Raw genomic sequence first — 56,717 nt, forward strand, 5'->3', positions numbered from 1 at the left:
ACGAGTCGGTTATCGCGGGCGAATCGGATCCGATGCTGATTTACGGCAAGGGCGAAGCGCAGCAGGCATCTGGCGAATAAATAACCACATCTTTCCAACCGGTTAGCGCAAATGGGGGAAATTTTTCCCCCATTTACTTTTCTCTCGCACATAACGTTGAATGTCTTACATTCATCCCCATATACTCAACTACCTGTGGGTAAAACTGCATGCCTGACGATTGCGGTTCCCCTCACCCTGGCGGAAATTAAACTAAGAGAGAGCTCTATGAATCCTGAGCGTTCTGAACGCATTGAAATCCCTGTGTTGCCGTTGCGTGACGTAGTGGTTTATCCGCACATGGTAATTCCGTTGTTTGTAGGCCGTGAAAAATCGATTCGCTGCCTTGAAGCCGCCATGGATCATGACAAAAAGATCATGCTGGTCGCACAGAAAGAGGCTTCAACGGATGAACCTGGCATTAACGATCTCTTCTCTGTAGGGACCGTAGCGTCAATTTTACAGATGCTGAAGCTGCCTGACGGCACGGTAAAAGTGCTGGTCGAAGGGCTGCAGCGCGCGCATATCACTACGCTCGCCGATAACGGTGACCATTTTACGGCTCAGGCGGAATATCTGGTTTCGCCTGAAATTGACGAGCGCGAGCAGGAAGTGCTGGTCCGCACGGCGATTAACCAGTTTGAAGGCTATATCAAACTGAACAAGAAAATCCCGCCGGAAGTGCTGACCTCGCTGAACAGCATTGAAGACGCCGCGCGTCTTGCGGATACCGTCGCGGCCCATATGCCGCTGAAGCTGGCCGACAAACAGTCCGTGCTGGAGATGTCCGACGTCAATGAACGTCTGGAATATCTGATGGCGATGATGGAGTCGGAAATCGATCTGCTGCAGGTGGAAAAACGCATTCGTAACCGCGTGAAAAAGCAGATGGAAAAGAGCCAGCGCGAGTACTATCTGAATGAGCAGATGAAGGCGATTCAGAAAGAACTGGGCGAAATGGACGACGCGCCGGACGAAAACGAAGCGCTGAAGCGTAAAATCGACGCGGCGAAAATGCCAAAAGAGGCGCGTGATAAAACCGAAGCCGAGCTGCAGAAGCTGAAGATGATGTCGCCAATGTCGGCGGAAGCAACGGTGGTGCGCGGCTATATCGACTGGATGGTCCAGGTGCCGTGGAACGCGCGCAGCAAGGTGAAGAAAGATCTGGTGAAGGCGCAGGAAACGCTGGATACCGATCACTTTGGCCTGGAGCGCGTGAAAGACCGTATCCTGGAATATTTAGCGGTGCAGAGCCGCGTCAGCAAAATCAAAGGGCCGATCCTGTGCCTGGTGGGACCGCCGGGCGTGGGTAAAACCTCGCTGGGCCAGTCGATCGCTAAGGCGACCGGCCGTAAATATGTCCGTATGGCGCTGGGCGGCGTGCGCGACGAAGCGGAAATCCGTGGGCACCGTCGTACCTATATTGGTTCTATGCCGGGCAAGCTGATCCAGAAAATGGCGAAGGTTGGCGTGAAGAACCCGCTGTTCCTGCTGGATGAGATCGATAAAATGTCCTCGGACATGCGCGGCGACCCGGCATCGGCCCTGCTGGAGGTATTGGATCCCGAGCAGAACATCGCTTTTAACGATCACTATCTGGAAGTCGATTACGACCTTTCCGACGTGATGTTTGTAGCGACGTCTAACTCCATGAACATTCCGGCACCGCTGCTGGACCGTATGGAAGTGATCCGTCTGTCGGGCTATACCGAGGACGAAAAGCTTAATATTGCCAAACAGCACCTGCTGCCGAAGCAGATTGAGCGTAACGCCCTGAAAGCGAGCGAGCTGACCGTAGACGACAGCGCCATCGTGGGTATCATTCGCTATTACACCCGTGAAGCGGGCGTGCGTAGCCTTGAGCGTGAGCTGTCTAAGCTGTGCCGTAAAGCAGTGAAAACGCTGCTGATGGATAAGAGCGTTACCCATATCGAAATCAATGCCGATAACCTGAAGGATTTCCTGGGCGTGCAGCGTTTCGACTATGGCCGCGCCGACAGCGAAAACCGCGTAGGACAGGTTACGGGTTTGGCATGGACGGAAGTGGGCGGCGATCTGCTGACCATCGAAACCGCGTGTGTGCCGGGCAAAGGCAAGCTGACCTATACCGGCTCGCTGGGCGAGGTGATGCAGGAGTCCATCCAGGCGGCACTGACCGTGGTACGCGCGCGTGCAGAGAAGCTGGGCATTAACGGCGACTTCTACGAAAAACGCGACATCCACGTGCACGTGCCGGAAGGCGCCACGCCGAAAGATGGCCCAAGCGCGGGTATCGCTATGTGTACGGCGCTGGTTTCCTGTCTGACCGGTAACCCGGTGCGCGCCGACGTGGCGATGACCGGCGAGATCACGCTTCGCGGCCAGGTTCTGCCTATCGGCGGCCTGAAAGAGAAGCTGCTGGCAGCGCATCGCGGCGGCATCAAAACCGTGCTGATCCCGGATGAAAACAAGCGCGATCTGGAAGAAATTCCGGACAACGTAATTGCCGATCTGGATATCCACCCGGTGAAGCGTATCGAAGAAGTGCTGACCCTGGCCCTGCAAAATGCCCCATACGGCATGCAGGTTGCCACGGCGAAATAGTGATATAAGACAAAAAGACCCTAAATCCAGAGCTGGCAGACGAATTCGTACTTGCCAGCTTTTTTTTGTGCCGTTAATTTAGGGGGCTGTTAAGCCGGTGAAGGTCTGAACAGGCCCTGCTTTTACGACTCGACAAACAACGATAATTGATGCGTGCTCGTAACGGGGGGAAGCCCGTTTGCGAAGTAAATAATAAAGAGGGGATGATTGAGTGAATAAGTCACAGTTGATCGACAACATTGCTGCAAACGCTGATATCTCTAAAGCAGCGGCGGGACGCGTGCTGGATGCTTTTATGGAAGCGGTAACCGACTCTCTTAAAGCGGGCGACGAAGTGGCGCTGGTAGGGTTTGGCACATTTTCCGTGCGTGAGCGCGCAGAGCGTACCGGACGCAACCCGCAAACCGGTAAAGAAATTACTATTCCTGCGGGCAAAGTCCCGGGATTCCGCGCCGGTAAGGCGCTGAAAGACGCGGTTAATTAACGTCAGGCAAGCAATTTCTTCGGTGGAATGAGGACTGTCCTGACGTTCTCATGTACCATACGAGGCACATCACACTATGATGTGCCTTTTTTGTTTCAACGGTCGCAAGAGCCTGATACGCAGCGGCGTGGAGCGCCCCGGGAACGTGGGAAGCAAGCGCAAGGGTTTACATTCATAATACAGCGGAGTGTTGTCACACCATGATGGACAATTTACGCGCGGCGTCGAACCATGTCGTGCTCAAAATTATACTGGGTCTGATCATCCTCTCTTTTGTTCTGACCGGGGTGGGCAACTACCTGATCGGCGGCAATGGAGATTATGCAGCTAAGGTCAATGGCCAGGAAATCAGTCGCGCCCAGTTGGAAAGAGCGTTCAGCAACGAACGTTCACGTCAGCAGGAAATGCTGGGCGAGCAGTTCTCACAGCTGGCCAGCAATCCCGCTTATCTTCAGCAGATCCGCCAGCAGGCGCTTTCTCAGCTGGTAGATGAAGCGCTGCTGGATCAGTATGCGAAAGATCTGCAGCTGGCGGTTAGCGACGATCAGATCAAGCAGGCTATTTTCAACCAGCCGGCCTTCCAGACTAACGGCAAATTCGATAACGCCCGTTATCTGGCGATTATTAACCAGATGAATCTCACTGCCGATCAGTACGCTCAGGCGCTGCGCAAGCAGCTGACCACGCAGCAGCTGATTGCGGCGGTGACCCGCACAGACTTTATGCTGCCGGGCGAAACTGAATCGCTGGCCGCGCTGGTTTCTCAGGAGCGCCTGGTGCGTGAAGCGACTATTAACGTCGCGGCGCTGGCAGCGAAGCAGAACGTCAGCGACGAAGAAGTCAAAAACTACTACGAGCAGAATAAAAACAGCTTTATGGCGCCGGAGCAGTTCCGCGTCAGCTATATCAAGCTGGATGCGGCCTCGTTGCAGAAAGCACCGAGCGAAAGCGATATTCAAAGCTGGTACGACAGCCATCAGCAGGATTATACCCAGCCGCAGCGCAGCCGTTTCAGCGTGATCCAAACCAAAACCGAAGCCGATGCGCAGGCGGTTCTGGACGCGCTGAAAAAAGGTGGCGATTTTGCCGCGCTGGCGAAAGAGAAATCCATCGATCCTATCTCTGCCCGTAAAGGCGGCGATATGGGCTGGCTGGAGCCGGATACCACGCCGGACGAGCTGAAAAGCGCTAACCTGACGCAGAAAGGACAGCTGTCGGGCGTGATCAAATCCTCCGTCGGCTTTATCGTTGCTCGTCTTGATGACGTTCAGCCGCAGCAGATCAAACCGCTGGCGGCCGTACACGACGACATCGCCGCTAAGGTGAAACACGAAACGGCCGTCGACGCTTATTACAAGCTGCAGCAGAAAGTGAGCGACGCGGCCAGCAACGACAACGAGTCGCTGGCGAGCGCGGAAGAAGCGGCAGGCGTAAAAGCGGTGGAAACGGACTGGTTCAGCCACGACAATCCACCGGCCGAGCTGAATTTCAGAGCGGTAGAGCAGGCGATCTTTAACGGTGGTCTGCTGGGGGATAACGGCGCGCCGGGCAGCAACTCCGATATCATCACGGTTGATGGCGATCGTGCTTTTGTGCTGCGTATCGCTGCCCACAAGCCGGAAGCGGTTAAGCCGCTGGCCGAGGTCAGTGCCGAAATCGTAGCCACGCTGAAAAACCAGAAGGCGCAGGCGGAAGCGAAGGCCCAGGCGGAAAAACTGCTGGCCGATCTGCAGGCGGGCAAGGGTATGGATGCCATGAAGGCGGCTAATCTTAGCTTTAGCGAGCAGAAAACGCTGACGCGCAGCGGTCAGGATGCGGTAACGCAGTCCGCCTTCGCGCTGGCGCAGCCGACCAAAGACAAGCCTGTGTACGGCATCAGCGAGGACGGACAAGGCAACGTCGTGCTGCTGGCGCTGGATCAGGTACGCAGCGGCACGCTGCCGGAAGCGCAGAAGAAAGCGATGGTGCAGGGCATCACGCAGAACAATGCGCAGATCGCCTTCGAAGCGCTGCTGAGCAACCTGCGCAAAGAAGGCAAGATCAAGTACGGCGCAGCCGCGCAGGCGCAATAAGCCTCGCAAAAATCCTGCAAATTATTGCAAACCCAAAGGCCGCTTATGCGGCCTTTTCCATTTCTGTCATCTGCCGTTTGTGGCGCCGGTTGGTTGGGCGTAGCCTGACGTTGCTGTCAAACACATGGAGGAGAACAGCATGAAAACAACCTTACAGGCTTTATGTTTTACCCTGCTGCTGGGCGGCGCTTCGCCGCTGTACGCCGGGCCGGCCATCGATAACGTCAGCGCGCCGCAGGCCAGCGCGCAGCCGAGCGAGGAAAAGAAACCGCCGCAAAGCGAATCGGTCAGTATTAATCACGCCACGGCCGAAGAGCTGAGCGCCGTAATGAACGGCGTAGGGCTAAAAAAGGCGCAGGCTATTATCAGCTATCGCGAGCAATACGGCCCTTTTACGCAGATAGAGCAGCTAAAAGAAGTGCCCGGTATTGGTAATGCGCTGGTAGAGAGGAACCTGACCAAACTGAAACTGTGATCGCTTTCTCGACTTGTCGTTGCGGCCCCACGCATTCTGGCGTACGGGCTGCTACGCTGAAAGAGGTCATACCAGTCGGTATGGCCTTTTTTGGGAGAAGATTATGCAGATTACGATTAAGGTTCGCGGTTATCATTTGGATGTTTACCAACACGTCAACAACGCGCGCTATTTAGAATTTCTGGAAGAGGCGCGCTGGGCCTGGCTGGAAAAACTGGCCGCCTTTCGCTGGATGAATGATAACCGGCTGGCTTTTATCGTAGTCAATATTAACATTAACTACCGTCGCCCGGCGGTGCTGGGCGACGAGCTGGCGATTGCCAGCCATCTGGTGCAGCTGGGCGGGAAAAGTGGCGTTATCGGCCAGACCATCACGCTGCTGCCGGAGGGGGAAGCAATAGCCGATGCGACGCTGACCTTTGTCTGCATCGATCTGCGCACGCAAAAAGCGCAGCCGATCGTCGGCGAGCTGAAGCAGCGGCTGGAAGAGATGCTGTCAGCGTAGCCCGGTTTTGCGCTGCATCTCCTGCATCACCGTAGCGCTGTTAATCTGGTAATCGCGCAGGCCGTTGGCGCGCAGATGGCAGGCAGCGCATTCGCCGCAGCCGTCGCCCTTGATGCCGTTATAGCAGGTAAGCGTGTCGTTGCGCACCAGCGCCAGCTGCTGCCAGTAGTCCGCCAGCGCCCAGGTTTCGGCTTTGTTCAGCCACATCAGCGGCGTTTCAAAGCGAACCAGACGCGCCATACCCAGCTCCACGGCATGGTTCAGCGCCTTAACAAATTCGTCGCGGCAGTCCGGGTAACCAGAAAAGTCGGTTTCGCAAACGCCGGTAATTACCGCTTCGGCCTCAACCTGGTAAGCATAAATCGAGGCCAGCGTCAGGAACAGGATATTACGTCCCGGCACAAAAGTGCTTGGCAGGCCGCTGGCGTCGGGATCCCAGGCCGGAACGGGGATGCTGTCGCGGGTCAGGCTACTGACGGCCAGCTCGTTAAGCAGCGTGACGTCCAGCACTTTGTGCGCTCTTGCGCCCAGCGACTGCGCCAGCTCGCGAGCGATATCGATCTCTGCACGATGCCGCTGACCATAGTCAAAGGTCAGGCAGTGCACTTCGTCATACTGCTGCAAAGCCTGGATCAAACAGGTGGTTGAATCCTGTCCGCCGCTGAATACCACTACTGCACGTTTCATACTTTTTACCTCATTAATCTGTTGGGGCGTATGGTACTGCCTGACGTGGCATAAAAACAGGGGCAGGAGCCGCGCATGTTGGTTAGCCAGGCGAAGCCCGGCACGGCGTTGTGTTGCCCGCGCGGAAGCTGACAACATGGCTATAAACCTGACGGCAACGCCCTGGCGGCTCGGGTCGTTACGGTCATGCGTGCCAATGGTTCGTGAACAAAACGCTGTTTCTTCAGGTAACAACAGGCTGAACGTAACGCATTTACGGGAAAATCATTTACGCTATTCCCTGTAAACTACAGGGGCAACGGAGATTTATTCTTCTGCAGGCGCATACAAAAGATAAAACAGGGTCCAGGCTGTTTTTACGGCACCCGATAGCGGAACAAGGCCACCGTAAATTATGGCGGATGCCGCGTCTCTCATTACTCCGACATGCCGGAAACGCTTGAAATGGCCGGAACAGGAAGGCTATATTCGCGGCCGGGTCGCGCTGATGGCGGCGGTCCAGAGAAATAAATACACATTGGCGCTGCCGCTGAACCACGGCGCTCGCCCGAACCTGACCAGGACGTTTATTGTGCGACTTTTCAGCCAGTTGAGCTGGTACTTTATGCGTGAATGGCGCCGCTATCTTGGCGCCGTTTTTCTGCTGATTATCATTGCGCTGCTGCAGCTGCTGCCGCCGAAGCTTGTCGGTACTATCGTGGACGGCGTCTCCCATCAGCAGATGAGTGCTTCGCGCCTGCTGATGTGGGTGGGCGTGATGCTGCTCACGGCTATTGTGGTCTATCTGCTGCGCTACGTCTGGCGCGTGCTGCTTTTCGGCGCCTCCTATCAGCTTGCCGTCGAGCTGCGGCAGGACTTCTATCGTCAGCTCAGCCGTCAGCATCCCGAATTTTACCTGCGTCACCGTACCGGCGATTTGATCGCCCGCGCCACCAACGATGTGGATCGCGTGGTGTTTGCCGCCGGAGAAGGCGTGCTGACGCTGGTTGACTCGCTGGTGATGGGGCTGGCGGTGCTGGTGGTGATGAGCACGCAGATTAGCTGGCAGCTGACCCTGCTGGCGCTGCTGCCGATGCCGGTCATGGCGATAGTGATCAAACGCTACGGCGACCAGCTCCATCATCGTTTTAAGCATGCTCAGGCCGCCTTTTCGTCGCTTAACGACAGAACGCAGGAGAGCCTGACCAGCATTCGTATGATCAAAGCCTTTGGGCTGGAAGACCATCAGTCCGCACAGTTCGCCGATATCGCCCGCGACACGGGCCAAAAAAACCTGCGCGTGGCGCGGATTGACGCCCGCTTCGATCCTACTATTTATATTGCCATCGGGCTGTCGAACCTGCTGGCGATCGGCGGCGGCAGCTGGCTGGTCTGGCACGGTCAGATGACGCTGGGCCAGCTGACCAGCTTTGTCATGTACCTTGGCCTGATGATCTGGCCAATGCTGGCGCTGGCCTGGATGTTTAATATCGTCGAGCGCGGCAGCGCGGCCTGGAGCCGCATTCGCTCGCTGCTGGCAGAGGCGCCGGCGGTTGAGGACGGCAGTAAAACGCTGCCGGAAGATCGCGGCCAGCTGCAAATCGCTATCAGGGAATTTTGCTATCCTGGCGCGCAGCAGCCCTCGCTACGCCATATCAACGTTAACCTTAAGCCCGGCCAGATGCTGGGGCTGTGCGGGCCGACAGGCGCCGGGAAAAGCACGCTGTTAAGCCTGATCCAGCGGCACTTCGATATTGCGCAGGGCGACATCCGCTATCACGGTATTCCGCTGCCGCAGCTGCGTCTGGACAGCTGGCGTAGCCGCATGGCGGTCGTCAGCCAGACGCCGTTTCTTTTTTCCGACACCATCGCCAACAATATCGCATTGGGTCGACCTACGGCGCAGCAAAGCGATATTGAGCGCGCCGCGCGGCTTGCCTGCGTACATGAAGATATTCTGCGGCTGCCCCAGGGCTACGATACCGAAGTTGGAGAGCGCGGGGTGATGCTTTCCGGGGGACAGAAACAGCGTATATCTATTGCCAGGGCGTTGCTGCTGAACGCGGAAATCCTGATCCTGGACGATGCGCTGTCGGCGGTCGACGGCCGTACAGAACACCAGATACTGCATAATTTAAGAAAATGGGGCGCAGGAAGAACCGTGATTATCAGCGCGCACCGTTTGTCCGCCCTGACGGAAGCCAGTGAAATCCTGGTGATGCAGCAGGGCACGGTGGCCCAGCGCGGGCAGCATGAGGCGCTGATTGCCCAGGACGGCTGGTATCAGGATATGTATCGTTATCAGCAGCTGGAAGCCGCGCTGGACGAGGACGAAATCGCGAAAGGGGTGCCGCATGGCGAATCTTAATCAGCTCTGGCCCACGCTGAAACGCCTGCTGCGCTACGGTTCGCCGTGGCGGAAATCGCTTGGCCTGGCGATAGTATTGCTGTGGATAGCGGCGGTGGCGGAAGTGCTCGGCCCGGTGCTGGTCAGCTATTTTATCGATAACATGGTGGCGAAGCATTCCATGCCGCTGGGGCTGGTCACCGGGCTGGCCGTCAGCTTTCTCCTGCTGCAAATCCTGGCCGCCGCGCTGCACTACTGGCAGTCGCTGCTGTTTAACGAGGCGGCGGTAGGCGTAGTGCAGCGGCTGCGTACGGACGTCATGGACGCCGCGCTGCGCCAGCCGCTGAGCGCTTTTGATACCCAGCCCGTTGGCCAGATTATTTCACGCGTGACCAATGACACCGAAGTCGTGCGCGATCTCTACGTCACCGTGGTAGCCACCGTGCTGCGCAGCGCGGCGCTGATCGGTGCCATGCTGGTGGCGATGTTCAGTCTCGACTGGCGCATGGCGCTGGTGGCGATAATGATTTTTCCGGCCGTACTGACCGTGATGCTGATTTATCAGCGCTACAGTACGCCTATCGTACGGCGAGTGCGTAGCTATCTGGCCGATATTAACAACGGCTTTAATGAAGTGATCAGCGGCATGAGCGTGATCCAGCAGTTTCGTCAGCAGGCGCGCTTTGGTGAGCGGATGAGCGAAGCGAGCCGCTCGCACTATCTGGCGAGAATGGAAACGCTACGGCTGGATGGCTTTCTGCTCCGGCCGCTGCTCAGCCTGTTTTCCGCCATGATCCTGTGCGGGCTGATGCTGCTGTTTGGCTTCTCCTCCAGCGGCAGCTTCGAGGTTGGCGTGCTTTACGCGTTTATTAACTACCTGGGCAGGCTGAACGAGCCGCTGATTGAGCTGACCACCCAGCAGTCGATGCTGCAACAGGCGGTAGTGGCCGGCGAGCGCATTTTTGAACTGATGGACGCGCCTCGCCAGCACTATGGTCAGGATAGTCGGCCGCTGGCCTCGGGGCGCATTGAGATTGAACATCTGAGCTTCGCCTATCGCGACGATCGCAACGTGCTCAACGATATCAACCTTAGCGTGCCTTCGCGCAGCTTTGTGGCGCTGGTCGGCCATACCGGCAGCGGGAAAAGCACGCTCGCTAACTTGCTGATGGGCTACTACCCGGTGAAGCAGGGTGAAATTCGCCTGGACGGCAGGCCGCTGACCGGGCTCAGCCACGGCGTGCTGCGCGAAGGCGTGGCGATGGTGCAGCAGGATCCGGTGGTGCTGGCCGACACCTTTTTCGCTAACGTGGCGCTGGGGCGTTCGATAAGCGAAGAGGCGGTCTGGCACGCGCTGGAAACCGTTCAGCTTGCCGAACTGGCGCGCTCGCTCTCCGACGGTATCTATACGCGGCTGGGTGAACAGGGTAACAATCTTTCCGTGGGTCAGAAGCAGCTGCTGGCGATGGCGCGCGTGCTGGTCGCCTCGCCGCAAATTCTGATCCTGGATGAAGCGACGGCGAATATTGATTCCGGTACGGAGCAGGCGATCCAGAAGGCGCTTAAGGCCGTTCGTCAGCAAACCACGCTGGTGGTTATCGCTCACCGACTCTCTACTATTATCGATGCGGATACCATTCTGGTGCTGCACAGAGGCCATGCGGTAGAGCAGGGCAACCATCAGCAGCTGTTGGCGAAACAGGGCCGTTACTGGCAGATGTATCAGCTCCAGCTGGCGGGCGAAGAGCTGGAAGAAACGTAACACCGCTTCGCTGCACTAAAAGCAGGCGGCCGAGCTGATAAAACAGCAGCGATGCACAATTTCGACGCGTAACGCACCTTAATGGTGCGTTTTCTTTTTCCCTCTATGCTTAATGTCATCATCAGGCCGCCACGCGTACGCAATATCTGCCGCCGCGCCTTTTAAAACGCACGTTTCTGATTTATGGCACAGCCTTTGCTTTGGTTAACGCAGGGCGGAATCACCGTTTTCTTTAGCTGGAGGGGATCGTATGAAGCTGGTTACCGTGGTAATCAAACCGTTTAAATTAGAAGACGTGCGTGAGGCGCTTTCTGCCATTGGCATTCAGGGCCTGACCGTCACCGAAGTCAAGGGATTTGGTCGCCAGAAAGGCCATGCCGAGCTTTATCGCGGCGCTGAATACAGCGTGAACTTCCTGCCAAAAGTTAAAATCGATGTGGCGATAGCGGACGACCAGCTGGACGAGGTTGTCGACGTTATCAGCAAGGCCGCCTACACCGGCAAAATTGGCGACGGCAAGATTTTTGTCGCTGAACTACAGCGGGTTATCCGTATTCGCACCGGCGAAGCGGACGAAGCCGCACTCTGATCTCGGGGCTAAGAATTGTGATGGGATGGGATAAAATGAGAAAAATGACTACCTTCGGCCTCGCCAGCCTCAGCCTGTTGCCCTCGCTTGCGATGGCGGCACCGCCAGCCGTGGCGGACAAGGCCGATAACGCCTTTATGATGATTTGCACCGCGCTGGTGCTGTTTATGACGCTACCCGGCATTGCGCTTTTCTACGGCGGCCTCATCCGGGCTAAAAACGTCCTGTCCATGCTGACTCAGGTTTCCGTGACCTTTGCGATGGTGTGCGTTATCTGGATGCTCTACGGCTATTCGCTGGCCTTCAGCACGGGCAACGCTTTCTTTGGCGACTTCAGCATGGCGATGTTGAAAAACATTCAGCTGACGGCGCTGGTTGGAACCTTCTACCAGTATATTCACGTTTCGTTCCAGGCTTCATTTGCCTGTATTACCGTCGGCCTGATCGTTGGCGCGCTGGCCGAGCGTATTCGTTTCTCTGCGGTGCTGATCTTTGTGGCTATCTGGGTCACTTTCTCCTATCTGCCCATCGCGCACATGGTCTGGTCCGGTGGACTGCTGGCGCAGGACGGCGCGCTGGACTTTGCCGGCGGCACCGTGGTGCATATCAACGCCGCCGTTGCCGGTCTGGTCGGCGCTTACCTGGTCGGCAAGCGTGCGGGCTTTGGCAAAGAAGCCTTTAAACCGCACAACCTGCCGATGGTCTTCACCGGCACGGCGATCCTGTATGTCGGCTGGTTCGGCTTTAACGCCGGTTCGGCGAGCGCGGCTAACGAAATCGCGGCGCTGGCATTCCTGAACACCGTTATGGCGACCGCAGGCGCGATGCTGAGCTGGACGTTTGGCGAGTGGGCGCTGCGCGGCAAGCCTTCGCTGCTGGGCGTCTGCTCCGGTGCGATCGCGGGTCTGGTGGCGATTACGCCAGCCTGTGGCTATGTTGGCGTCGGCGGCGCGTTGGTTATCGGTATTATCGGCGGTCTGGCGGGCCTGTGGGGCGTTACCGTGCTGAAAAGATGGCTGCGCGTTGACGATCCCTGTGACGTGTTCGGCGTGCACGGCGTGTGCGGTATTGTAGGCTGCATCCTGACCGGCGTTTTCGCTTCTTCTTCACTGGGCGGCGTCGGCTATGCCTCTGGCGTAACGATGGGGCATCAGATTTGGGTGCAGCTCTATAGCGTAGGCATTACGGTGGTCTGGACGGGCGTGGTCGCCTTTATCGCCTTTAAGGTTGCGGATATGACGGTCGGCCTGCGCGTGACCGAAGATCACGAACGTGAAGGTCTGGATGTGAACAGCCACGGCGAAAACGCTTATAACCAGTAAGCCGACTCGCAGGAGCCGCCCTCACTAACAAACCCCGCGCTCTGCGGGGTTTGTTATTTCAGCTACTGACGCAGGCGCATCACGCCTTCCTGCACCGTTGAAGCGACCAGTATCCCATCCTGAGTAAAGAACTCACCGCGTACGAAGCCTCTGGCACCGGATGCCGACGTGCTCTCCACGCTATAAAGCAGCCACTGATTCAGGTCGAAAGGGCGGTGAAACCACATCGAGTGATCGATAGTGGCGACCTGCATTCCCGGTTCCAGAAATCCTTTGCCGTGCGGCTGGAGTGCGACCGGCAGGAAGTTAAAGTCCGAGGCGTAGCCCAGCAGGTATTGGTGTATACGCCTGTCGTCCGGCATGGGGCCGTTAGCCCGCAGCCAGACATGGCGCACCGGTTCATCAACGTGGCCTTTCAGCGGGTTGTGAAATTTAACCGGGCGGATTTCAAACGGTTTTTCTGACAGGAACTTTTCACGCGCCTTTTCAGGGATAAAATGCGACAGCTGTTTGGCGATTTCGCCTTCCGTCGTCAGGGACTCCGGGCCAGCGACGTCCGGCATCGGTTTCTGATGCTCAAAACCTGTTTCCGGCGCCTGGAAAGAGGCGGTCATATAAAAAATAGGCTGGCCGTTCTGGATGGCGCTGACCCGGCGGGCGCTGAAGCTGTGCCCGTCGCGCAGGGTTTCTACGTCGTAAATAATGGCTTTCTGGCTGTCGCCGGGCCGCAAAAAGTAGCTGTGGAACGAATGGATAATGCGCTCCGCCGGGACCGTCTGCTTGGCGGCATAAAGCGCCTGGCCGACCACCTGACCGCCAAAAACCTGACGCAGGCCGAGATCCTCGCTCTGGCCGCGAAACAGGCCCTCTTCCAGCTTTTCCAGGTTCATTAAATTTAACAGTTCGTGCAGTGCCTGACTCATGGCGGCTTCCTCAATAGTCGGTTCCCTTTCAGTTTGCGAAACCGAACCCGCTGCCGTCAACGTCGGGGAAAAATATTCTTCCGCACGCGTTCCTTATTTGGCTTACAGGCGAAAATCAATAACCTGTGCCAGAATTAAGGCTTACGGGGCAGGCTTGCTGTCCCTTATGTCCCGCATTGATCGCAAGGAGAATAAATCAATGAAACTTTGGCCTGTATTGACCGGCGCCGCTTTGGCGGTCGCACTTTCCGGATGTGCTGATAAAGGTAGAGATGTCCCCACGCCGACGCTGGCTTCCAAAGTCGCGGGGGAAGCAGATACGCTGCGCCAGCCGCACGTTAGCGGAACCATTACGCTTCCGGCCAACGTGCGCCTGCCGCCTGATGCTTCATTAACCGTGATGCTTTCTGATGCTTCCCTGTCAGACGCACCGGCAAAAGTGATTTCACAGCGCGTAGTGCTGACCGATGGCAAACAGGCGCCGTTCAAATTTATCCTGCCTTTCAATCCGGCGGACATTCAGCCTGACGCCAGGATCCTGCTGAGTGCAGCGGTAATTGTCGATCGCAACGTCGTATTAATAGCCGATTCTATTAAGCCGGTTATTAACGGCGGCGGTACAAAAGACCAGACGCTTAACCTGAAGGCCGTGCCGGCGAAAGCCCTACCGACGGCTCAACGCGCGCCTGTGGCGGTACCCTCGACTTCACCTACGCTGGTGACGCCGACCTCAACCGTGCCTGCGCCAACTTCACTGTAATGGTTTCCGCCCCTTTACAGGGGCGGTTCATCCCTGCCAGCGGTAGCGCTCCAGCGCGATTTTTCCGTTATGATCCACTTCTACGCCCTCTGCCAATAAAGCCTGGCGTTGGCGATCGAGATCGCCGCCCGTTAACGAAATCTCACCCAGCCGGTTAATGACTCTGTGCCATGGAAGCTTGCTGCCTGCCGGTAGCCGTTTTAATACGCCGCCAACCTGACGCGCGGCGCGCGGCGAACCCGCCAGCCGGGCAATATCGCCATAGGTGGTCACCTTACCGTAGGGAATAGCGGCAACAATTTGCCAGATACGGCGTGGAAAAGTGTCTTGTTCAGTCATCTCTGCTCCCCGTTACTGCAAATAAAGTAATCGAAAGCGGTCTTAAGCTGAAGGGATGTGGCGGATAATAGCAGGGGAAAGGGCAATGTTGTGCAAGAAAACAACGGTCGTCGGGCGCGGGCTTGCAATTGCCCAGGGGTTCATTGATAATGCCCTCGCTCCATTACATGGGGCAATCAATGGGGGCCCGGTTGGTTCTCCCGCAACGCTAACTTGTGAACTCGGTCAGATCCGGAAGGAAGCAGCCGCAGCAGGTGACGCGTGTGCCGGGATGTAGCTGGCAGGGCCCCCACCCAATTCCTCCGGGGAACCCTCACCGCTTCATCTCTTATCGTACAAACTTCCAGACAGAAACCGGCACTTTATCGTAAAGCTTATTCATGGTCAGTTCGGCAAGCCGATGATCCGCCGCTGAATAAAATACGGCCAGCTCATTATCAGATAATTCGTATTTGTTTTTTTCGATAACGCGTTCGAGCGTGTCAATTGAACGGCATCGTCTTAAACGCATCAGATAATCAGTTTTCGTAAGTAGTTTATCTGTCATTATTAAACCATTGAAAAAATAAAGGTTACTAAAATGAATGGCTTGTCTGTGCGGTAACGACAGCACATTCCTCTGTAAAAACGTTGAACAGCCGTTTCGCTGATTTCTGCCAGCGCTGAAGATCCTGGCCATTAATACCGTAGTTGCTGAAAAGCATAAAGGTATCGTCAAGATATTCATCAATCTGACTAATCAACTCGCTGTCTTCAATATGCTTAATTTTGTAATTCATGGTAAACCCGGCAATATGCTCAATCAGGTCATTAAGCTGCAGGTTAATTGCTGAAGTTGGATCGTTAACCCAGCCGTGATGGCTATCGCCTAACGTGGCCAGACTTTCATCATACAGGTTTTCACACAAAAATTTCAGCTGGGCAATATCATGCCTTTTCGGTGAGTATTCGTCCATCTTTTTCCCCTCCATAGCCAGTGAAAAATGGTATACCGCAGGCTTTCTGCGAGCGGGGTGCCAGGAAGCGATATTGAATCTCGTGCGAGTGCTTTAATAAATATAACTCTCTTAAATTGTATTTTGAGTACTATTACTAAAAATTACAATTCATCCGCGGCTGCGGCGCGTTCCGTATCAATAAAATCAAATATCAGCACATCGGGCTGGCTTTCAAAATTTACTGACTGGGTGGTCGTTTCATCTGCATCGATATCAAGACAGGCGTTGAAAACGTTCCAGCAGAAACTGTAAGTCATTTTGTAACCCGACGGCGCCGTTTGTTCAACTGAAATAATTTTCACACTTCCCGGAACATATTGCGCATTTTGTGAATACCATAACAGTGAGCCAGTTAACTCGGTTTCTATTTTGGGAATAATCCGCTGAATAAGGCTAATCCATTCGGACTCATTTTCTTCATCAGGCGCTGAAGAGACAGGAATACGTTTGCGCATTTTTTCTCCACAGAGTTAATAAACGCTTATACAGATAATTGTTGTTAGCTTTAAAATAATCAAGCCGCTTAAAAAGAGAAAAAACTATCTTGATGATTTGACTGTTAATTATTTTAGTAGAGGATCCCGCTTTCTGCGATAGAAAAACCCGATTAAGATGAAGAAATTTTATATAACCGCATCTCTTTTTATTACTTTTTGTGGAAATAAAAAGATACATTTTAGTTCAGCGCGCTTTCCATCATCGTAATATGCTATTGTTATGTTATAACGTAACTATAGTGCTGCCATGTTAAGTTTTACTGCTTCTTCTCGTCCCACATTACTGATGCAATCAGCCCGAGCACGTTTACTTTTTGCTCTGATCGCCGTGCTGGCTTTGCTGGCGCTGAGCGGATGGGCGGTATCCCCATGATTACGCTAACAGATCTCCGGGTCGGCTATCGCGGGAGCGCCGTTACCCCGTCCCTTAACGGGACGTTCCAGCCGGGGTCAATGACCGCGCTGGTGGGGGCAAACGGCTGTGGAAAATCCACGTTGCTAAAAACCTTCGCGGGCCTGCTGCCGCCCGTAAGTGGTCAACTCAGCTGCCTGACGCAGGATACAGCATGGTTACCGCAGCAATCCGAAATTGAGAGAAATTTCCCTGTCAGCGTAGCCGATCTGGTGGCGATGGGCTGCTGGCGACGCTGCGGCTGGTTTGGGGCTATCGGTCGACCTGAAAGGCAGCGGATTATGGCGGCGCTGGAAGAGGTCAATATGGCTGAATTCGCCGCCGCGCAGCCCGGCACGCTTTCTGGCGGACAGCTGCAGCGTGTGCTTTTTGCCAGGCTACTGGTACAGGATGCTTCGCTACTGCTGCTTGATGAACCTTTTACCGGCATCGATACGGCAACGACCAGTCTGCTGCTGGCGCTGCTGCAGGCGCGGCATCGGGCTGGCTGCACGCTGATCGTGGTGCTGCACGATATGACGATGGTTACGCGATCCTTCCCGCAGATCCTGCGGCTGGACTCCACTCAGGCGGAATGGATCACGCAATCGCCGGAACCGATCGTGTTGGAGTCAGCATGACGCTTTTACAGCCTTTTATCGAATTCGCCTTTATGCGCCGCGCGCTGGTTGCCTGCATTGCGCTTTCGCTCAGCGCCACGCCGCTGGGCGTCTTTTTGCTGCTGCGTCGCATGAGCCTGGTCGGCGACGCGCTTTCCCATGCGGTGCTGCCCGGCGCGGCTATCGGCTATTTGATTTCCGGCCTTTCGCTGGTCGCAATGGGCATTGGCGGCATTATCGCCGGGCTGTCGGTAGCGCTGCTGTCGGGCGCGGTCAGCCGCTATACGCCGCTGCGTGAAGACGCCAGTTTTGCCGGTTTTTATCTCGGCTCGCTGGCGCTGGGCGTGACGCTGGTTTCACTGCGCGGCTCCAGCGTCGATCTGCTGCATGTACTGTTCGGCTCGTTGCTGGCCGTTGATAATCCCTCGCTTCTGCTGGTCAGCGCGATAGCGTCGGTGACGCTGCTGGCGCTGGCGTTGATTTATCGTCCGCTGGTGATCGATGCCTTCGACCCTGCTTTTTTACGCGCGCAGAGCCGCTGGGCTGCACTGCTGGTACACGCGCTTTTTCTGATACTGGTTGTGACCAACCTGGTGGCAGGCTTTCAGGTTCTCGGCACGCTGATGTGCGTGGGGCTGATGATGCTGCCCGCAGCGGCATCCCGCTTCTGGCGTAAAGAACTGCCCGGCATGGTTGGCACCGCCATGACACTGGGGCTGATCGCCAGCTTCAGCGGTCTGTCGGCCTCATTCTACCTGGCGCTGCCTGCCGGGCCCGCCGTGGTGCTCTGTGCCGCGCTGCTGTTCTTTATCTCGATTTTAGTAGGGCCATGCGGCGGAATATTGCGCGCGCGTTTTTTTACTGTTGATAAGGAAAAAAGATGAAAAAGTTACCCCTTGTGCTGGCGCTGGCCGCCCTGTGTGCCACGCCGCTGGCGATGGCGAAAACGCTGGAGACGGTAGCCAGCTTCACGGTGTTGGCCGATATCGTTAAGCAGGTCGGCGGCGAGCATGTAGAGGTAAAAAGCCTTGTCGGGCCGAATGGCGATCCGCACAGCTTTGAGCCGACGCCGCAGGACAGCCAGGCGCTGGCTAAAGCGGATGTGGTGTTCGTCAGCGGCCTGGGGCTGGAAGGCTGGATGGACCGCCTGATCTCAGCCTCGGAATACAAAGGCCATGTCGTTGTCGCTTCAGCAGGCATTACGACGCGCACTATGGAGGAGGAGGGGAAAACGGTTACCGATCCGCATGCCTGGAACAGCATGAAAAATGGCGAAATCTATGCCAGCAACGTGATGAACGCATTGATTGCTGCCGATCCGCAGGATGCAAACGACTTCCGCCGGCGCGGCGCGGCCTATATTGCCCGACTGCAAAAGCTGGACGAATGGGCCGCTGACCAGTTTGCGGCCATCCCGGCGGCGAAGCGTAAAGTGCTGACCAGCCACGATGCCTTCGGCTATTTTGGCCAGCGCTATGGCGTAACCTTTATGTCGCCAGTCGGCTTCTCTACGGAATCTGAGGCCAACGCTGCCGACGTGGCGGGGCTGATTACCCAGCTGAAAAAGGAGCATATCCACAGCTACTTTATTGAAAACCAGACCGATCCTCGCATGGTGCAGCAGATCGCTTCGGCAACCGGCGCCCGGCCCGGCGGCGAGCTCTACCCGGAAGCGCTGACGGAAAAAGGTGGCGCGGCTGATTCTCTGGAAGCGGCTTTTCGTCATAACGTAACGGCGATGCTGGCCAGCATGAAATAAAAAAGCGGGCCGATAACCGGCCCGCCTGAATAAATACTCCTGACCAGATAAAAGTAGCCTTCTTGTGGACTGCATTCCTCAGCGCTTTTTATTGCATAAGCAGCCTTCTGGCGGATCGCATTCTTCAGACGCTTTTTATGGCAAAAGCAGACTTCATGCCGGTTGCTTTTTCCCGGCATTTAATCGACAGAAATAGAGTACGTGGTGGATACGGTACCGGAAGAGAACGCGCACGATATTCTTTATGGCAAAAGCGGCTTTGATGCCGCTTGCATATCCTCAGCGCTTTTTCTTTTTGCCCTGGACCGCTTTAAAGCGCGGATTGCTTTTGCAAATCACAAAAACCCGGCCGTGACGACGCACGATCTTGCAGTCTTTATGGCGTTTTCTGGCCGAAGCCAGCGAGTTAAGCACCTGCATTTTCACTCCTTACTTACTAAAAAAGCGGCCAAAGCGCTGGTTAAAGCGGTGCGCGCTGCCTTCTTTGGCAAACTCTTTTTGTTTGCCGGTGTAGTAAGCATGGGAAGCCGAAGAGACGTCCAGTGTTACATAAGGCAGCGTTTTACCGTCCAGCTCGATTGTGCGGTCGGTTTTAATGGTAGAGCCGACGACAAAAAAGGTGTCGGCGCTGGTGTCGTGAAAAGCGACAGTGCGGTAAGCCGGATGGATTGCTTGTTTCATAAAATCCCCTGATTTTGTATGTTATAACATAACAATAATTATGCGCGCCGTGATTTTAAAATGCAAGCGTAAAGGAGGCACGCAGACCAGCAACGATAACGGAACACAGAAACAGAGAGCCCCGGAGCAGAAAAACATTGGAACAGGGGAGCAAGGGAGCAAGGGAGCAAGGGAGCAGGCGAGCAGGCGAGCAGGGGAATAAGGGAACAAGGTAGCAGGGTACGAAAACAGAGAACAAAAAAGTATGGCGGGAAGATGATTGGAAGAAGAAGACGCGTGCGCTGCCAGAGACGGTCACAAAAACAGGCATTACCGGCACCTGAAGAAAAAAGAGGCCGCAAAAGCGGCCTCTTAAAGATCAAGCGGGATGCCTTAGTGAGGACGGTCCGTATGATGCGGTTCCAGATCCTCTTTATGCTTGCTGAAGCGGCGGCGAACCACCACGAAGAACACAGGCACGAAGAAGATAGCCAGAATAGTTGCCGTTACCATACCGCCCATTACGCCGGTACCTACCGCGTTCTGCGCACCGGAGCCTGCGCCGGTACTGATGGTCAGCGGCAGTACGCCCAGGATAAAGGCCAGCGAGGTCATCAGAATAGGACGAAGACGCATACGTACCGCTTCCAGCGTCGCTTCTATCAGACCTTTGCCTTCTTTCTCCATCAAATCTTTGGCGAACTCGACGATTAGAATGGCGTTCTTCGCCGACAGCCCGATGGTGGTCAACAGGCCTACCACAAAGTACACGTCGTTGCTCAGGCCGCGCATAGTGGTGAACAGCAGGGCACCGATAACGCCCAACGGCACAACCAGCATAACCGAGAACGGAATCGACCAGCTCTCATACAGCGCTGCCAGACACAGGAACACGACGATCAGCGAGATAGCATAGAGCGCTGGCGCCTGGTTACCCGAGAGACGTTCCTGATAGGACATGCCCGTCCACTCGTAGCCAATGCCCTTCGGCAGCTTCGAGGCCAGCTCTTCCATCAGATTCATGGCGTCGCCCGAACTTTTGCCTGGCGCAGCCTGACCCAGGATCTCCATAGAAGGCAGACCGTTATAGCGTTCCAGACGTGGTGAACCGTACTGCCATTTCGCGCTGGCGAAGGACGAGAACGGCACCATTTCGCCATTTGAGGCGCGCACGTACCATTTATCGATATCGCCAGGCAGCATACGAGCATCGGCTTGTCCCATCACGTAAACTTTCTTCACACGACCGCGATCGATGAAGTCATTGACGTAAGAGCCGCCCCAGGCCGCACCCAGCGTAGTGTTGATATCAGAAATAGACACGCCCAGCGCTTCCGCTTTCTCCTGGTCGATAGTCAGCTTGTACTGCGGTGTATCTTCCAGACCGTTTGGACGCATACCTACCAGCGTATCCGGATGCTGGGCAGCCATGCCGAGCAGCTGGTTACGGGCATTGGTCAGGGCTTCATGGCCCAGGTTGCCCTGGTCAATCAGCTCAAAGTCAAAGCCGGTGGCGTTACCGAGTTCGATAATCGCCGGCAGGTTAAACGGGATCACCATCGCATCTTTGATGGCGCCAAAAGCCTGCATGGCACGACCAGCAATGCCTTCCACTTTGTTTTCCGACCCGCTGCGCTCGTCCCACGGCTTCAGGCTGACGAAGGCGATACCGGTGTTCTGGCCGCGTCCTGCAAAACCGAAGCCGTTAACGGTAAACACCGAACGCACGTTATCCTTCTCTTTGGTCAGGAAGTAGTCCGTTACCTGGTCCAGCACCTTCTGCGTACGGCCCTGAGTCGCGCCGGCAGGCAGCGAAGCCTGAGCCAGCAGCAGCCCCTGATCCTCTTCCGGCAGGAAGGCGCTTGGCAGCTTCACGAACATATAAGCCATGCCGACCACAATCACCAGATAGATCAGCAGATAGCGGCCGGTGCTGCGAATGATATGGCCAACGCTGTCGGTATAGTGGTTGGTACTTTTGTCGAACATGCGGTTAAACCAGCCGAAAAAGCCGGTGGTTTTACCGTGGTCGCCTTTCTTGATCGGCTTGAGTAACGTTGCGCACAGCGCAGGCGTCAGGATCAGCGCTACGATAACCGACAGCACCATCGCGGAAACAATCGTGATGGAGAACTGGCGATAGATAACGCCGGTAGAGCCGCCGAAGAAGGCCATCGGAATAAATACTGCCGACAGCACCAGCGCAATACCGACCAGCGCGCCCTGGATCTGCCCCATGGACTTGCGGGTAGCCTCTTTAGGCGGCAGACCTTCTTCCGCCATCACGCGTTCGACGTTCTCCACCACCACGATGGCGTCATCCACCAGCAGGCCGATGGCGAGCACCATCCCGAACATCGTTAGCGTGTTTATCGAATAGCCGAAGGCGCTGATAATGGCAAAGGTCCCCAACAATACGACCGGCACAGCGATCGTCGGGATCAGCGTGGCGCGGAAGTTCTGCAGGAACAGATACATGACGATAAAGACCAGCACGATCGCTTCGATCAGGGTTTTTACCACCTCCATGATGGAGATTTTAACGAACGGCGTAGTATCGTACGGATAAACCACTTTCAGACCGGCCGGGAAGAACGGTTCCAGCTTGCCCAGCTCCGCTTTGACCGCTGCCGCCGTGTCCAGCGCGTTCGCGCCGGTAGCCAGTTTGATACCGATACCGGAGGCCGGTTTGCCGTTATAACGCGCGACAACCTCGTAGTTTTCACCGCCCAGCTCGATTTTCGCCACGTCTTTTAACAGCACGCGAGAACCATCCGTGTTGACTTTCAACAGGATTTTGCCGAACTCGTCGGTAGAGGTCAGACGGGTCTGCGCAATGATAGAGGCGTTAAGCTGCTGGCCCGGCACCGGTGGCGAACCGCCAAGCTGACCGGCGGCCACCTGGGCATTCTGCGCGGTGATAGCGCTGATGACGTCAACCGGCGTCAGCTGATAGTTATTCAGCTTGTGCGGGTCCATCCAGATACGCATCGCATACTGAGCACCAAATATCTGGGTATCGCCTACGCCGGTAGTACGGCTGATAGGATCCTTGATATTTGACGCCACGTAGTCCGCAATATCATTCTGCGTCATGGTGCCGTCTTCGTTGACGAAACCTGCCACCATCAGGAAGCTGCTGGAGGATTTTTGTACCTGGATACCCTGCTGCTGAACTTCCTGCGGCAGTAGCGGCGTGGCCAGCTGCAGTTTGTTCTGCACCTGAACCTGCGCGATATCCGGATCGGTACCTGACTCAAAGGTCAGGGTCAGCTGCAGCGTGCCCGATGAATCGCTGTTTGACGACATATACATCAGGCCGTCAATCCCGTTCATGTTCTGCTCGATAACCTGCGTTACCGAGTCCTGCAGCGTTTTAGCATCGGCACCCGGATAGGTGGCGCGAATCTGTACGGCCGGTGGCGCAACATTAGGATATTGCTCAATCGGCAGTTTTAGAATCGACAGCACGCCCACCAGCATAATAATGATGGCGATGACCCATGCGAAGATGGGGCGATCGATAAAGAACTTAGCCATGTATCAGCGGCTCCTGTTTAAGACTTCGGTTGGTCAGACTGCGTTTTGGTCACGTCGTCTGCACTCACTTCCTGCGGAGTCACAGTGGCGCCCGCTTTGGCTCGCTGTACACCGGTGGTGATGACACGGTCGCCCTCTTTCAGACCTGCCGTAACCAGCCACTTGTCGCCAACTGCCTGTTCCGTGGTCAAATTACGGGATTCCACTTTATTGTCCGCGCCCACGACCATTGCCGTAGCCTGGCCGGTTGGCGTGCGGGTAACGGCCTGCTGCGGCACTAACAGCGCGGAAGGATTGGTGCCTTCTTCCAGGCGAGCGCGCACAAACATACCGGGCAGCAGCGAATGATCCGGATTAGGGAACACGGCGCGCAGCGTAATGGAACCGGTCGTTTCGTCCACCGTCACATCGGAGAATTCCAATGTTCCGCTTTGCGCGAATTCGCTACCATCCGGTAATAACAGCTTCACTTTTGCCTTACCGTCGGCCTGCTGCAGCTTGCCAGAGTTCAGCTCCTGACGCAGACGCATGAAATCTTCGCTCGATTGCGTGACGTCGACGTAAATAGGATCAAGCTGCTGAACTGTGGCGAGAGCAGTGGTCTGGCCGCTCTGAACCAGCGCGCCTTCGGTCACGGCAGATTTACCAATGCGACCGCTGATAGGCGAAATCACTTTGGTGTAGGCCAGATTGATGCGGGCAGTCTCTACGCTGGCTTTTGCCACCTGTACGGCTGCGGCGGTCTGGCTCTGCGTCGATACGGCGTTATCGTAGTCCTGCTGACTGATATATTTGGTACCCATCAGCGGCTTATAGCGTTTAACGGTCAGCGCGGCGATTTGCGCGTTGGCCTGAGCCTGAGCTAAATCCCCTTTCGCACTGTCGTAGGTCGCCTGATAAGGCGCCGGGTCAATCTGATAAAGTGACTGACCGGCTTTTACATCGCTGCCTTCCACAAAATTACGCTTGAGAATGATGCCCGAAACCTGAGGGCGAACTTCTGCAACACGGAACGAGGAAGTACGACCCGGAAGATCGGTCGTAATGGTTAGCGGTGCGCTTTTCAGGGTAAGTACGCCCACTTCCGGCGCTTTTTGCTGACCGCCCTGTTGTGCGTCTTTGTTATCACATCCCGTTAGCACCAGGCTGCCTGAAAGCATCAGAACGGCCGCCAGAGGCGTTAACCCCCTGTTTTTGTTCATAAATAAACCTCGAGTGTCCGATATCGATTGTTCAATGGATCACAAAATCCATAAACCCATTGCTGCGTTTAAATTATGGTCGTGCTATGGTACATACATTCGCAAATGTATGTAAGTGCACCCTGGTTGTTAACATCCCCCTATGGCACGAAAAACCAAACAGCAGGCGTTAGAAACACGAAATCATATCCTTGACGCAGCTATCGCCAGGTTTTCCGAGCATGGTGTAGCGAAAACTTCTCTGGCCGACATCGCCGCCGCTGCCGGCGTAACGCGTGGCGCAATTTACTGGCACTTCAAAAACAAAACCGATTTGCTCAATGAAATATGGGCGCAGTCCGAGACCGGACTGGAGAATATAGAGCTTGAGTATCAATTAAAATACCCATCCGATCCACTCTCTGTTTTACGCGCCATGCTGACTTATGTCCTTGAAGCTACGGTAAGGGATACGCGCAGGCGTGCGCTGATGGAAATTATCTTTCATAAATGCGAATTTGTCGGCGAAATGACCACGTTGCAAATGATGCAGCAAACGTTATATCTGGAATGTTACGACAAAATTGAAGATGTATTGCGGCAGTGCATGACGCAGCAGCAGCTGCCGGGCGAGCTGGATACGCGGCGAACGGCCGTGGTCATGCGCGGCTATATAACCGGTATTATGGAAAACTGGCTGTTTATGCCGGAAAGCTTCGATCTGGCTTCGGATGCGCCGCAGCTGGTAGAGGTGCTGCTTGATACCGTCATGCACAGCCCGGCGCTCCGCAAGGCCGCCTGCTAGGGAAGGGCGCCTGGATTTTCGCCGCGCGCCTTTTTCTCAAAATCTCGTTGCACGATAGCTAAAGCAGCCAGTACCGTTTGCGGCGCGATCTGGTTCTCTTCAAGCAGCATAATCAAATCAACAGCCAGCTTTACTTCTTCTGGCGCGCTTTCCAGCGACATATTCTTCTCCCGATTTAAATACGGAGTTTTTTAGCAACCAATACCATCAGCAGCGCGCCAGCCAGCGCAATCAGCTGCGCTCTGGGTTCCGCTACGGCCAGGCTGCCATAATTAAAAAAGACCCCGATATAGCCGCCGACCAGCGAGCCAATGATGGCCAGCGCCAGCGTCGCTATCAGGCCGCCGGGGCGGCCAGGAAAGACATAGCGGGTAACGAATCCTACCGATAGCCCGATGATTATCCAGGAGAGAAGTCCCATTTGCGATCTCCAGTCAGCTTTTTCAAAAAGTATAGCAACGCCGCTGCGTACTCATTGTCGGTCGCGGTTTTCAATCGCGCGCTCGATTTTTTTTAATGCCAGCAGACAACGCTGTAACCGCCCCTCCAGCGCCGCGATTTCCTGCTGCAGCTTCCGCTGCTGCGCCAGCGTTTCCTGATGAGCAAGCTGGCTTTCCCGATCGGCGACCATAGCGCGCAGGCGGCGCTCGTAATCCTGATGTTTCGCCAGCTTCTCGTAAAGATTCTCCGGCTCTGGCTCCGGTCTGGTTTCGCTGTTGCGCAGCTTTAGCGTAGCCAGCTCGCGCTGTAGCGCGCTTATCTGCAGCACCACGCGTTCGGCCATCCAGGCAACGCGCTCCGTGCGGTGGCCGTTTACGCTTTGCCTGAGTAAGGCCATACTTTGCCGCGCTTCCTGTAGATAGTCGGCAAGCCGCGTACCGTGGCAGTGAAACAGCTGGCTGTCAAAACGCGCTTTCGCGGTGCGTTGGTTAGCGTGAGGCGCAATGGTCTGCGCCAGTTCTTCCAGCTTTGCTTCCAGCTGCTCAAGCAAATGGGCGCTTTTCATTTTTCTCTCTCCCCTGGTGAGCCGCGCCTATAATACGCTTAATTTGATCGATCTGTGCGCTGGTCTGCTTTTTCCTGAGCGACTCAGGTTGATTAAGGGCAACAAATACGTGGATTTTGCTTCCGACGGTTGCAATTGTCGGACGATTTGCATAGATTTGGTCGTTTTCGTGCGTGGCTTCCCCCGGACACTCCCGTCTTGCTCTGCGACTTCCTCGCCAGAGCAACGAAGCTGCGCGAGTCAGATTTGTATTTACCAGGCATAACACTATGACCGCGACTGCGCAGCAGCTTGAATTTCTTAAAAACAGTATCAAAAGCATTGAGGATTATCCTAAGCCAGGCATTCTGTTCCGTGACGTCACCAGCCTGCTGGAAGATCCAAAAGCCTATGCACTCAGCATTGAACTGTTGGTTGAACGCTATCGTGATGCAGGTATTACTAAAGTTGTAGGTACCGAAGCGCGCGGCTTCCTGTTTGGCGCGCCGGTGGCTCTGGCACTTGGCGTAGGCTTTGTGCCCGTACGCAAGCCGGGCAAGCTGCCGCGTAAAACCTTCGCTGAAACCTACGAGCTGGAATACGGCACGGACTGTCTGGAACTGCATTGCGATGCCATCGGACCGGGCGACAAAGTGCTGGTGGTAGACGATCTGCTGGCTACGGGCGGCACGATTGAAGCGACCGTCAAACTGATCCGTCGCGCAGGCGGCGAGGTAAAAGACGCGGCGTTTATCATCAATCTGTTTGATTTGAGTGGCGAAGCGCGCCTGAAGGCGATGGGGCTGGAGTGCTTCAGCCTGGTGAACTTCCCCGGTCACTAAGCCGTTGCAGAAAAAAAAAGGCTGGCGCTTGCCAGCCTTTTTTTATTTAAAATTTTATGTTGAAGGAGGCCGAAACCGCCTGAGCAGTTTCGTGCGACGATTTTTGCAGGTCGTAATGCAACCCATAGGTCAGATCGCCTTTTTGCAGCACCGCGCCCGTGCTGAAGCTGAAAGCCGAACCGTCGGCAAGCCGGGACTCGCTCCAGCCCGTGCCGCTAACGTCGGCCATGCTGACGCGGGTACCGTGAGTGGTATCGCCGGTGGTGGCGATAAATGAAAGATCCACTCTGGGCTTCAGCGTATAGCCCGATTCGTACTGAAATTCGCGAGCCAGGCTGACTCCCAGCGGCACCGACCAGAGCGAGGCCGAAGCGGCAGCGTTATTGAACAAGGATTTACCGCTGCTTTTCGCCGTAAAGCTATTGGTTTTCAGCCGGGTGTAGCGCAGGCCGATATGCGGTATCACATCCAGATATTCCAGGTTGAACAGATACTCCGCCGTCAGCCCGGCGCTTATGATGGTTGATTTCGCTTCGCCTGAGAGGGTTAGGTAGCCCGCAGCCGGAAGCGACATCTTCATATCATGGCTCACCCGCGAGTAGTCTACGTCAGCCACCAGATCCCAGTTATTGTTCAACCAGCTGCCGTACAGGGAGCCGCCCCAGAAATCCAGGTCGTTTTTCACCGGATAGAGATTACCGCTCGTCCTGCTTTTTCCCCGGCCGGTATGCAGTGCGACGCCGGTTTTCAGGATCGCGCCCTGTTGCGTAATCAACGTATCTTCAGCGCCGATAAAAGCGCCGCCCATACTGGTTTTACTTTTACTGTCAAAACCGCCAGCGCTATAGCCTTTCAGACGGGCGTTATCGTAGAACAGCGATGTCCACAGATTAAAGCCTTCTTCCGGCGGCGTACCGTCAAAAAGATGTTCGCTTTGGGAAAGATGGCGGGCGAGGGTGCGGGTCGCGGCAGACATCGTCTGATAGCTGGCGCCTGCAACGTTAGCCACGGAGGCGAAGTTAATGGCGGATTCCACCAGGCGTGCAGCGGTCGCGGCATCGCTGACGTAGCGCACGTCCATCGTTTGTGAAAGGAACTGCTGAGCAGCATTGTCGGAAGCCGTGTTTACCCCAACTTCAGCAGTCATCGCCTTAAGCAGCTTTACCGAGCCGGCAGAGAGCTTCGGCAAGGCAGCGCTGTAATCGGCATTGCCGAGCGTAAGCAGCGTTCCTTCTGCATTGGTCGATGAAGTCGCCATTATCAGACGGCTGGTGGTATTAATGTTCGCCTGCTGCCAGCCGGGCGTCGTCAGGGGGTTTGCTCCTGTTGCTATCGTAAAACTTTCACCGGCGGCTACGCCATCATCCGTCAGCACCAGCAGGCCGGCTTTATTGTCAATCTGCGCATTGCCCAGCGCCAGCGCGACTTTGCCGGAGTCTATGTAGGATCGGGCATGGATCACCGTTAGCGAAGAGGATCCTAATCCCTGCGTTGCCTCATCGCCGCCGATCCGCCAGGCGAGCTCGTTGCTGGCGAAATCGATCGTGCCGTCGCCGCTCAGGATCAGCTTGCCGTTCCAGCTTGTTTGCAGCGCTTGCTGAAGCTGCGCCACGCTTTCCTGCCAGTGATGCGCGTTCAGCTCCGTAGAGCCAAAAACGATCGAGCCGTCGCCGCTGACGGTCAGCGTTCCCTGCGTCGCCTCCAGCGTTTTACTGGTAAAGGTGCCGCCGCTGACGATCAGGCTGCCGTTGTTCAGTTCCGTATTATTGACCCGGAAAGTCCCGCCGCTCTGCAAATAGCGCCCGTCTGCCGTTGAGGCGACGCCGGTCAGCGCGTTCCAGACCGTGGCGGTGCCGATAGCCAGCGTGCCGGCGGTAAAGGTGCCGCCGCGCAGTTCCAGCTGGCCCGTGCCGCCAGCGCCAGCTGTCTGCGCCCAGGCGCTGCTGTTTAATACGCCGTTGTGGCTGCCGCTGGCCCCGCCGAGCTGAACGGTTGTACCGATTTGGCCGCTGCCGCTGGTGAAGATGGCGATACCGTTGCCGCCGTTACCCGCTTTGCCGCCGTTGCCCGAGCGACCTTTGGCACCGTTGTTGCTGCCGCCATCGCCCGCATCGCCTCCCTGGCCGCCCAGCTGTAGCGTGCCGCCGTTGTTGAGCGTACCGCTGTTAAACCACAGCGTACCGGCCGCGCCGTTGGAAGCATTGCCGCCACTACCGGCGGCGGCGCTGCCCTGTAACGCGCCGCCGTTGCCGCCGCTGCCGCCGTCGCCGCCAAGAGAGATGCCGGAGGTCACGGTCAGCGTGCTGCCTTCCACCGTCAGCGTGCCGGTGCCGGCCTGTCCGGCGTTGCCGCCCAAACCGCCCTGACCGCCAGCTGCGCCTTTTCCGGCTGCCGCAACGCTATCCGCCGCGCCTGCCTGGCCGTTGCTGCCGCTGTTGCCGCCGTTAGCGCCTTTCCCACCGTTAGCGCCAACCTTCAGCGCCTGCGCGTTTACGGTGCTGTTGTTAAGCAACAGCCTGCCTTCGCCACCGTTGCCGCCGTTAGCGCCGCGCCCGCCGTTTCCGCCTTTAGCGCCGCCGCCGCCGTTGCCGCTGTCGCCCGTTTCGCCTGTGACGTTGGTTTCGACATAGGGATCGGCGGTGTGTCCCGCATCGCCGCCGTTGCCGCCGTTTGCGCCAGTGCCGCCGTCCGATCCGTCACCGGCTGCGCCGCCGACGGCCAGCGTACTTCTGACCGTTACCGTAGTGCCGTTGAGGGTCAATACGCCGCTGCCACCGTTACCGCCATCGGCTCCGTTGCCGCCGCTGCCGCCTTTGCCGCCCGCGCCGCCGCTGCCGCCGTTGCCCGGCATCCCACCGGCAGCCTGCAAACCGGGGACGCCCGCCTCGCCGCCGCTTTTTCCGGCACCGCCGCCGCCGCCGGGCTGACCGTTTCCTCCCGCACTGGCGGCGCCGCCATCACCGCCGACGGCCAGAACCGTGCTGGTAAAAGCGCTTTGATTAATAGTCAGCGTGCCGTTTCCGCCTGCCGCCGCGACGCCGCCGCTGCCGCCGTTCGCGCCATGACCGCCGCTGCCGCCGTCGCCACCGTTACCGCCATCGCCGCCCATGCCTGCATTACCGCCGCTGCCGCCGTTTCCGCCTTTTCCTGCCGCGCCGCCGCCGGCACCGGCTGAGGCTTCGCCCGCCAGACCGCCATGGCCGCCGCCGCCGCCAATTTGCAGTATGCCCAGCTGTCCTTTCACATTATGCAATGAGCCAGTTGCGTCGGAGCCTCTGGTGCCGATCGCGCCGTCGACGCCCGGCGTACCGTTGGCGCCGTTGCTGCCCGACACGCCGTCGCTGCCGCTGCCGCCGTTGCCGTTTCCCGCCGCGTTAGCACCGTTGCCGCCGTTGCCGCCGGTGCCTGCTTCACCCGGCAGGCTGGCGGTGCTGCCGCTGCCGCCATCGCCGCCCTGGGCGCCGACGGTAATATTATCTTCCGCTTGGGCAGAATGAATAAAAACGGTGCCGGGCGAGATAAAGATCGCCAGCGCGTTAAAAGCGCCGAGCCATCTTTTTTTATTCTGCATACCCGGCTTTTCAGGATGAAATGTCCTTTTCTTATTTTCCATTTTACCAGTCCATTAGTTTTATTTGACAAGGGTTGTATAAATTTTTCTTATAAAATCGTTTATTTTCAATTGCTTAAATATAATGTAATTTGATTCGCTCTTAAATAACTCCAGCTCCTCCAGCTATTGTTTAATAAAGCTATTTTTTAGGTTGTCGTTATTAAATACGTTAATTTTTGGAGGGTAAATCTGTTTTGTCATTTTAGGAAAAGTGACTGGGTTTCGGGTTGTGCGGTTTTCTGGCTGCAACAGGTAATTTTCTGCCCAACTTCACGCTATTCTTTTTTTATCATTATCTGAACGGCGTTTTTACTGGTGCTGGCCACAAGCGGATTTAGCCGCTGGTTTTACGCAAAGTGATAGGAATGACCCAGGCCGTACTGGTACACTGTAGCGGCAATCAGCAACGAGGCTAAAACACGGGTTAACGGTGTTTAGATGAATTATTCTCTATAAATCAATGATGAATCACGAATGAGCTACCAGGTACTGGCCCGCAAGTGGCGTCCCCAGGCGTTCAGTGATGTCGTCGGTCAGGAGCACGTGCTGACCGCGCTGGCGAACGGCCTGTCGCTTGGCCGCATCCATCACGCTTATCTTTTTTCCGGCACCAGGGGCGTGGGAAAAACCACTATTGCCCGTCTTCTGGCAAAAGGCCTTAACTGTGAAACCGGCATTACCGCTACGCCCTGTGGAAAATGCGACAACTGTCGCGAAATCGAACAGGGCCGCTTTGTCGACTTAATTGAGATCGACGCCGCCTCGCGCACCAAGGTCGAGGATACCCGCGATCTGCTGGATAACGTGCAGTACGCGCCCGCGCGCGGCCGCTTTAAAGTTTATCTGATCGATGAAGTGCATATGCTTTCGCGGCACAGCTTTAACGCGCTGTTGAAAACGCTGGAAGAGCCGCCCGAGCACGTGAAGTTTTTGCTTGCTACTACCGATCCGCAAAAGCTGCCGGTCACTATTTTATCGCGCTGCCTGCAATTCCATCTGAAGGCGCTGGACGTTGGCCAGATCCGTGGCCAGCTTGAGCACGTGCTGGAAGCGGAGCAGATCGCCTCCGAAGCGCGCGCGTTACAGCTGTTGGCAAGAGCCGCCGATGGCAGTATGCGCGACGCGTTAAGCCTGACCGACCAGGCTATCGCCATGGGGCAGGGGCAGATCACCACGGCGACGGTCAGCACTATGCTTGGCACGCTGGACGACGAGCAGCCGCTGGCGCTGATCGAAGCGCTGGTGAACGCCGAAGGCGAGCAGGTCATGTCTTTGCTGGACCAGGCCGCTTCACGCGGCGTCGAGTGGGAAGCGCTGCTGGTAGAAATGCTGACGTTGCTGCACCGCGTGGCGATGATACAGCTGCTGCCCTCCGCGCTGGGCGAAGAGTTCGCCACTGCCGAGCAGCGCCTGCGCGAGCTGGCGCGCGTTCTGCCGCCTGCCGACGTACAGCTTTATTATCAAACGCTGCTGGTCGGCCGCAAAGAGCTGCCGCTGGCACCCGATCGCCGCATGGGCGTAGAGATGGCGCTGCTGCGCGCGCTGGCTTTTCATCCTAAACAAGTGATTGCAGAGCCGGTCGCGCGTCCTGCGATGGTGCCGCAGGCTCAGCCTTCAGCGCCGGGCCAACAGGAAACGATCCCGTCGCCGTCCGCAGCGCAGAGCCAGCCGCCGGCAGGCCCGGCGCCGACGCATACCGTGCAGGCCAGCGCGCCGCTGCCTGATACCACCAGCCAGCTGTTGCAGGCGCGAACGCAATTGATGCGCCAGCAGGGAGCGACCAAACTAAAAAAGAGTGAGCCGGCAGCGCCCAATGCGCGGCCGGCAGGCTCGGCGCTGGAGCGGCTGGCTGCCGCGACCGAGCGTGGTCAGAAGCGGCAAAGCGCCGTTATCGCGACTGAACCGGTAAAGCCGGAGGCCTATCGCTGGAAAGCGCAAACCGTCGAGGCGAAGCCAGAACCGGTGGCCACGCCCAAAGCCTTGCGCACGGCGTTAGAACATGAGAAAACCCCGGAGCTGATGGCGAAGCTGACCACGGAATCGCAGCAGCGCGACGCCTGGGCGGCGGAAATCGCCGGGCTGACGCTGCCGAAGCTGGTGCAGCAGCTGGCGCTGAACGCCTGGAAAGAGCAGACGGCAGACGGGATCTGTCTGCACCTGCGTTCCAGCCAGCGTCACCTGAACTCGCCGTCGGCGCAGAAAGCGCTGAGCGAGGCGCTGAGCGCGGCGGCAGGCAAGCCGGTTGAACTGACGCTGATTGAAGACGATAATCCGACGGTGCTGACGCCGCTGGAGTGGCGACAAAAAATCTACGAAGAGAAACTGGCGCAGGCGCGTCAGTCAATTATCGCGGATAATCATATTCAGACGCTGTGTCGCTTTTTTGATGCGGACGTGGATGAAGAGAGTATTCGCCCCCTTTGAAACGCTGTTCCCGTGCTGCGGCATGAGTACGGCCCTTCTTAAGAGAGAAAATTATGTTTGGAAAAGGCGGACTGGGTAACCTGATGAAGCAGGCCCAGCAAATGCAGGACAAAATGGCGCAGGTGCAGGAAGAGATCGCGGCCATGGAAGTAACGGGCGAATCGGGCGCGGGACTGGTGAAGGTCACCATCAACGGTGCACACAACTGCCGTCGCGTAGAGGTTGATCCAAGCCTGCTGGAAGACGACAAAGATATGCTGGAAGATCTGGTCGCTGCCGCATTTAACGATGCCGCCCGTCGCGTAGCGGAAGCGCAGAAAGAGAAAATGTCTGCGGTATCCAGCGGGATGCAGCTGCCGCCTGGCTTCAAGATGCCGTTCTGATGCAGACCAGCCCGCTCCTTGAAAGCCTGATGGAGTCGCTACGCTGTCTGCCCGGCGTGGGGCCGAAATCGGCCCAGCGTATGGCGTTCCAGCTGCTGCAGCGCGATCGCAGCGGCGGAATGCGTCTGGCGCAGGCGCTGACGCGCGCCATGTCGGAAATTGGACACTGTGCAGATTGCCGCACCTTTACCGAGCAGGAAATCTGCACCATCTGCGCGAATACTCGTCGTCAGCAGACGGGTCTTATCTGCGTGGTAGAAAGCCCGGCCGACATTCACGCCATTGAGCAGACCGGGCAGTTCGCCGGCCGCTACTTTGTGCTGATGGGGCACCTTTCGCCGCTGGATGGCATTGGCCCGAACGATATCGGTCTTGACCGGCTGGAACAACGGCTGGAAAAAGAGACGATTCAGGAGGTGATCCTGGCCACTAACCCTACGGTTGAAGGCGAGGCGACCGCCAACTACATTGCCGAGCTGTGCGGTCAGTATGGCGTTGACGCCAGCCGCATCGCCCACGGCGTGCCGGTTGGCGGCGAGCTGGAGATGGTGGACGGCACCACGCTTTCCCACTCTCTGGCCGGGCGCCACAAGATTAAATTTTAGTCATTTAACGGCACGATGCGTCGTGCCGTCTTGAAAACCCGCCAGTCGTCCCCATTCTACTTCTCAATGTAAACCGCCAAGTTAACTGAGGTAGCAATGACCATGAAAGGACAAGAGACGCGTGGCTTCCAGTCAGAGGTAAAACAGCTTCTGCACCTGATGATCCATTCCCTCTATTCAAACAAAGAAATCTTCCTGCGTGAGCTGATCTCCAACGCCTCCGATGCGGCCGACAAGCTGCGCTTCCGCGCGCTTTCTTCGCCGGAACTTTACGCGGGCGACGGCGATCTGCGCGTGCGTGTTTCTGTTGATAAGGAAAATCGTACCCTGACGCTGAGCGATAACGGCATCGGGATGACGCGAGACGAAGTCATTGAGAATCTGGGCACCATTGCCAAATCGGGCACCAAATCCTTCCTGGAATCATTAGGATCCGATCAGGCGAAGGACAGCCAGCTAATCGGCCAGTTCGGCGTCGGCTTCTATTCCGCCTTTATCGTGGCGGACAAGGTTTCCGTGCGCACCCGCGCTGCCGGCGCCGCTGCGGATGAAGGCGTGTTCTGGGAATCCGCAGGCGAAGGCGAGTACACCATTGCCGATATCACGAAAGAAGATCGTGGTACGGAGATTACGCTGCATCTGCGCGAAGGCGAAGACGAGTTCCTGGACGCGTGGCGCGTGCGCAGCATCATCAGCAAATATTCCGATCACATCGCGCTGCCGGTAGAGATCGAAGAGCATAACGAAGAAGAGAAAACCTCCAGCTGGGAAAAAATCAACAAGGCGCAGGCGCTGTGGACGCGCAACAAGTCTGAGATCAGCGACGACGAGTACAAAGAGTTCTACAAACACGTTTCGCACGATTTTGCCGATCCGCTGACCTGGAGCCACAACCGCGTAGAAGGCAAGCAGGAGTACACCAGCCTGCTGTATATCCCTTCGCAGGCGCCGTGGGACATGTGGAACCGCGATCACAAGCACGGGCTGAAGCTCTACGTGCAGCGCGTGTTTATCATGGACGACGCCGAGCAGTTTATGCCGAACTACCTGCGCTTCGTGCGCGGCCTGATAGATTCCAGCGATCTGCCGCTGAACGTCTCGCGTGAAATCCTGCAGGACAGCCGCATTACCCAGAATCTGCGTAACGCCCTGAGCAAGCGCGCGCTGCAAATGCTGGAGAAAGTGGCGAAGGATGACGAAGAGCAGTATCAGAAATTCTGGCAGCAGTTCGGTCTGGTGCTGAAAGAAGGCCCGGCTGAAGACAGCGCCAACAAAGAAACCATCGCCAAACTGCTGCGTTTTGCCTCTACCAGCAGTGAAGGCTCCGCGCAGACCGTGTCGCTGGAAGACTATGTCAGCCGCATGGTGGAAGGGCAGGAGAAGATTTACTACATCACCGCCGACAGCTATGCCGCCGCGAAAAGCAGCCCGCATCTGGAGCTGTTCCGTAAGAAAGGCATCGAGGTGCTGCTGCTCTCCGATCGTATCGACGAATGGATGATGAGCTATCTGACCGAGTTCGATGGCAAAACCTTCCAGAGCGTCAGCAAGGCGGACGAAGCGCTGAGCAAGCTGGCAGACGAAGAAAGCGAAGAGCAGAAAGAAGCGGAAAAAGCGCTGGAGCCGTTTGTCGACCGCGTGAAAACGCTGCTGGGCGAGCGCGTGAAGGATGTGCGTCTGACGCACCGCCTGACCGACACGCCTGCTATCGTCACCACCGACGCCAACGACATGAGCACCCAGATGGCGAAGCTGTTCGCCGCTGCGGGCCAGCCGGTGCCGGAAGTGAAGTACCTGTTTGAGCTGAACCCGGAGCACGCGCTGGTTAAACGCGCTGCGGATACGCAGGATGAAGCCCGCTTCGGCGAGTGGATTGAGCTGCTGCTCGATCAGGCGATGTTTGCCGAGCGCGGCACGCTGGAAGATCCTAACCAGTTTATCCGCCGCATGAACCAGCTGCTGCTGGGCTAAATCGGTCAAAGGCAGGGGGCAACGCCCTCTGCCTTTCTGTTTGGTTTCCCTCCTGCCTGGTTCTTAACTCAACTCCCTATCATCCCGACGCTTTCCCGCAAGCGCGATCCTGCCGAAAACCGCGTCTCTCAAGGGACTATACCGGTAGCGATCCTGCTGGCGAAAAGGTGAAATTGTCTGAAAACAAGGCTTTCGGCACGACGGCGCCCGTAAAGCGCTAAAGCGGCGTCAATAATGCCGAAACCCCCTGGCGTTACCGGTAACTTTACCGGGCGATAACCCAGCTTAACGGCCGCGTTCCTTGTGGATACAGGGGCATGATGGTATGTTCATGCCCTACATAACTTGATTAAAGCGATTCGCAAGGGGATTTACGCAATGCGTATTATTCTGCTCGGTGCTCCGGGTGCAGGTAAGGGGACACAGGCTCAGTTTATTATGGAGAAATACGGCATTCCGCAGATCTCCACGGGCGACATGCTGCGCGCAGCGGTTAAAGCCGGCAGCGAGCTGGGTCAACAGGCCAAAGAACTGATGGATGCAGGCAAACTGGTCACTGATGAACTGGTTATTGCCCTGGTTAAAGAGCGCATCGCGCAGGAAGATTGCCGTAACGGTTTCCTGCTTGATGGCTTCCCGCGCACTATCCCTCAGGCTGACGCCATGAAGGAAGCGGGCATCAAAATCGACAACGTGCTGGAGTTCGCCGTACCGGACGAGCTGATTGTTGAACGTATCGTGGGTCGTCGCGTTCATGCGCCATCCGGCCGCGTTTACCATGTGACCTTCAACCCGCCTAAGGTGGAAGGCAAAGACGACGTGACCGGTGAAGAGCTGACCACGCGTAAAGACGATCAGGAAGAAACCGTGCGTAAGCGCCTGGTGGAATATCATCAGATGACCGCGCCGCTAATTGCCTACTACAGCAAAGAAGCGGAAGCGGGCCACACCGCTTACCACAAAATTGACGGCACCCGTAAAGTGTCTGAAGTCAGCGCCGAACTGGAAAAAATCTTCGGTTAATACCTTCCGGGGCCAGCAAAAGCTGGCCCTACTACAGCAATTGGTTACCCCTTCCTGATTTTCCGCTAGAATGATTCTCGTTTTCATCACCTGACATGCCCAGAGAAGGAATAACAATGAGGCAAGATAAACCCGGCGTGCTGCTGGTGAACCTAGGTACACCTGACGCGCCAACCACGCCTGCTGTTAAACGCTACCTGAAACAGTTCCTCAGCGACAAGCGCGTGGTCGATACGCCGCGCTGGCTGTGGTGGCCAATCCTGAACGGCGTGATCCTGCCGATCCGTTCGCCGCGCGTTGCAAAACTTTACGCATCGGTCTGGATGGAAGACGGCTCGCCGCTGATGGTCTACAGCAAACGGCAGCGCGAAGCGCTGGCGGCCCGGCTACCTATGCCTGTGGAACTGGGCATGAGCTACGGCAATCCGAGCCTGAAAAGCGCGCTTGACAGCCTGATGGCGCAGGGCGTAACCCGCCTGATCGTGCTGCCGCTGTACCCGCAGTTTTCCTGCTCTACCGTGGCGGCGGTCTGGGACGGCATCACCGAGGTCTTTGCCGGTTATCGCAGCCTGCCTTCGGTGCAGTTTATCCGCGATTACGCCACGCATCCGGCCTATATTGCCGCGCTGAAGGCGTCGGTCGAACGGTCGTTTGCTAAACATGGCAAGCCGGATCTGCTGGTGATGTCTTTCCACGGCATTCCGCAGCGTTTTGCCGATCAGGGCGACGATTATCCGCTGCGCTGTCGGGAAACCAGCGAGGCGCTGATTGCCGCGCTGGGCCTGGCCGAACACGAAGCGATGCTGACTTTCCAGTCGCGCTTTGGCCGCGAGCCGTGGCTGACGCCCTATACTGACGAAACGATGCAGTCGCTGCCGGCAAAGGGCGTGAAGCATGTACAGGTCATGAGCCCTGGCTTCTCCGCCGACTGTCTGGAAACGCTGGAAGAGATCAGCGAGCAGAACTGCGAATTCTTTATGCACGCGGGCGGTACCAAGTTTGAATATATCCCGGCGCTGAACGACGATGAACTGCATATCGATATGATGGTTGAGCTGGTCAACAGCCAGCGCTAAAACAGAGGGGTGTGGGCACTTAGCCGCATCCCTGTTATCATTGGCTGCTTCCTATTCTTTCCAGAAGTCAGCAATATGAAATTTCCCGGCCAGCGTAAATCCAAACACTACTTTCCCGTCAGCGCGCGCGACCCGCTGCTCCAGCCCGTGCAGCCGGAAAGCGAAACCGCGACCAGCTGGATAGCGGGTATCGATCAGATCCTGGTGGATATCGAAGCGAAGGTGGATGACGCTTTTGTGGCGCGCTACGGCCTGAGTGCGGGCCACTCGCTGGTGATTGAAGACGAGGTTGCCGAAGCGCTGTATGCAGAGCTGACGCAAAACAACCTGATCACCCATCAGTTTGCGGGCGGTACCATCGGCAACACGCTGCACAACTACTCGGTGCTGGCCGACGACCGCTCGGTGCTGCTGGGCGTGATGTGCAGCAACGTGCAGATCGGGAGCTACGCCTATCGCTACCTGTGCAATACCTCCAGCCGTACCGATCTGAACTATTTGCAGGGCGTCGACGGCGCTATCGGCCGCTGCTTTACGCTGATTGGCGAACACGGCGAGCGTACCTTTGCCATCAGTCCGGGCATGATGAACCAGCTGAGCAAGGAAAGCATTCCTGAAGAGGTGGTAGCGGGCGCGTCCGCGCTGCTGCTGACCTCTTATCTGCTGCGCTGCAAGCCGGGCGAACCGATGGCGGAAGCAACGATGCAGGCCATCGCCTGGGCGAAAAAGCATAACGTACCGGTGGTGCTGACGCTGGGCACGAAATACGTGATTGGCGACAATCCGCAGTTCTGGCGCGATTTCCTGCGCGATCACGTTTCCGTGGTGGCGATGAACGAGGAAGAGGGCGAGGCGCTGACCGGCTTCAGCGATCCGCTACAGGCGGCGAATATGGCGCTGGACTGGGTGGATCTGGTGCTGTGCACCGCCGGGCCGAACGGTCTGTATATGGCGGGCTACACTGAGGAAGAGGGCAAGCGCAAAACGCAGCATCCGCTGCTGCCAGGCGCGATCCCGGAGTTCAACCAGTATGAGTTCAGCCGCGCGATGCGCCACCAGGACTGCGAGCAGCCGCTGCGCATTTTCTCGCATATCGCGCCTTATATGGGCGGCCCGGAGAAGATCATGAACACCAACGGCGCGGGCGACGGCGCGCTGGCGGCGGTGCTGCACGATATCACCGCTAACGACTATCATCGTCTGAACGTGCCGAACTCCAGCAAACACGGTCGTCGCTACCTGACCTATTCCTCGCTGGCGCAGGTTTGTAAATACGCCAACCGCGTCAGCTATCAGGTGCTGAATCAGCACTCGCCGCGCCTGACCCGAGGGCTGCCGGAGCGCGAAGACAGCCTGGAAGAGTCCTACTGGGAAAGATAAGACGAGCGCGGCCTCTTCCAGAGACCGCCTGAGACTGTTAACAAAGCTATGCTCAGCCATCAGTTGGCTATCAGTCTGGTAAATAGCCGCAGAGGCAGAGCGGAACACGGACGCGCACGTCCATGTAGGCTCGTTTCGCGCGTCCATGCGCGAAAACGGTCCGCTTATCCGCTCAGCCTCCGCCGCTGTGAAGCGGTTGGATCGCTGTAAAAATGGCAGTGTAAGCCGCAGGCTTTTAAGTTTGTCATCAAACTCGCCTTTTCAGATCGGGCTGGGTTGCGGCGCGCTTGCCTTTTCATTGGCGAGCATAATATTCAGCATGCTGTTGGCAATCTCCCGCTCGCCCATCACCACCTGATTTGCGCCGCGCTCGGTAATGTAGTGCACCTCTTCGTCATGATGCGCCCGCGCGAGGATCTCAATCGACGGGCGCTTCTCTCGTGCGGCGATGACGATTTCGCCCGCTTCAAAACCATTAGGGATAGTGAGCAGCAGCCAGCGCGCGCAGTCCAGACGCGCCAGATCCATCGTCTCCGTGCGGGCAGCGTTGCCCAACACAGCGCTGATCCCTTCCGCCCTTAAGGCATCCACCCGCGTCCGGCTGTTCTCAACCACCACAATCGGCACGCCATTTTCTATCAGTTTCCTGCCCAGCAGGCTGCCGACGCGGCCAAAACCGACGATGATGGCGTGGTTACAGAGATTAACCGGGATCGGGTTTTCCTCTTCCATTATTGCGGCCTGCTGCTGCTCTTCCTCGGCCTCTTTTTTACCGAGATAGCGCTGCAGCAGCGCGAAAAGCAGCGGATTAAGCATGATGGAAAGGATGGCGCCTGCCAGCACCAGATTGCGGCCTTCATCAGGCAGCAGCTTTAGCGAGATCCCCAGTCCGGCGAGAATAAAGGCGAACTCGCCGATCTGCGCCAGGCTCACCGAAATGGTCAGCGCGGTACGGCGGGAATGGCCGAACAGCAGCACCAGCAGCAGCGCGGCCAGCGATTTGCCCAGCACGATAATAGCCAGCACGCCCGCAACTGCCAGCGGCTGTTCCAGCAGGATCATCGGGTCGAACAGCATCCCGACGGAGACGAAAAACAGCACCGCAAAGGCGTCACGCAGCGGCAGCGTATCATGCGCGGCGCGATGGCTCAGCTCGGACTCGTTCAGCACCATGCCCGCAAAGAAGGCGCCCAGCGCAAAGGAAACGTCAAAAAACTCTACCGCGCCAAAAGCGATGCCCAGCGCCAGCGCCAGCACCGCCAGGGTAAACAGCTCTCTGGAACCGGTTGCGGCGCTGCGAGCGAGGATCCAGGGCACCGCGCGTCGACCGACCACCATCATCAGCACCATAAAGGCCACCACCTTGCCGATGGTAATCAGCAGATCGACCAGCAGCATACTTACGCTGGCGTTGCCTTGCTCAAACATGCCCGCGATAGCCGGAAGCAGCACCAGCGCCAGCACCATTACCAGATCTTCCACAATCAGCCAGCCGATAGCGATCTGCCCGCGCTGACTGTCAAGAAGCTGCCTGTCTTCCAGCGCGCGCAGCAGCACCACGGTACTGGCGGTGGAAAGGCAAAGGCCGAACACCAGCCCGGTCATCCACGGCCAGCCCAGCAGCGAGGAAAGCCCCATACCCAACAGCGTGGCGACGGCGATCTGCGCCACGGCACCGGGGATAGCGATCGCTTTAACCGCCATCAGATCCTTCAGCGAGAAATGCAGGCCAACGCCAAACATCAGCAGCACGACGCCCAGCTCCGCCAGCTCGGGTGCCAGATTGGTATCGGCGACAAAACCGGGCGTGAATGGGCCGGCCAGCACGCCAGCCAGCAAATAGCCAACCAGCGGCGAAACCCGCAGCCGATTGGCCAGCATACCCAGGAGAAAAGCGAGAACAAGCCCGCCGACAATGGTGGTGATAAGCGGGGTAGTGTGGTGCATGCTTCTCTCCTTGTATGTGCAAATGTATCCGAATGTAAGCTTAAAGTGTATGGTATATCCGGCTAGTCTGCCTGCCTTATTCAGGTAAAAATGTGAAAAAAAGCGCTGGTAGCAAAAACACACAGGATCGCGTGATTTTAATGTGTTAAGTGGCTGGAGAGCTGAATAATGACTGTTCTGATAATAAAGATTATGCAGTTATCTTTCAAAACGCAGGCCGCTTTTTTGCGACACAGCTGCAAACAACCGCACTAAACAGGATGCGTATGCAGCAAGGCCGCAGATTTAGCACTCATCTGGCCGTCGCGCTTGTTTTAAGAGCCCGCGACGCGCTGCCGAAAACCGGCACCGCTTGCCATTCGCCGCGCCTGTAGTAGATTGCTGGTTACGCCAGCCTTATAAGTGCTTCAACAAGGAGATCCGTTGTGCTTTCACTGAAAAAAAACTCGCTGACGCTATTGGCGCTGGCTTTACTCAGCGCGCCGCTTGCCGCGCAGGCCTGGGTTAAAGACCGGGTTTATAAATTCACCGTGCTGCATACCAACGATCATCACGGCCGCTTCTGGCAAAACGAGCATGACGAGTACGGGCTGGCGGCGCAAAAAACCATGATGGATCAGATCCGCTACGACGTGCAGGCGCACGGCGGCGCGGTGTTGATCCTCTCCGGCGGCGATATCAATACCGGCGTGCCAGAATCGGACTTACAGGATGCCGAGCCCGACTTTCGCGGCATGAACCTGATTGGCTACGATGCGATGGCGATCGGCAATCACGAGTTTGATAACCCGCTTTCCGTGCTGCGTCAGCAGCAAAAATGGGCGAAATTCCCGCTGCTTTCCGCCAACATTTATCAGAAAAGCACCGGACAGCGCCTGTTCCAGCCCTATGCGTTGTTTAATCGGATGGGACTGAAAATCGCGGTGATCGGACTGACCACTGACGACACGGCTAAAATCGGCAACCCAGAGAATTTTACCGACATCGTTTTTCATAAACCGGCGACGGAAGCGAAGGCGGTGGTGGAAGCGCTGCGCCAGCAGGAGAAGCCGGACGTGATTATCGCGGCGACGCATATGGGCCACTACGATAACGGCAATCACGGCTCCAACGCGCCGGGCGACGTGGAGATGGCTCGGGCGCTGCCGGCAGGCTATCTGGATATGATTGTGGGCGGCCATTCTCAGGATCCGGTCTGTATGGCGAAGGAAAACGTTAAGCAGGCGGATTACGTGCCGGGCACGCCGTGCCAGCCGGATCGGCAAAACGGCACCTGGATTGTTCAGGCGCACGAATGGGGAAAATATATCGGCCGGGCCGATTTTACCTTCCTGAACGGCAAGCTGACGCTGGAACATTACGAACTGGTGCCGATCAATCTGCGGCATAAGGTGACCAATGCCGACGGCAGCGTCAGCTGGGTGAATTACACCCAGGAAATCGCCAAAAATCCGGCGATGATGAAACTGCTGACGCCTTTCCAGAAAAAGGGAGAGGCACAGCTTAACGTAAAAATCGGCAGCGTAGACGGCCATCTGGAGGGGGATCGCAGCAAGGTGCGCTTTGTGCAGACCAACCTTGCCCGTGTGCTCCTGAGCGCGCAGGCAGAGCGAACCGGCGCTGATTTCGCGGTAATGAGCGGCGGCGGCGTGCGGGACTCCATCGAACCCGGCGACATCACCTACAAGGATGTGCTGAAGGTGCAGCCTTTCGGCAACACGGTCGTCTATGTCGATATGAAGGGCAGCGAAGTTGAAAAATATCTGGCGGTAGTGGCGAATAAACAGGTCGATTCCGGCGCCTACGCGCAGCTGGCCAACGTTAGCCTGACGGCCGATGGCAGCAGCGTTCATGACGTAAAAATCAAAGGCGAACCGCTCCAGGCGGACAAAACCTACCGCATGGCGACGCTCAGCTTCAACGCGACCGGCGGCGACGGCTATCCTGTTATCACCTCTATGCCGGGCTACGTAAACACCGGCTTTGTCGATGCCGAGGTGCTGAAACAGTATATTGAGAAGCACTCGCCGCTGAAAGCCAGCGCTTTTGCACCGCACGACGAAATTCTTTATCAGCAGAAGGCCGCCGTGACGGAACAAAAAGCCGACGAGCCGCCGAAAAAATGGCGGCTGCCGCGTATTGAACTGGCTATGCGCCAGGTCTGGTCGTCACTGTTCTGAAGACACAGGATGCGCTTTGCGCTGCCATTTGGCGCGAAGCGTATCGTATAACCAGTTATAGACCACCGTATAGGGCAGGAAGAAAAGGAAAAAGCCGATTTCCAGCAGCAGCGCCTGCCACAGCGAAACGCCCAGCATCCAGGCGGCGATTGGCAAACCAATCAGAATAAACCCGCCTTCAAAAGCCAGCGCGTGCACGATACGCAGCAGCCAGCTCTGACGGCCGTTCGGGAACAGACGGTCGAAACCGGCGTTGTAAACCATGTTCCAGAGCATGGCGACGGTCGACAGCATAATAGCCAGCGCGCCCATCTGGAACAGCGGTTTATCCATTGCCCACGCGGCCAGCGGCGAAACTATCGTCACGGCCAATGCTTCAAAACCCAGGGCGTGGAAAAAACGTTCTTTCAGTGTACGGCTCATTGGTTCTCCTTAAAATCAGACCGGTATTTTGCCTGCCCGGTTTGCTAACATAAAATGATTACCCATCGGAAAAAGCGATACTTAAATGCGATATTCACCGGAATCGTTACAGGCGTTTGTACAGACGGTGGAAAGCGGCTCCTTTTCTGCCGCTGCCAGAGCGCTGCGTAAAAGCCAGTCCACCGTCAGCGCTGCCGTGGCCAACCTGGAAACAGATTTGGGGTTCGCCTTGTTCAGCCGCGACGGGCGCTCGCCGGTGCTGACAGAGAACGGGCAGCGGGCGCTGGCACAGGTGCGGGAAATACTGGCGGCCAGCGAGCGGCTGGATGAGCTAGCTATCCGCCTGACTGGCGATGTGGAACCCTGCCTGAGCATGGCGATCTCCGATTTCTGGCAGGCGGATTACCATGAATCGCTGCTGAGACGCTTTGCCGATCGCTATCCGCAGATTGAATTTGAATGCATGATTGCCGAAGATGCCGACGTTATCGATCTGATCCAGGCCGGAAGGGCGCATATTGGGGTGATCCGCGTGCAGCCGCATTACCCGGCTGATATCGCCACTGCAAGGCTTCAGGTTAAAGCGCAGATGGCTATTTATCTGCATCAGGATCATCCGCTGACGCGGCAGGCTGTCGTCAGCAGCGAAGCGTTAAAAAGCGAGCGGCAGCTCTGTCTGAACACGTGGGTAGAGAAGGGGCGGCCCCGGCCGGGCAACGGCGTCTGGTCTGCGCCTTCTTATCTGCTGCTGCTGGAGATGGCGGAACAGGGCTTTGGCTGGACGATACTGCCGCGCTGGCTGGTGGAGCAGTTCGGCCATCAGGTGCTGCGCGAGCTGCCGATCGCCGGCTGGCCGCAGAATCTTTCGGTGGATGTCGCCTGGTCGCGGCTGTCGCCGCCCGGCCCGGCCGGGCGCTGGATGATCGATCGGCTGCTGGCGCAGACCAACTAGCTGCGGTCGCGCTTCGCGATAGCGGCAAAGCTGGCGTTGAGCTGCCGCGCCAGATCCTGCGGAGCCAGCTCTATCTCAAGCCCGCGTCGTCCGCCGGAAACAAACACGGTGGGAAACTGCTGCGCCAGCGTATCCACCACTACGGGCAAACGTTTTTTTTGCCCCAGCGGACTGATGCCGCCCAGCTGATAGCCCGTGATTCGCTGGGCGATCTGCGGATCGGCCATTTCGACTTTCTTTACGCCCAGCGCTTTGGCGACGCTTTTTAAATCCAGCTGGCCGGCAACGGGCGTGACGGCTACCGCCAGCGTGTTCGCCTCGCCGTTCAGCGAAACCAACAGCGTTTTAAACACCCGATCGGGATCCTGGTTCAGCATCCGTACGGCTTCATCGCCAAAGTGGGTTTCGCTGCTGTCGTGCTCATAGCTGTGCAGCTGAAATTTTATTTTTTGCTTTTCAAGCAGTTTTACGGCTGGCGTCACGACGCTTCTCCTCAGGTGGCGCATGGAACAACTGGCGAAAAAAAGTACTGGCGAAAATGTGGGATCCAGGCGACAATCTTTGCCCCTTCGGCCTTTGTCGAAGGCGAACTAAAATCATAAAACAGATCTTATTCATGGCCGGTAGCGATATTGGCCTTTTTTTTTAGCCTTTTTTCAGCAGGTCCGGCAAATTGCCTTCGCCATACAGGTGCAGCGCGCCCACGGCCACCACATACTCCCCTGGCGGCAACGCCGTCAGATCCTGCCGCCAGCGCTGATTGCGTTGCAGCATCAGCACCTCGTTTAACGCGCTGTTAAAGGTACCGGGCAGGGCCGGTCGGCTGTCCGCAGGCGGCGTTTCCAGCCACCAGCCAATCATGGTTTGCAGCAGGCGCGCGTTGGTGTGCCAGTGCTGCAGCGTATCCTGCAGCAGCGACAGACCGTTATCGGGCAGCGCTTTCAACAGATCCAGCTGCGCCTGCGGCCCTTCCAGCTCGATGATTTTTTTCCCCTGCGCTTTGGCGGCGCTGAGCAGCTGGAAATCGATACCGTAATCGGCCCGCAGCCCAAGACGCTGGGCCTGCTGCGCCTGCAGCATTAAGGCTATCTGCCAGGCGGGCAGCCGATCGATAACCTCTGCGTCAATAGCGACCTCACGGCAGACACGCTGAAGTTCCTCCAGCTCCCGCTCGCTCAGACGCTCCGCCAGCGGCGGGCAGATTTCACTGGCGCTAAAAGGCGAGGCGCCGGAGGTGATATCCGCCTCCACAATCAGCGCATCGGCCCGCGCCAGTTTTTTTTGCAGCGCCGCCGGAAGCGGCATCATGGTTTGCGTGCCCATATGAATACTGCCCACCAGATGCAGATGGCGGGCGCCGAGCGCCATATCCTGCGCCGGATAGGCATAGCTAATGGGCGAGAGTTTGCGCCACAGCGCGACAGCCTTTTGCAGTAATTTTCCCATAGGCTCCGCTCCGTTAGTTTCCCTTATGCTAACGGTTTAGCCCACCGAAGGACAGACGGAGACCGGGCTTTCAGACAAGACCGTGCGTCACTTTGGCGGCTGATAGCGAAGCAGTCGGTTGGCGTTGCTGACGACGGTTACCGAAGAGAGCGCCATCGCGGCACCGGCTACGACCGGGCTGAGCAGGGTGCCGGTTAACGGATAGAGCACGCCAGCCGCAATCGGGATGCCGCAGGCGTTATAGATAAACGCTCCCAGCAGGTTCTGCTTCATATTGCGCAGCGTCGCTTTTGCCACGGCCAGCGCGTCCACCACGGCGTGCAGATCGTGACGCATCAGCGTGATGCCTGCCGTCTCAATCGCCACGTCGCTGCCGCTGCCGATAGCGATACCCACATCCGCCTGCGCCAGCGCCGGCGCGTCATTAATGCCGTCGCCAATCATCGCCACGCTGGCTCCCTGCTGCTGTAGTTTTTTAATCGCTTCTGCTTTCCCGTCCGGCAAGACCCCGGCAATAACGTCATCGATGCCGGCTTCGCTGGCAATAGCCTGCGCGGTGATTTCATTGTCGCCCGTCAGCATCACTAAACGATAGCCCTGCTCGCGCAGCTGCTGCAGCGTGGCGACGCTTTCCTGACGCAGGGCATCGCGCAGGAAAAAGATAGCTTTAAGCTGATTGCCCGCTGCCAGCAGCACCGGCGTCATGCCTTTCGCGGCCTGAGAGGCGATCGCCTTGTCCATTTCCTCCTCAACCACATTGTGTTGCGCCATCAGCGTACGGTTGCCCAGCCGCCAGGTTTCGTCCTGGATCTGCCCGCTGACGCCCAGGCCGCCCAGCGTGCGAAAGCCGGTGACCTCGGGCAAAGCAGCCTGACCGGCGCGCCCGATAATGGCGCGGGCCAACGGATGCTGCGAACCTTGCTCCAGCGCGGCCGCCAGCGAGAGCGCCTGCTGCTCGTCGGCACCGTTAAACACCCGGATGGCCGCCACCTGCGGTTTACCTTCCGTCAGCGTACCGGTTTTATCAAAAACCAGCGTATTCAGCGTGCTGGCGCGCTGCAGCGCGTCCGCGTCCCGCACCAGCACGCCAAACTCGGCGGCGCGGCCCATCCCGGCGGTAAGCGACATCGGCGTGGCTAACCCAAGCGCGCAGGGACAGGCGATGATCAGCACCGTCGTGGCAATAACCAGCGTATAAACCAGCTGCGGCGCAGGCCCGATAAAATACCAGACGGCCGCGCTCAGCAGCGCGATAGCGACCACGGCGGGCACGAAAATCGCAGAAATTTTATCTACCAGGCGACTGAGTTCGGGCTTGCTGCTTTGCGCCTGGCGAACCAGATTCACAATGCGCGACAGCGTGGTATTTTTTCCGACCGCGCTGGCGGTGAACAGCACGCTGCCGTCCTGCATTACCGTGCCCGCGTGAACCTTGTCGCCCGCGCTTTTCTCCTGCGGCAGCGCTTCGCCGGTCAGCATCGCCTCATCCAGCCAGGCCTGGCCCTGGACGATGACGCCATCAACGGGCACGCGATCGCCTGTGGTCAGGCGCAGCGTCATGCCGGGCGTCACTTCGCTGAGCGGCATCGCTTTCTCTTCACCGGCGATAACCACACGGGCGGAAAGCGGGGTGAGATCCAATAATCGCTCCAGCGCCTGAGAAGATCGCTGGCGCGCGCGCTGTTCAAGCATATGGCCAAGGTTAATCAGGCCAATAATCATTACGCTGGCTTCGTAGTAAAGGTGACGCGCTTCTGAAGGAAAAGCAGCGGGCCACAGGGTGACCGCGCTGGAATAGAGCCAGGCCGCCGCCGTGCCGAGCGCGACCAGCGTATCCATCGTCGCGCTACCGTTCAGCAGGCTGCGCCAGGCGCTACGATAAAAATGGCCGCCCGCAACGACCATAATTACCAGCGTCACGGCGCCCAGCGTCAGCCAGGTGACGCGGTTATCGGCGGTTAACATCATGTTGTCGCCGAGCATGCCCCAGCCCATCAGGGGCAGGCCAAACGCCAGCGCCAGCAGCGCCTGCCAGCGAAAACGACGCATCGCTTTAAGCGCCGTTTGCTGCTGTTTTTCGCGGCGCTCGCTTTCATCTTCGATAATTTCGGCATCGTAGCCCGCGTTGCGCACCGCCTGAATCAGCGCATCGGGCGAAACGTCGCCCATCACCAGCGCGCTGCGTTCGGCAAGATTTACCCGCGCCTGATGCGTGCCGGGCACCTGCTGCAGCGCGTGCTCAACGCGACTGACGCAGCTGGCGCAGCTCATGCCGCCAATTAACAGATGAAAGCTGTCATCGGTTGCCGGAAGCTGAGAAGGGGCCGCTGTCAGCGCTTCCGGCTGGGGATCTGATACTGTCAGCGGTTCAGGCTTTGGGCGCGCGTCGTCCGCCAGCGCGGCCTGATAGCCTGCCTCTTCTACCGCCGCGATAAGCGCCTGCGGTGCAGCGTGGCCGGTTACGCGGGCTTCATCCAGAGATACCTCGGCCTGATCCACATCATCCCGTTTCTCCAGCGTTTCTTTGACTCTTTTTATGCAATGACCGCAGGAAAGGCCATCCAGTTTTAATACCGTTGTTTGTGACATAAAAACTCCTTTGCTTAGTCGGAACACCGTCAGGATTAAGGATAAACCTTCCATCAAGGGGAGGGTCAAGCTTGTCTCTGGCCGGCACGGACAATTTTAGTCCTGCCGTGAAGAGTGTTAAAATTAAGCGATAGCAGACAGGCGGATCCCTATATGAACATTAGCGACGTAGCTAAAAAAACCGGGCTGACCAGCAAGGCCATCCGATTTTATGAGGAAAAAGGGTTGTTGACCGCGCCTTCGCGCGGCGAGAACGGCTATCGCCACTACACGACAAAGCATCTGGAGGAGCTGACGCTGCTGCGCCAGTCGCGCCAGGTGGGCTTTAGCCTGGAAGAGTGCCGTGAAATGCTGCTGCTCTTCCACAATCCGCAGCGCCATAGCGCCGAGGTAAAAGCCAGAACGCTGAATAAAGTGGCGGAAATCGAAGCGCATATCAGCGAACTGAACCTGATGCGCGAGCGGCTGCTGGCGCTGGCGGCCAGCTGTCCGGGCGATGAGGGCGCCGATTGCCCTATTATTGATAACCTGGCGGGATGCTGCCACGAGAGCAAGGGGCGTTAAGCGGGCGCTCGCTAAGGCATCTTTACGGCCCGTAAAAATCGAAAGGGCTACGCCGATTGCTCGTTGTTGGGATCTCGCCTGACGATCCGCAGCGTAATCCCTTCCACCGCCACCACCGTAACCGGCGTACCGGCAGGAAGGTTTTCCGTAGCCTGGACGCGCCAGCTGCTGTCGCCAACGCGAATATGCCCTATACCGTCGTGCAGCGCTTCCTCCAGCCGTAGCGCAGAGCCAATCAGCTGGCTGCCGCGCTGGTTAAGCGAGGAGGGCGGCTGCTTACGATCCCGGCCGCGCAGCCAGCTATACCACCACAGCGCGGAAAGGATGGTCAGGATGGCAAAGCATAAACCCTGCCACTCCCAGGGCAGCGGCACCAGCCAGACCAGCAGGCTGACCAGCACGGCAGCGACGCCGCTCCAGAGCAGATAGCCGCTGGCGCCCAGCATTTCCGCCGCAAGCAGGATGCCGCCCAGCGTCAGCCACAGCCAGGCAGGATTGGCGAACAGTTCGCTCGCCATCAGCTTTGCCTGTCTTTTTTGGTTTCCTTCAGCAGCTCGGCGATGCCAGCGACCGAACCGATCAGGCTTGACGATTCCAGCGGCATCATAATCATTTTGCTGCTTTGCGAGGTGCCAATCTTCTGCAGCGCATCGGTGTATTTCTGCGCCACGAAGTAGTTGATGGCCTGAATATCCCCGGCGGCGATGGCTTCTGAAACCATTTTGGTGGCGCGTGCTTCGGCTTCTGCGCCGCGTTCCCTCGCCTCGGCCTGGAGGAAAGCTGACTGGCGCTCGCCCTCCGCTTTCAGGATCTGTGACTGCTTCTCGCCTTCCGCACGCAGGATCGCGGCCTGGCGGACGCCTTCCGCTTCCAGAATATCGGCGCGCTTGGTACGTTCCGCCTTCATCTGCGCGTTCATAGAGGCAATCAGCTCGGCCGGTGGCCGCACGTCGCGAATTTCAATGCGGGTAATTTTGACGCCCCACGGGTTGGTCGCTTCATCCACGATACGCAGCAGCCGGGTGTTGATGTTATCGCGCTGCGACAGCATCTCGTCCAGCTCCATCGAGCCCAGTACGGTACGCATATTGGTCATGGTTAAATTCACGATAGCCAGCTCAAGGTTGCTGACCTCGTAGGCCGCGCGTGGCGAGTCGATTACCTGAATAAAGCAGACGGCATCGATAGTCACGCTGGCGTTATCTTTCGAGATGATTTCCTGCGAGGGGATATCCAGCACCTGTTCCATCATGTTGATCTTGCGACCAACGCGATCCATAAAGGGCACCAGAAGGTTAAGGCCGGGCTGCAGCGTTTTGGTGTAGCGGCCAAAACGTTCGACCGTCCATTGGTAGCCCTGCGGCACAATTTTGATGCCGGACCAGACAAGCACCAGCGCGACAAGAATAATAACGGGAATAACAGTCAACATATAACCTCCGGGTTGTTGAAAAACGGGCTGATCCATTCAGCCCGGATGCTTTGTTAGTAAAGCAGGGAATAGAGCTGGCGACGGTATTTTGCGGCCAGCGCATCGCCCGTGCCCAGCGCCGCCAGGATCTCCTGCAGGATCTTGCGCGCATGGCCGTCCGCCGCGCCTAAATCTTTTTGCAAATGGCCGAACAGCAGCGCCAGCGCCTCTTCGTTGCGGCCGACCTGATGCAGCTGAACGGCCAGCCTGGTCGCCAGTTCAGGGTTGTCAGGATCGGCATCAATTTGCTGCTGCAGCTGCTGAATTTCCGGCGTATCGGCCGCCTGCTTCAGCAGGTCGATTTGGGCGATCAGCCCCTGATAGCGTGTATCTTTATCCTGTAACGGCACCACGTCCAGCACCGCCTGCGCTTCATCGCTGCGGTTCAGGCTAATTAACACCTCGGCCAGCAGAAAGCCCATTTCGCTGTTTTGGTTGCTTAACTGCCAGGCTTCTTTCAGCAGCGGCAGCGCTTCCAGCGGCTTACCTTCCTCCACCAGCTGCATGGCCTGCTGCGCCTTCAGCTCTTCTTCTTTCGGCAGCACCTTGTGCAGCAGCGCGCGCACGGCTTCTTCCGGCTGCGGGCCCTGGAAACCATCTACCGGCTGACCGTTCTGGAACAGATAAACGGTAGGAATGGCGCGCAGGCCAAACTGCTGGGCAACGGCAGGCTCCGCGTCGCAGTCCAGCTCGGCAAGGATAAACTGACCGGCATACTCCTGCGCCAGGCGCTCCAGCAGCGGCGTCAGCTCCTGACAGTGCTGGCTGCGCGCAGACCAGAAGTAAAACAGCACGGGGATCTGCATCGACTGCTCAAGCGTCTGATGCAGGTTGCTTTCGTTAATGGTGACAATAGCAGCTTGTGATGACATGAATTCGTCTCTTTATTCCGGGTTTCTTACTTTATTGGGGCGGATGCTTTGGCTTCAAGGTTTTGTTGGCGTCTGCGTCGGTTTACCGCGCAAAATGCGATCCAGCATCCGGCCCGGCAAAATACGCCGCAGCAGCGTGATGGCGTGAGCGACCATCGTTACAGGATAGCGTAAGCGAGGTCGCGGGCTCTCCAGCGCGTGGCGCAGCTTCGGCAGGATCGCCTCCGGCGGCAGCGTAAAGCGGGCGGCGATACCGGGATTTTCTACCGGTTTCTCCCGTTCGGCCTGATTCACATTGTCGGTAAAACGGGTTTTGATCGGGCCTGGCTCAATCAGGCTGACCTGAACGCCGCTGCCGTGCAGCTCCATGCGCAGCGTGTCGGACCAGGCTTCCAGCGCATATTTGCTGGCCGCGTAGGCGCCGCGTCCCGGCGTGGCGATCAGGCCCATTACCGAGCTGGTATTGATAACGCGCGCGTCGCCGCTGGCGCGTAAAGCCGGCAGCAGCAGCATCGTCAGCTGATGCGTGCCGAAAAAGTTGGTGGCGAACTGCTGTTCCATCTGTTGACGGCTAATTGCGGTAAGCGGGCCGTAAACGCCATAGCCGCCGTTATTAAACAGCGCGAAAATCCGGTTATCGCTTAAAGCAAGGATCTGCTCTGCCGCGCGGATAACGCTTTCGCTGCTGTTCAGATCCATTTCGACGCCGGTAAAACCCAGCTCGTCCATGCGCTGCACGTCTTCCGGTTTACGGCAGACGGCCAGAATACGGTAGCCGCGTCGCAGCAGATCGTTGGCGGCGACCAGGCCGATCCCGCTGGAGCAGCCGGTGATAACAACTGTTTTTTGCATAACTTTACCTGTAGGCGATCTGCAATCTCGGTTACTCATGGTTAACTAGCGGAGCCAGCGCTTTTGCCATCTGATCGGCAATAAAGGGCTGCGCATCAGGATTCGGGTGAATGCCGTCCTGCTGCATCCATTCCGGCTTCAGATAGACCCGCTCCATAAAAAAGGGCAGCAGCGGCAGAGAAAACTCTTTCGCCAGTCTGGGGTAAACGGCGCTGAATGCTTCGGTATAGCGACGGCCATAGTTAGGCGGCAGGCGAACCTGCATCAGCAGCGGCTGTGCGCCAGCCGTTTTCACCAGGCGAATAATTTGCCGCAGTTCCTGCTCCAGCTGCTGAGGAGGAAAACCGCGCAGCCCGTCGTTGCCGCCCAGCTCAATCAGCACCCAGCGAGGCTGATGCTGCTGCAGCAAAGCGGGCAGTCGGGCCAGACCCTGCGCCGCCGTATCGCCGCTTATGCTACCGTTAATAATGACGGGAGATTTCTGCCATTTATCATTGAGTAACGCTGGCCACGCGGCGCTGGCGGACATGCGATAGCCCGCGCTCAGGCTGTCGCCCAGCACCAGCAATTTGTCCGCCGCCGCCGCACGCAGCGTCGTCAGAGCCAAAAATAACAGGATAAGGTAATGCCAGCGGAAAACATTCTTGAAGTTCATCGTCTTAGTAAGTCCGTCGGTCAGGGTGAGCATCAGCTTTCCATCCTTACCGGAGTTGGGCTGGTTGTCAAACCGGCCGAGACCATCGCGCTAATCGGCGAGTCCGGTTCCGGGAAGTCGACGCTGTTAGGGATCCTGGCCGGTCTGGACGACGGCAGCGAAGGCGAAGTTTTTCTGCTGGGGTCGCCTTTACATCAGATGGATGAGGAACAGCGGGCAGCGCTGCGTGCTAAAAGCGTCGGCTTTGTGTTTCAGTCTTTTATGCTGGTGCCGACGCTGAACGCGCTGGAAAACGTGCAGCTGCCAGCGCTGCTGCGCGGCGAAAGCGATGCGCAAAGCCGCGAACAGGCGAAAAACCTGCTGGGCCAGCTGGGGCTGTCGGCGCGCCTGAGCCATCTGCCGTCGCAGCTTTCCGGCGGCGAGCAGCAGCGCGTGGCGTTAGCGCGTGCCTTTAGCGGACGTCCGGCGCTGCTGTTCGCCGATGAGCCGACCGGTAATCTCGATCGCCAGACGGGCGAACGGATCGTCGAGCAGCTGTTTTCACTGAATCGCGATTTTGCCACCACGCTGATCCTGGTGACTCATGACGAGCAGCTGGCCGCCCGCTGCGATCGCCGCTTAAGAATGCGCGATGGCAAACTTCAGGAGGAAGTATGATCTGGCGCTGGTTCTGGCGGGAATGGAAATCGCCTTCGCTGCTGATCGTCTGGCTGGCGCTAACGCTGGCGGTGGCCTGCGTGCTGGCGCTGGGATCGCTCAGCGACAGGATGGAAAAGGGGCTGACCCAGCAAAGCCGCGACTATATGGCGGGCGACCGCACGCTGCAAAGCTCGCGCGAGGTGCCGCAAGCCTGGCTGGATGAGGCACGCCGCGAAGGGTTGCAGGTGGGTCGTCAGCTGACGTTTATGACCATGACCTTCGCCAGCGACACGCCGCAGCTGGCTGCCGTAAAAGCCGTGGACGACCGCTATCCGATGTTCGGCCAGCTTGCTACCGAACCCGCCGGGCTGCGTCCCGTGGCGGGCACCGTGCTGGCCGCACCGCGGCTGCTGGCGCTGCTGGATGTGAAGGCGGGCAGCAAGCTGGATGTGGGCGATGCCACGCTGCACGTAGCCGGAGAGGTCATTCAGGAACCCGACGCCGGGTTTAATCCCTTTCAGACCGCGCCGCGTCTGTTAATGAACCTGGCGGATGTGGCAAAGACCGGCGCCATTCAGCCGGGAAGCCGGGTGACATGGCGTTATAAATTTGCCGGGACGGCTTCGCAGCTGGCGAACTACGACCGCTTTATCGCGGCGCGTATTCAGCCCGAACAGCGCTGGATCAGCGTGGAGAACTCAGAGGACGCCCTCGGCAAATCGATGCAGCGCGCGCAGCAATTTTTACTGCTTTCAGCGCTGCTGACGCTGATGCTGGCGATTGCCGCCGTGGTTGTCGCCATGAACCACTACTGCCGCAGCCGTTACGATCTGGTTGCCGTGCTGAAGACGCTGGGCGCCAACAGAGCGGCCCTGCGCAAACTGATTGTCGGTCAGTGGCTGGCCGTGCTGCTGCTGGCGGCGCTTTGCGGCGGCATCGTGGGAAAAGGCTTTGAGGCGCTGCTGCTGCAAATGCTGCGGCCGGTATTGCCGGGCGAACTGCCTGCGGCCAGTTTCTGGCCCTGGCTGTGGGCAACGGGATCGCTGTTTGCCATTTCCCTGCTGGTTGGCCTGCGGCCCTATCGGCTGTTGCTGGCTACCCAGCCGCTGCGGGTGCTGCGGCGGGATGTCATCGCTTCCGTCTGGCCGCTGAAATTTTATCTTCCGATAATGGCGCTGACGATAGTGGTTCTGCTTGCGCTGCTGGTCGGCAGCAGCAGGCTGCTCTGGGCGCTGATCGCCGGCATCCTGCTACTGACGCTGCTGCTGGGCGGGCTGGGGTGGAGCGCGTTGTTGCTGCTGCGGCGGCTGCGCGTGCGTAACCTGGCTTTCCGGCTGGCGGTTAACCGACTGCTGCGTCAGCCCTCGGCGACCTTCAGCCAGCTGGCCGCTTTTTCGCTTTCTTTTATGCTGCTGGCTCTGCTGCTGGTTATGCGCGGCGATCTGCTCGATCGCTGGCAGCAGCAGCTCCCGCCCGACAGCCCTAATTATTTCCTGCTTAATTTAACCGGGGAGCAAATCTCGCCGGTGCGTGCTTTCCTGGAGCAACATCATATCCAGCCACAGACTTTTTATCCGATTGTCAGAGCGCGGCTAACCTCGATTAATCAGCAGCCTGCCGATCCGTCGCTGGATAACGCGCTGAACCGCGAGCTTAACCTGACCTGGCTTGAAAAGCTGCCCGACCATAATCCGCTGGTTGCCGGTAGCTGGCCGCCCCGGGCGGGCGAAGTCTCGATAGAAGAAGCGCTGGCGGAGAGGCTGGGCGTTAAGCCTGGCGATACGCTGACCTTCACCGGCGATACGCAAACCTTCTCTGCAAAAATTACCAGTCTGCGCAAAGTGGACTGGGAAAGCCTCAAGCCCAACTTTTTCTTTATCTTTCCGCCCGGCGCGTTGGATGGACAGCCGCAAACCTGGCTGACCAGCTTTCGGCTTGATCATGATAATGCGCTGCTGGCGCAGCTGAATCGCGCCTTTCCTACGCTCAGCCTGCTGGATATCGGCACTATCCTGCGGCAAATAGGGCAGGTGCTGGCGCAGGTGAGCCAGGCGCTGGAGATCATGGTCGTGCTGGTCACCGCCTGCGGTATTTTACTGCTGCTGGCGCAGATACAGGTCGGGATGCGTCAGCGCAGGCAGGAGCTGGTGGTATATCGAACGCTGGGCGCCGGTAAAAAGCTGCTGAGGCACACGCTGTGGTGCGAGTTTGCGCTGCTGGGCTGCGTCTCCGGCATCGCCGCCACGCTGGGCGCCGAGGCGGCGCTGTGGGGCCTGCAGCGTAAGGTGTTTGATTTCCCGTGGCAGCCCGACTATCTCCTGTGGGTAACGTTGCCTCTGGCCGGCACCTGTTTACTGTCGCTGTGCGGCGGCTGGTTAGGCATAAGGTTACTTAAAGGAAAGGCATTGTTCAGAGGGTATAACGCAGCGTAGAATAAAGGCCGATATGTATCGGCCTTTATCATTTATTTTCTTTCGTATTCTGAGGCGGCCGGGAACCTCTGAATCG

General features: G+C 57.5%; 52 protein-coding genes, 1 other RNA gene and 1 other annotated feature. Of the genes, 29 read left to right on the forward strand and 24 right to left on the reverse strand.

Annotated features, from left to right (window positions below):
- The 6 genes from QCD69_RS13085 to QCD69_RS13110 all read left to right on the forward strand — a co-directional run.
- A partial coding sequence (locus QCD69_RS13085) for a hypothetical protein (RefSeq protein WP_301252403.1) occupies nucleotides 1-80 on the forward strand: 80 nt, incomplete at its 5' end.
- Between the two features lie 187 nt (nucleotides 81-267).
- Nucleotides 268-2,622: an endopeptidase La gene (gene lon, locus QCD69_RS13090; RefSeq protein WP_125288434.1), complete on the forward strand. Its 2,355-nt coding sequence runs from the start codon at nucleotides 268-270 to the stop codon at nucleotides 2,620-2,622.
- A gap of 211 nt (nucleotides 2,623-2,833) precedes the next feature.
- On the forward strand, nucleotides 2,834-3,106 hold the full coding sequence (gene hupB / locus QCD69_RS13095) for a nucleoid-associated protein HU-beta (protein ID WP_125288435.1): 273 nt from the start codon (nucleotides 2,834-2,836) through the stop codon (nucleotides 3,104-3,106).
- Nucleotides 3,107-3,306: 200 nt separating this feature from the next.
- Nucleotides 3,307-5,178, forward strand: coding sequence for a peptidylprolyl isomerase (gene ppiD, locus QCD69_RS13100; protein ID WP_301252338.1), 1,872 nt, complete (start codon nucleotides 3,307-3,309; stop codon nucleotides 5,176-5,178).
- Nucleotides 5,179-5,317: 139 nt separating this feature from the next.
- Entirely contained in the window at nucleotides 5,318-5,653 is a 336-nt protein-coding gene (locus QCD69_RS13105) for a ComEA family DNA-binding protein (protein ID WP_253455045.1), read from the forward strand.
- Nucleotides 5,654-5,756: 103 nt separating this feature from the next.
- Nucleotides 5,757-6,158, forward strand: coding sequence for an acyl-CoA thioesterase (locus QCD69_RS13110; RefSeq protein WP_125288629.1), 402 nt, complete (start codon nucleotides 5,757-5,759; stop codon nucleotides 6,156-6,158).
- On the opposite strand, the gene queC is transcribed toward QCD69_RS13110, so the two are convergent.
- Complete coding sequence (queC, locus tag QCD69_RS13115) at nucleotides 6,150-6,845, reverse strand: 7-cyano-7-deazaguanine synthase QueC (RefSeq protein ID WP_301252341.1); 696 nt, start codon at nucleotides 6,843-6,845, stop codon at nucleotides 6,150-6,152. The two genes, QCD69_RS13110 and queC, sit on opposite strands and share 9 nt — an antisense overlap.
- Before the next feature lie 571 nt (nucleotides 6,846-7,416).
- Here queC and QCD69_RS13120 point away from each other — a divergent pair.
- The 4 genes from QCD69_RS13120 to amtB all read left to right on the forward strand — a co-directional run bounded on the left by QCD69_RS13120 (nucleotide 7,417) and on the right by amtB (nucleotide 12,844).
- Nucleotides 7,417-9,192, forward strand: a complete 1,776-nt coding sequence (locus QCD69_RS13120; RefSeq protein WP_301252404.1) for a SmdA family multidrug ABC transporter permease/ATP-binding protein — start codon at nucleotides 7,417-7,419, stop codon at nucleotides 9,190-9,192.
- Complete coding sequence (locus QCD69_RS13125; RefSeq protein WP_253455041.1) at nucleotides 9,179-10,933, forward strand: SmdB family multidrug efflux ABC transporter permease/ATP-binding protein; 1,755 nt, start codon at nucleotides 9,179-9,181, stop codon at nucleotides 10,931-10,933. The genes QCD69_RS13120 and QCD69_RS13125 overlap by 14 nt, the downstream gene beginning before the upstream one ends.
- Before the next feature lie 250 nt (nucleotides 10,934-11,183).
- Nucleotides 11,184-11,522, forward strand: coding sequence for a P-II family nitrogen regulator (glnK, locus tag QCD69_RS13130; RefSeq protein ID WP_125288441.1), 339 nt, complete (start codon nucleotides 11,184-11,186; stop codon nucleotides 11,520-11,522).
- Between the two features lie 20 nt (nucleotides 11,523-11,542).
- Nucleotides 11,543-12,844: an ammonium transporter AmtB gene (gene amtB, locus QCD69_RS13135; protein WP_370256072.1), complete on the forward strand. Its 1,302-nt coding sequence runs from the start codon at nucleotides 11,543-11,545 to the stop codon at nucleotides 12,842-12,844.
- Nucleotides 12,845-12,906: 62 nt separating this feature from the next.
- On the opposite strand, the gene tesB is transcribed toward amtB, so the two are convergent.
- Entirely contained in the window at nucleotides 12,907-13,767 is an 861-nt protein-coding gene (gene tesB, locus QCD69_RS13140) for an acyl-CoA thioesterase II (protein ID WP_301252343.1), read from the reverse strand.
- 199 nt (nucleotides 13,768-13,966) lie between these two features.
- On the opposite strand from tesB, the gene QCD69_RS13145 reads away from it, so the two are divergent.
- Nucleotides 13,967-14,527 carry a YbaY family lipoprotein gene (locus QCD69_RS13145; protein WP_301252345.1) on the forward strand — a complete coding sequence of 187 codons (561 nt, stop codon included), beginning with the start codon at nucleotides 13,967-13,969 and terminating at the stop codon, nucleotides 14,525-14,527.
- Nucleotides 14,528-14,554: 27 nt separating this feature from the next.
- On the opposite strand, the gene QCD69_RS13150 is transcribed toward QCD69_RS13145, so the two are convergent.
- Nucleotides 14,555-14,866: an MGMT family protein gene (locus QCD69_RS13150; protein ID WP_394148814.1), complete on the reverse strand. Its 312-nt coding sequence runs from the start codon at nucleotides 14,864-14,866 to the stop codon at nucleotides 14,555-14,557.
- A gap of 189 nt (nucleotides 14,867-15,055) precedes the next feature.
- Between QCD69_RS13150 and ffs the strand changes: the two genes are divergently transcribed.
- Nucleotides 15,056-15,152, forward strand: an RNA gene (gene ffs, locus QCD69_RS13155) — signal recognition particle sRNA small type.
- Between the two features lie 42 nt (nucleotides 15,153-15,194).
- Here the strand turns inward: ffs and QCD69_RS13160 are convergent.
- The 3 genes from QCD69_RS13160 to QCD69_RS13170 form a co-directional block, all read right to left on the reverse strand.
- On the reverse strand, nucleotides 15,195-15,413 hold the full coding sequence (locus QCD69_RS13160; RefSeq protein ID WP_125288446.1) for an HHA domain-containing protein: 219 nt from the start codon (nucleotides 15,411-15,413) through the stop codon (nucleotides 15,195-15,197).
- 28 nt (nucleotides 15,414-15,441) lie between these two features.
- A complete protein-coding gene (tomB, locus tag QCD69_RS13165; RefSeq protein ID WP_125288630.1) occupies nucleotides 15,442-15,822 on the reverse strand; it encodes an Hha toxicity modulator TomB in 381 nt (126 codons plus the stop codon).
- Between the two features lie 143 nt (nucleotides 15,823-15,965).
- Nucleotides 15,966-16,319, reverse strand: a complete 354-nt coding sequence (locus tag QCD69_RS13170; RefSeq protein ID WP_301252348.1) for a hypothetical protein — start codon at nucleotides 16,317-16,319, stop codon at nucleotides 15,966-15,968.
- A gap of 411 nt (nucleotides 16,320-16,730) precedes the next feature.
- Between QCD69_RS13170 and QCD69_RS13175 the strand changes: the two genes are divergently transcribed.
- From QCD69_RS13175 to QCD69_RS13185, 3 genes are read left to right on the forward strand one after another with little or no spacing between them, the layout of a single operon-like run.
- On the forward strand, nucleotides 16,731-17,393 hold the full coding sequence (locus tag QCD69_RS13175) for a metal ABC transporter ATP-binding protein (RefSeq protein ID WP_301252349.1): 663 nt from the start codon (nucleotides 16,731-16,733) through the stop codon (nucleotides 17,391-17,393).
- Nucleotides 17,390-18,256: a metal ABC transporter permease gene (locus tag QCD69_RS13180; RefSeq protein WP_301252350.1), complete on the forward strand. Its 867-nt coding sequence runs from the start codon at nucleotides 17,390-17,392 to the stop codon at nucleotides 18,254-18,256. The genes QCD69_RS13175 and QCD69_RS13180 overlap by 4 nt, the downstream gene beginning before the upstream one ends.
- Nucleotides 18,253-19,131: a metal ABC transporter substrate-binding protein gene (locus QCD69_RS13185; RefSeq protein ID WP_301252351.1), complete on the forward strand. Its 879-nt coding sequence runs from the start codon at nucleotides 18,253-18,255 to the stop codon at nucleotides 19,129-19,131. Before QCD69_RS13180 ends, QCD69_RS13185 begins: the two co-directional genes overlap by 4 nt.
- A 279-nt stretch (nucleotides 19,132-19,410) precedes the next feature.
- On the opposite strand, the gene ykgO is transcribed toward QCD69_RS13185, so the two are convergent.
- The 4 genes from ykgO to QCD69_RS13205 form a co-directional block, all read right to left on the reverse strand.
- Nucleotides 19,411-19,551 (reverse strand): type B 50S ribosomal protein L36, encoded by a 141-nt coding sequence (ykgO, locus tag QCD69_RS13190; protein ID WP_125288450.1) that lies wholly within the window; start codon nucleotides 19,549-19,551, stop codon nucleotides 19,411-19,413.
- A 9-nt stretch (nucleotides 19,552-19,560) separates the two neighbouring features.
- Nucleotides 19,561-19,812 carry a type B 50S ribosomal protein L31 gene (locus QCD69_RS13195; RefSeq protein ID WP_253455026.1) on the reverse strand — a complete coding sequence of 84 codons (252 nt, stop codon included), beginning with the start codon at nucleotides 19,810-19,812 and terminating at the stop codon, nucleotides 19,561-19,563.
- A 372-nt stretch (nucleotides 19,813-20,184) separates the two neighbouring features.
- Nucleotides 20,185-23,331 carry a multidrug efflux RND transporter permease subunit AcrB gene (gene acrB, locus QCD69_RS13200; RefSeq protein WP_253455024.1) on the reverse strand — a complete coding sequence of 1,049 codons (3,147 nt, stop codon included), beginning with the start codon at nucleotides 23,329-23,331 and terminating at the stop codon, nucleotides 20,185-20,187.
- Between the two features lie 17 nt (nucleotides 23,332-23,348).
- Complete coding sequence (locus QCD69_RS13205) at nucleotides 23,349-24,533, reverse strand: efflux RND transporter periplasmic adaptor subunit (RefSeq protein ID WP_253455023.1); 1,185 nt, start codon at nucleotides 24,531-24,533, stop codon at nucleotides 23,349-23,351.
- A gap of 142 nt (nucleotides 24,534-24,675) precedes the next feature.
- On the opposite strand from QCD69_RS13205, the gene acrR reads away from it, so the two are divergent.
- A complete protein-coding gene (gene acrR, locus QCD69_RS13210; protein WP_301252353.1) occupies nucleotides 24,676-25,317 on the forward strand; it encodes a multidrug efflux transporter transcriptional repressor AcrR in 642 nt (213 codons plus the stop codon).
- On the opposite strand, the gene rsmS is transcribed toward acrR, so the two are convergent.
- From rsmS to priC, 3 genes are read right to left on the reverse strand one after another with little or no spacing between them, the layout of a single operon-like run.
- Nucleotides 25,314-25,478: a pleiotropic regulatory protein RsmS gene (gene rsmS, locus QCD69_RS13215; RefSeq protein WP_253455020.1), complete on the reverse strand. Its 165-nt coding sequence runs from the start codon at nucleotides 25,476-25,478 to the stop codon at nucleotides 25,314-25,316. The two genes, acrR and rsmS, sit on opposite strands and share 4 nt — an antisense overlap.
- A gap of 14 nt (nucleotides 25,479-25,492) precedes the next feature.
- Entirely contained in the window at nucleotides 25,493-25,738 is a 246-nt protein-coding gene (locus QCD69_RS13220; protein ID WP_253455019.1) for a GlsB/YeaQ/YmgE family stress response membrane protein, read from the reverse strand.
- Between the two features lie 51 nt (nucleotides 25,739-25,789).
- Nucleotides 25,790-26,323, reverse strand: a complete 534-nt coding sequence (priC, locus tag QCD69_RS13225; RefSeq protein WP_253455017.1) for a primosomal replication protein PriC — start codon at nucleotides 26,321-26,323, stop codon at nucleotides 25,790-25,792.
- Between the two features lie 269 nt (nucleotides 26,324-26,592).
- Here priC and apt point away from each other — a divergent pair, with 269 nt between their 5' ends.
- Nucleotides 26,593-27,144 (forward strand): adenine phosphoribosyltransferase, encoded by a 552-nt coding sequence (gene apt / locus QCD69_RS13230; protein ID WP_253455016.1) that lies wholly within the window; start codon nucleotides 26,593-26,595, stop codon nucleotides 27,142-27,144.
- Between the two features lie 46 nt (nucleotides 27,145-27,190).
- On the opposite strand, the gene QCD69_RS13235 is transcribed toward apt, so the two are convergent.
- Nucleotides 27,191-30,715, reverse strand: coding sequence for an autotransporter outer membrane beta-barrel domain-containing protein (locus tag QCD69_RS13235; protein WP_301252355.1), 3,525 nt, complete (start codon nucleotides 30,713-30,715; stop codon nucleotides 27,191-27,193).
- A 516-nt stretch (nucleotides 30,716-31,231) separates the two neighbouring features.
- On the opposite strand from QCD69_RS13235, the gene dnaX reads away from it, so the two are divergent.
- The 7 genes from dnaX to QCD69_RS13270 all read left to right on the forward strand — a co-directional run bounded on the left by dnaX (nucleotide 31,232) and on the right by QCD69_RS13270 (nucleotide 39,619).
- Nucleotides 31,232-33,181, forward strand: a complete 1,950-nt coding sequence (dnaX, locus tag QCD69_RS13240; protein WP_253455015.1) for a DNA polymerase III subunit gamma/tau — start codon at nucleotides 31,232-31,234, stop codon at nucleotides 33,179-33,181.
- Nucleotides 32,526-32,587: a sequence feature (DnaX frameshifting element), on the forward strand. Its footprint overlaps the gene before it by 62 nt.
- Before the next feature lie 53 nt (nucleotides 33,182-33,234).
- Nucleotides 33,235-33,564, forward strand: a complete 330-nt coding sequence (locus QCD69_RS13245) for a YbaB/EbfC family nucleoid-associated protein (protein WP_125288461.1) — start codon at nucleotides 33,235-33,237, stop codon at nucleotides 33,562-33,564.
- Nucleotides 33,564-34,169, forward strand: a complete 606-nt coding sequence (recR, locus tag QCD69_RS13250; protein WP_301252356.1) for a recombination mediator RecR — start codon at nucleotides 33,564-33,566, stop codon at nucleotides 34,167-34,169. The genes QCD69_RS13245 and recR overlap by 1 nt, the downstream gene beginning before the upstream one ends.
- A 96-nt stretch (nucleotides 34,170-34,265) precedes the next feature.
- Nucleotides 34,266-36,140 carry a molecular chaperone HtpG gene (gene htpG, locus QCD69_RS13255; protein WP_253455013.1) on the forward strand — a complete coding sequence of 625 codons (1,875 nt, stop codon included), beginning with the start codon at nucleotides 34,266-34,268 and terminating at the stop codon, nucleotides 36,138-36,140.
- A gap of 378 nt (nucleotides 36,141-36,518) precedes the next feature.
- A complete protein-coding gene (gene adk, locus QCD69_RS13260; protein WP_253455012.1) occupies nucleotides 36,519-37,163 on the forward strand; it encodes an adenylate kinase in 645 nt (214 codons plus the stop codon).
- 116 nt (nucleotides 37,164-37,279) lie between these two features.
- Nucleotides 37,280-38,239, forward strand: coding sequence for a ferrochelatase (gene hemH / locus QCD69_RS13265; RefSeq protein ID WP_253455011.1), 960 nt, complete (start codon nucleotides 37,280-37,282; stop codon nucleotides 38,237-38,239).
- 75 nt (nucleotides 38,240-38,314) lie between these two features.
- On the forward strand, nucleotides 38,315-39,619 hold the full coding sequence (locus QCD69_RS13270; protein ID WP_125288466.1) for an inosine/guanosine kinase: 1,305 nt from the start codon (nucleotides 38,315-38,317) through the stop codon (nucleotides 39,617-39,619).
- A gap of 261 nt (nucleotides 39,620-39,880) precedes the next feature.
- On the opposite strand, the gene ybaL is transcribed toward QCD69_RS13270, so the two are convergent.
- A complete protein-coding gene (ybaL, locus tag QCD69_RS13275) occupies nucleotides 39,881-41,566 on the reverse strand; it encodes a YbaL family putative K(+) efflux transporter (RefSeq protein ID WP_301252358.1) in 1,686 nt (561 codons plus the stop codon).
- 434 nt (nucleotides 41,567-42,000) lie between these two features.
- Here ybaL and ushA point away from each other — a divergent pair, with 434 nt between their 5' ends.
- Nucleotides 42,001-43,746 (forward strand): bifunctional UDP-sugar hydrolase/5'-nucleotidase UshA, encoded by a 1,746-nt coding sequence (ushA, locus tag QCD69_RS13280; protein WP_301289738.1) that lies wholly within the window; start codon nucleotides 42,001-42,003, stop codon nucleotides 43,744-43,746.
- On the opposite strand, the gene QCD69_RS13285 is transcribed toward ushA, so the two are convergent.
- Nucleotides 43,735-44,169, reverse strand: coding sequence for a multidrug/biocide efflux PACE transporter (locus tag QCD69_RS13285; protein ID WP_253455007.1), 435 nt, complete (start codon nucleotides 44,167-44,169; stop codon nucleotides 43,735-43,737). The genes ushA and QCD69_RS13285 overlap by 12 nt on opposite strands.
- An 85-nt stretch (nucleotides 44,170-44,254) precedes the next feature.
- Here QCD69_RS13285 and QCD69_RS13290 point away from each other — a divergent pair, with 85 nt between their 5' ends.
- Complete coding sequence (locus QCD69_RS13290; RefSeq protein ID WP_253455006.1) at nucleotides 44,255-45,121, forward strand: LysR family transcriptional regulator; 867 nt, start codon at nucleotides 44,255-44,257, stop codon at nucleotides 45,119-45,121.
- Here the strand turns inward: QCD69_RS13290 and ybaK are convergent.
- The 3 genes from ybaK to copA all read right to left on the reverse strand — a co-directional run bounded on the left by ybaK (nucleotide 45,118) and on the right by copA (nucleotide 49,156).
- Nucleotides 45,118-45,603 (reverse strand): Cys-tRNA(Pro)/Cys-tRNA(Cys) deacylase YbaK, encoded by a 486-nt coding sequence (ybaK, locus tag QCD69_RS13295; protein ID WP_125288471.1) that lies wholly within the window; start codon nucleotides 45,601-45,603, stop codon nucleotides 45,118-45,120. The genes QCD69_RS13290 and ybaK overlap by 4 nt on opposite strands.
- A 163-nt stretch (nucleotides 45,604-45,766) precedes the next feature.
- Nucleotides 45,767-46,567, reverse strand: a complete 801-nt coding sequence (locus QCD69_RS13300; RefSeq protein WP_301252362.1) for a TraB/GumN family protein — start codon at nucleotides 46,565-46,567, stop codon at nucleotides 45,767-45,769.
- An 87-nt stretch (nucleotides 46,568-46,654) separates the two neighbouring features.
- Nucleotides 46,655-49,156: a copper-exporting P-type ATPase CopA gene (gene copA, locus QCD69_RS13305; protein WP_301252364.1), complete on the reverse strand. Its 2,502-nt coding sequence runs from the start codon at nucleotides 49,154-49,156 to the stop codon at nucleotides 46,655-46,657.
- 153 nt (nucleotides 49,157-49,309) lie between these two features.
- Between copA and cueR the strand changes: the two genes are divergently transcribed.
- Nucleotides 49,310-49,720, forward strand: a complete 411-nt coding sequence (gene cueR / locus QCD69_RS13310) for a Cu(I)-responsive transcriptional regulator (protein WP_253455001.1) — start codon at nucleotides 49,310-49,312, stop codon at nucleotides 49,718-49,720.
- Between the two features lie 47 nt (nucleotides 49,721-49,767).
- On the opposite strand, the gene QCD69_RS13315 is transcribed toward cueR, so the two are convergent.
- From QCD69_RS13315 to tesA, 5 genes are read right to left on the reverse strand one after another with little or no spacing between them, the layout of a single operon-like run.
- Entirely contained in the window at nucleotides 49,768-50,238 is a 471-nt protein-coding gene (locus tag QCD69_RS13315; RefSeq protein WP_253455000.1) for an NfeD family protein, read from the reverse strand.
- On the reverse strand, nucleotides 50,238-51,152 hold the full coding sequence (locus QCD69_RS13320) for an SPFH domain-containing protein (RefSeq protein ID WP_253454999.1): 915 nt from the start codon (nucleotides 51,150-51,152) through the stop codon (nucleotides 50,238-50,240). The genes QCD69_RS13315 and QCD69_RS13320 overlap by 1 nt, the downstream gene beginning before the upstream one ends.
- Before the next feature lie 53 nt (nucleotides 51,153-51,205).
- Complete coding sequence (locus tag QCD69_RS13325) at nucleotides 51,206-52,063, reverse strand: co-chaperone YbbN (protein WP_253454998.1); 858 nt, start codon at nucleotides 52,061-52,063, stop codon at nucleotides 51,206-51,208.
- A gap of 54 nt (nucleotides 52,064-52,117) precedes the next feature.
- Nucleotides 52,118-52,915: an SDR family oxidoreductase gene (locus tag QCD69_RS13330; RefSeq protein WP_301252368.1), complete on the reverse strand. Its 798-nt coding sequence runs from the start codon at nucleotides 52,913-52,915 to the stop codon at nucleotides 52,118-52,120.
- Nucleotides 52,916-52,946: 31 nt separating this feature from the next.
- Complete coding sequence (tesA, locus tag QCD69_RS13335; protein ID WP_253454996.1) at nucleotides 52,947-53,570, reverse strand: multifunctional acyl-CoA thioesterase I/protease I/lysophospholipase L1; 624 nt, start codon at nucleotides 53,568-53,570, stop codon at nucleotides 52,947-52,949.
- Here tesA and ybbA point away from each other — a divergent pair.
- Nucleotides 53,541-54,227 carry a putative ABC transporter ATP-binding protein YbbA gene (ybbA, locus tag QCD69_RS13340; RefSeq protein ID WP_301252369.1) on the forward strand — a complete coding sequence of 229 codons (687 nt, stop codon included), beginning with the start codon at nucleotides 53,541-53,543 and terminating at the stop codon, nucleotides 54,225-54,227. The genes tesA and ybbA overlap by 30 nt on opposite strands.
- A complete protein-coding gene (ybbP, locus tag QCD69_RS13345; RefSeq protein ID WP_301252371.1) occupies nucleotides 54,224-56,641 on the forward strand; it encodes a putative ABC transporter permease subunit YbbP in 2,418 nt (805 codons plus the stop codon). The genes ybbA and ybbP overlap by 4 nt, the downstream gene beginning before the upstream one ends.
- Nucleotides 56,642-56,717 lie beyond the last annotated feature (76 nt).

It is taken from the genome of Erwinia sp. PsM31, assembly GCF_030433775.1.
Classification (GTDB): Bacteria; Pseudomonadota; Gammaproteobacteria; order Enterobacterales; family Enterobacteriaceae; genus Erwinia; species Erwinia aeris.

Coding starts and splice junctions, on each gene's coding strand:
- QCD69_RS13150 (WP_394148814.1), bottom strand. CDS start 14,866: ATGACTGAACAAGACACTTTTCCACGCCGTATCTGGCAAATTGTTGCC.
- QCD69_RS13270 (WP_125288466.1), top strand. CDS start 38,315: ATGAAATTTCCCGGCCAGCGTAAATCCAAACACTACTTTCCCGTCAGC.
- priC (WP_253455017.1), bottom strand. CDS start 26,323: ATGAAAAGCGCCCATTTGCTTGAGCAGCTGGAAGCAAAGCTGGAAGAA.
- QCD69_RS13185 (WP_301252351.1), top strand. CDS start 18,253: ATGAAAAAGTTACCCCTTGTGCTGGCGCTGGCCGCCCTGTGTGCCACG.
- ybbA (WP_301252369.1), top strand. CDS start 53,541: ATGCCAGCGGAAAACATTCTTGAAGTTCATCGTCTTAGTAAGTCCGTC.
- tesA (WP_253454996.1), bottom strand. CDS start 53,570: ATGAACTTCAAGAATGTTTTCCGCTGGCATTACCTTATCCTGTTATTT.
- adk (WP_253455012.1), top strand. CDS start 36,519: ATGCGTATTATTCTGCTCGGTGCTCCGGGTGCAGGTAAGGGGACACAG.
- QCD69_RS13170 (WP_301252348.1), bottom strand. CDS start 16,319: ATGCGCAAACGTATTCCTGTCTCTTCAGCGCCTGATGAAGAAAATGAG.
- QCD69_RS13145 (WP_301252345.1), top strand. CDS start 13,967: ATGAAACTTTGGCCTGTATTGACCGGCGCCGCTTTGGCGGTCGCACTT.
- lon (WP_125288434.1), top strand. CDS start 268: ATGAATCCTGAGCGTTCTGAACGCATTGAAATCCCTGTGTTGCCGTTG.
- QCD69_RS13205 (WP_253455023.1), bottom strand. CDS start 24,533: ATGAACAAAAACAGGGGGTTAACGCCTCTGGCGGCCGTTCTGATGCTT.
- hemH (WP_253455011.1), top strand. CDS start 37,280: ATGAGGCAAGATAAACCCGGCGTGCTGCTGGTGAACCTAGGTACACCT.
- dnaX (WP_253455015.1), top strand. CDS start 31,232: ATGAGCTACCAGGTACTGGCCCGCAAGTGGCGTCCCCAGGCGTTCAGT.
- cueR (WP_253455001.1), top strand. CDS start 49,310: ATGAACATTAGCGACGTAGCTAAAAAAACCGGGCTGACCAGCAAGGCC.
- acrB (WP_253455024.1), bottom strand. CDS start 23,331: ATGGCTAAGTTCTTTATCGATCGCCCCATCTTCGCATGGGTCATCGCC.
- ybbP (WP_301252371.1), top strand. CDS start 54,224: ATGATCTGGCGCTGGTTCTGGCGGGAATGGAAATCGCCTTCGCTGCTG.
- ykgO (WP_125288450.1), bottom strand. CDS start 19,551: ATGCAGGTGCTTAACTCGCTGGCTTCGGCCAGAAAACGCCATAAAGAC.
- QCD69_RS13285 (WP_253455007.1), bottom strand. CDS start 44,169: ATGAGCCGTACACTGAAAGAACGTTTTTTCCACGCCCTGGGTTTTGAA.
- QCD69_RS13290 (WP_253455006.1), top strand. CDS start 44,255: ATGCGATATTCACCGGAATCGTTACAGGCGTTTGTACAGACGGTGGAA.
- ppiD (WP_301252338.1), top strand. CDS start 3,307: ATGATGGACAATTTACGCGCGGCGTCGAACCATGTCGTGCTCAAAATT.
- QCD69_RS13325 (WP_253454998.1), bottom strand. CDS start 52,063: ATGTCATCACAAGCTGCTATTGTCACCATTAACGAAAGCAACCTGCAT.
- recR (WP_301252356.1), top strand. CDS start 33,564: ATGCAGACCAGCCCGCTCCTTGAAAGCCTGATGGAGTCGCTACGCTGT.
- amtB (WP_370256072.1), top strand. CDS start 11,543: ATGGGATGGGATAAAATGAGAAAAATGACTACCTTCGGCCTCGCCAGC.
- rsmS (WP_253455020.1), bottom strand. CDS start 25,478: ATGTCGCTGGAAAGCGCGCCAGAAGAAGTAAAGCTGGCTGTTGATTTG.
- copA (WP_301252364.1), bottom strand. CDS start 49,156: ATGTCACAAACAACGGTATTAAAACTGGATGGCCTTTCCTGCGGTCAT.
- ybaL (WP_301252358.1), bottom strand. CDS start 41,566: ATGCACCACACTACCCCGCTTATCACCACCATTGTCGGCGGGCTTGTT.
- QCD69_RS13125 (WP_253455041.1), top strand. CDS start 9,179: ATGGCGAATCTTAATCAGCTCTGGCCCACGCTGAAACGCCTGCTGCGC.
- QCD69_RS13245 (WP_125288461.1), top strand. CDS start 33,235: ATGTTTGGAAAAGGCGGACTGGGTAACCTGATGAAGCAGGCCCAGCAA.
- htpG (WP_253455013.1), top strand. CDS start 34,266: ATGACCATGAAAGGACAAGAGACGCGTGGCTTCCAGTCAGAGGTAAAA.
- tomB (WP_125288630.1), bottom strand. CDS start 15,822: ATGGACGAATACTCACCGAAAAGGCATGATATTGCCCAGCTGAAATTT.
- QCD69_RS13235 (WP_301252355.1), bottom strand. CDS start 30,715: ATGCAGAATAAAAAAAGATGGCTCGGCGCTTTTAACGCGCTGGCGATC.
- QCD69_RS13315 (WP_253455000.1), bottom strand. CDS start 50,238: ATGGCGAGCGAACTGTTCGCCAATCCTGCCTGGCTGTGGCTGACGCTG.
- queC (WP_301252341.1), bottom strand. CDS start 6,845: ATGAAACGTGCAGTAGTGGTATTCAGCGGCGGACAGGATTCAACCACC.
- QCD69_RS13320 (WP_253454999.1), bottom strand. CDS start 51,152: ATGTTGACTGTTATTCCCGTTATTATTCTTGTCGCGCTGGTGCTTGTC.
- QCD69_RS13195 (WP_253455026.1), bottom strand. CDS start 19,812: ATGAAACAAGCAATCCATCCGGCTTACCGCACTGTCGCTTTTCACGAC.
- tesB (WP_301252343.1), bottom strand. CDS start 13,767: ATGAGTCAGGCACTGCACGAACTGTTAAATTTAATGAACCTGGAAAAG.
- QCD69_RS13110 (WP_125288629.1), top strand. CDS start 5,757: ATGCAGATTACGATTAAGGTTCGCGGTTATCATTTGGATGTTTACCAA.
- QCD69_RS13175 (WP_301252349.1), top strand. CDS start 16,731: ATGATTACGCTAACAGATCTCCGGGTCGGCTATCGCGGGAGCGCCGTT.
- acrR (WP_301252353.1), top strand. CDS start 24,676: ATGGCACGAAAAACCAAACAGCAGGCGTTAGAAACACGAAATCATATC.
- QCD69_RS13160 (WP_125288446.1), bottom strand. CDS start 15,413: ATGACAGATAAACTACTTACGAAAACTGATTATCTGATGCGTTTAAGA.
- QCD69_RS13330 (WP_301252368.1), bottom strand. CDS start 52,915: ATGCAAAAAACAGTTGTTATCACCGGCTGCTCCAGCGGGATCGGCCTG.
- QCD69_RS13180 (WP_301252350.1), top strand. CDS start 17,390: ATGACGCTTTTACAGCCTTTTATCGAATTCGCCTTTATGCGCCGCGCG.
- glnK (WP_125288441.1), top strand. CDS start 11,184: ATGAAGCTGGTTACCGTGGTAATCAAACCGTTTAAATTAGAAGACGTG.
- apt (WP_253455016.1), top strand. CDS start 26,593: ATGACCGCGACTGCGCAGCAGCTTGAATTTCTTAAAAACAGTATCAAA.
- QCD69_RS13300 (WP_301252362.1), bottom strand. CDS start 46,567: ATGGGAAAATTACTGCAAAAGGCTGTCGCGCTGTGGCGCAAACTCTCG.
- QCD69_RS13105 (WP_253455045.1), top strand. CDS start 5,318: ATGAAAACAACCTTACAGGCTTTATGTTTTACCCTGCTGCTGGGCGGC.
- QCD69_RS13220 (WP_253455019.1), bottom strand. CDS start 25,738: ATGGGACTTCTCTCCTGGATAATCATCGGGCTATCGGTAGGATTCGTT.